Genomic DNA, 48,031 nt, shown 5'->3' with positions numbered 1-48,031 from the left:
TGCGCGAAGCATGCCGGGCAGGGGCCGTCATCCCTCGCGCAGGCTGCGCGCAGTGGGCGTTCTGCTGACTGCGGTGATGGGCCTGCTTCCGGCGGCGGAAGGTCGCACGGACCCGGGCGCCTGCGTGCAACGGCTGATCGAACGACTCGGCTGGCAGCTCCAGGACGCCGACATCGCCGCGCCGCGCGTGCATGGTGGCCCCGTCTGCGAACGGGCCGACCTACCCCAGGCGCAGGCTGCCGGCGATCTGCGCGTGCAGCTGCCGCGTGCCTGGACCGCCCCGCAGCGCGAGCGCTTCCTGCAGACGCTGCTGGACGATCCGGCGACCGTGTGCGCCTACGCCTTCGAGCTGGGCAAGGCCACCCGGCGTGCCGCCACGCGCCTGCAGGACAACCCTGGTTACCGTTTCTCCGCCCTGCAGCTGGGCTGGATCGGGTTCGGTCCAGCGGGCGCGCGGGCGCAGGGCTGGGAGGGCTTTCGCAGCTTCGGCCGCGGTTACCAGCCGCACGGATCCAACAGCGCGGCCGTGCAGGCGTTCTATGACGGCCGGGTGCGCAGTGAATGCGGGGTGGGCCGGCAGGTGGCGCAGCTGGCCACCCAGCGCGAGCTGTATGGCGATGCCGCCTTCGATGCCGGGTTCACCCCGGGCGAACTGTCGATCGGCACCTTCCTGACCCTCCATGACACCGACAGCATTCTGCTCGGCCATCACGCCGGCGAGTTCTTCGCCGATGGCAAGGCGGTGCGCACCTCGCAGCGCGGCCGCCAGGCGTTCGTGGGCGCCCCGGGCTTCATCGAACATGTGTTCGATCCGGTGTACCTGGACGACATCAACAACCAGGCCGAGAACTTCGTGATCGTCGACGTCGGCGCAGGCGCAGCCGAGGCGTTGCGCGAGCACGGCGGCTTCGCCCACTACGACCGCATCAACCGCCGCATCTGGGAGCTGGCCAGCCGCATGCCCGGCCCCGGGCTGCGCCGCTTCGAGCGCCTGCTGTTCGAGCGCGACCCCGCCCTGCGCGCGGCACTGCCGGCCGGCCAGCAGCCGCTGCTGGCTGAACTGGACGCGCTGTTGGACGATCCGTTCTATCGGGAGTTCGTGATTTATGTGCACCCACGCGGTATACGTCCGGTGGGCTATCACATCGCACGCCTGCTCGACCGCAATCCGCGCACGCCGTTCGCGTTCGAGCTGGGCCTGCACAACCTGCACACCACGCTGTACCACCGCTGGATCCAGTCGCAGCTCCAGCAGTGCGCGGCAGCGTCGACACATTCGCAAACCGAGCAAAGGTGAGACATGGAAATTGCAATGATTGGACTGGGGCGCATGGGCGCCAACATGGCCGAGCGGCTGCACCGCGGCGGCCACCGCGTGATCGGCGTGGACCCGGGTGAAGCGGCCCGGGCCAGTGCCGCCGCGCGCGGCTTCGACGTAAGTGCAACGGCGGCCGAGGCGCTGGCGAAGCTGTCGGTGCCGCGCGTGGTCTGGCTGATGGTGCCCGCCGGTGAGGTGGTCGACCAGACCCTGGCGTCGCTGTCGCCGCACCTGTCCGAAGGTGACGTAGTGATCGACGGCGGCAACTCGTACTACAAGGATTCGATGCGCCGCGCCACGCAGCTGCTGGAAGAAGACGTGACCTACCTCGACTGCGGCACCAGCGGCGGGGTGTGGGGCCTGCAGGAAGGCTACAGCCTGATGATCGGTGGCGATGCGGCGGCCGTCGAGCGCGTCGGGGCGATCTTCCGCACCCTGGCCCCGGCCGAGGATCGCGGCTGGGTCCACGCGGGGCCAAGCGGGGCCGGGCACTTCTGCAAGATGGTCCACAACGGCATCGAGTACGGAATGATGCAGGCCTATGCCGAAGGCTTCGCGCTGATGCAGCGCAAGACTGAATTCAACCTCGACCTGGGCCAGGTCGCGGCGGCCTGGCAGCACGGCAGCGTGGTGCGGTCCTGGCTGCTGGACCTGAGTGCCGACGCCTTGACCCGTAACCCGCAGCTGGACGGCATCGCGCCGTTCGTGCCCGATTCCGGCGAAGGCCGCTGGACGGTGGCTGAAGCGATCGACCTGGACGTCTCCGCCCCGGTGATCACCCTGTCGCTGCTGGAGCGGCTGCGCTCACGCGAAAAGAATTCCTTCAGCGACCGCATGCTCTCCGCACTGCGCAACCAGTTCGGCGGCCACGCGATGGTCAAGGAATAACCTTACCGAAGATCCACGCGCCGGCCGCTGCCGGCGCTTTCGCGGCCTGCTTCCAGCAGCCGCATCAGTTGCAATGCTTCTTCAGTACTGACTGGCGCTTCGCCCTCGCCGAGCATCGCATCGCGGAACGCGGCGTAGAACCGGCGATAGTCGCCGACGGCATTGTCCACGGTCTGCCGATGTACCTTTCCTTCGGCATCCACCTGCACCAGCAGCCCATGCTGCGGATCCAGGCCCCAGCCCGGCGCGCCGGGGGCGATGCCCTGGCGCAGCTGGTCTTCCTGCACATCCAGGCCTTCCTTGAGGTAGCTGCCAGCGCTGCCGTGCACGGCAAACCGTGGCGCCGACGCGGCCACCAGTGAACCGGCATGCACGATCGCGCGCATCGCGGGGTAGTGCAGCACCGCATGGAAATAATCATCACTGCGCGCGCCGTCGCGCTGCGCGGCGATGTCGGCACTGATCGCTTCGGGCCAGCCGAACAGCTGCAGCATCTGGTCCAGCAGGTGCGGGCCCAAATCCATCCACAATCCGCTGCCGGGGGCATCGCTCTCGCGCCAGCGATCGCGCACCTGCGGGCGGAAGCGGTCAATGTGCGAATGGCACTCGGCAACGCGGCCCAGCGTACCGGACGCCAGCACACTGCGCAGGCTGAGGAAGTCGGCATCGCAGCGTCGGTTCTGGAACACGCACACCACGCGCTCCGCATCGCGCGCGGCATCCACCACCGCCACCGCTTCGGCCGTGCTCAACGCGAAGGGTTTGTCGACCAGCACATGCTTGCCGGCGCGCAATGCCGCCAGCGCGAGCGGTGCGTGCTGTTCATTGGGCGTGGCAATCACCACCGCGTCCACCGCCGGATCGGCTAGCAGAGGCGCCACATCCGCGTGGATGTGCACATCGGTGAAGCTGCGCAGCAGCCGCTCGCGCTGCGAACTGACGATGCTGTGCAGTGCCAGGCCCGGCGTGTGCTGGATCAGCGGCGCATGGAAAACGCTTCCAGCCAGACCGTATCCGATCAATCCCACTTGTGCGATCGTCGCCATGTGCGTACCTGCCGTGTTGCCTTGGATAAGAATAGTTGCAAATGATGCAGTGCGGAAACCTGAACTGTTGGGATTGAACCTGACCGGTTCACGGCAACGTGATCTTGCAGCGACGTGCTGTCCACGCATCGCGGCCGACACTGGGCCCACTAACCAGGGAGACACCGCACATGACCAACACTACCCGTAATCTGCTTGCTGCTTCGCTCGCTTTCGGCATGCTGCTGGGCACCTCGGCGGCAATGGCCAAGGATCCGCCGAAGACCACCGACAAGGCTGCCATGACCCACGCGGACATGCATGATTCTGACGAGCCGGTCACCGACACCTGGATCACCACCAAGGTCAAGAGTGACCTGCTGGCGAGCAGCAAGGTTCCCGGCACGGAAGTAAAGGTGGAAACCGTGAACGGCGTGGTATCGCTGTCGGGCACCGTGGCGACCAAGGCCGAGCATGACAATGCCATTGCCAAGGCCAAGATGATCAAGGGCGTCAAGAGTGTGGACGCCAGTGCACTGAAGGTCTCCGCGGCCGCTGCCAAGCGCTGATCCGCGACAGCACCTGCACAGACACCGGGGCGCGCCGTCAGGCGCGCCCTTTTTCGTGGACGGCGCCGCTGTCCGGTCCCGTCCCGTATTCACGTTGGTGTGGAGTATATTCAGGACTTCGCCCCTGCGGGCGTCGTTCCGACACCGGAGTGGCGCAGGCGGGGAGGGGAGCATGCAAGCCAACGAGGGTCTATGGCACTGGTTTTCAGTGATGAACGCTGGGACCGCTGGCGGTTGCCGGCCCTCGGCCTGGCGGCTGTGGCCATCATCGTGGTCCCATGGCTGACCCTGCGCAGACTTTCCGCAGACAATCTCGACGCGATGCGCTGGGTCACCCATACCCAGGACGTCGGGGTTGCCGTGTACCAGCTGCAGGCCGACGTCCGCGACGTGGAATCGGCGGCGCTGACCCTGTCCAAGGGCATCGATGCGCCCGGGTTGCGCGAGCGGCTTGGGCAGGCCCGGCACATTCCGGCGCGGCTGGCGCGGCTGACCGAGCTGACCCGCGACAATCCCGAACAGCTGGTGCGCATCGGGCGCATCCAGTCACTGCTGGACCGGCGCATGGAACTGGCCGGCGAGCTGGCGCGCTCCAGCCCCGACGACGAACAGCGCCAGCTGGTGCAGGATCTGACCACCCGGTATCCGATCCGCGGCCTGATCGAGGAACTGCAGGACCGCGAGGAGGAACTGCTGGCCCAGCGTTCAGCCGTATTCGCCCAGCAGCAGCGGCAGGGCGAGCTGGTGTCGTGGACCGCGCTGGTCGTGCAGCTGCTGCTGCTCGGGCTGGTGCTGTGGCTGTTGCATCGGCAGATGCTGCACCGGGCCACCGCCGAGCGTGCCACGCGGCGCGCGTCGGCACGTGCGGCATCGGTACTGCATACCGTACGGGAGCCGATCGTGCTGCTTGACCGCGAACTGAAGGTGCAGCTGCACAACCCGGCGTTCTCCGAGTTGTATGGGCTGCACGATGACGCCACCACCGACGGCCGCGCCCTGGAAACGCTGGGTGATGGAGCGTGGAGTGATCCGGCGGTACGCCAGCGGCTGATGGACGTGCTGCTGCGTGGCCGTGAACTGTGGGACTTCGAACACCAGCAGCGCACCGACGACGACCAGGTGCGCACCCTGCTGATCAACGCCCGCCGCATGCCGTTGCCGGACCGCGACGACGAAGTGGTGCTGATGACGATCAGCGACGTCACCGTGCAGCGTGCCGTGCAGCAGCGCGTGGAAGAACTGAACCGCCAGCTGGAGGGCAAGGTCGAGCAGGTGTCGGAGGTCAACCGTGAACTGGAGGCCTTCAGCTACTCGGTGTCGCATGACCTGCGCGCGCCACTGCGTCACGTGGCCGGCTTCTCGGACAAGCTGGCGCGCCACCTGGGCGAAAGCGCGGACGAGAAATCGCGTCATTACCTGGACGTCATCTCGGGCTCGGCGCGGCGCATGGCGACACTGATCGACGATCTGCTGGTGTACTCGCGGCTCGGCCGGGCGGCGATGCGCCTGCAGGCGGTGGACATGCAGTCGCTGGTCGCCGACACCCGCGCGCTGCTGGATGCCAACGTGAAAAGCGAAGCCGAACACGGCGGCGCGGCGCGGCGCATCGAATGGAAGATCGCACCGCTTCCGATCCTCGTCTGCGACGACAACATGATGCGGCAGCTCTGGCTGAACCTGCTGGGCAATGCGGTGAAGTACTCGGCCAACGCCCATCCTGCGCGGATTGCGGTGGAGTACGCGCGCCAGCCCGACGGCAGCCACCTGTTCAGTGTGCGCGACAACGGTGCCGGCTTCGACATGGCCTACGCCGACAAACTGTTCGGCGTGTTCCAGCGCCTGCACAAGGCCAGCGAGTACCCCGGCACCGGCATCGGCCTGGCCAGCGTGCGCCGCGTACTCACCCGCCATGGTGGCCGGATATGGGCCGAAGCGGCGCTGGACCAGGGCGCCACCTTCCATTTCCTGCTGCCTTCCTCTCTCGACGCACTCAACAAGGGCCCTGCCGCATGACCGCTCTCCGCACCATCCTGCTTGCCGAGGACAGCCCCGCCGACGCCGAAATGGCCATCGATGCGCTGAAGGAAGCGCGCTTGGCCAACCCGATCGTGCACGTCGAAGACGGCGTGGAAGCGATGGATTACCTGCTGCGCCGCGGCGCCTTCGCGCATCGCGAGGAAGGCCTGCCCGCGGTGCTGCTGCTGGATATCAAGATGCCGCGCATGGACGGGCTGGAAGTGTTGCGCCAGATCCGCAATGCCGAGGAGCTCAAGCGCCTGCCGGTGGTGATCCTGTCGTCCTCGCGCGAAGAGAGCGACCTGGCCCGCAGCTGGGACCTGGGCGTCAATGCCTATGTGGTCAAGCCGGTGGACGTGGACCAGTTTTTCGGTGCGGTGCAGACGCTCGGCAAGTTCTGGGCGCTCATCAACCAGGCCCCGGAGGTCGAGTAACCCATGCCGCTGACCGGGCCACCGCTGGGACACCTGCGCATCCTGCTGGTCGAGGACTCGCCCGAAGATGCCGAGCTGATGTGCGGGCAGATGCTCGACGCCGGGCTGGAGGCCAGCTTCGAGCGGGTCGAGACCGCTGCCGAACTGCGCGATGCGTTGCTGCGGTTCGCGCCGGACATCGTGCTGTCCGACCTGGCCATGCCCGGTTTTTCGGGCAACCAGGCGCTGGAGATCGTGCGCGGCTGGCACCCGGACGTGCCCTTCATCTTCGTGTCGGGCACGATCGGCGAAGAGAATGCCGTGGCCGCGCTGCACCAGGGCGCCAACGACTACATCATCAAGCACCAGCCGGCGCGGCTGCCGTCGGCGGTGGCGCGTGCCGTGCGCGAGGCGCGCGGCACCATCGACCGCCAGCGGGTGGAAGCCGAGCTGATGCGCGCGCAGCGACTGGAAAGCCTGTCGCTGCTGGCCGCCGGTCTCAGCCACGACCTGCGCAACATCCTGCAGCCGCTGCTGATCATGCCCGAGCTGCTCAAGGCCCGCACCGATGATCCGCAGCTGCACCACCTGGCCGACGTGATCGCCGAATGTGGGCGGCGCGGGCATGAAATGGCCGAATCCATGCTGTCGTTCGTGCGCGGCTCGCGCACCCCGAGCGAGCGCATCCAGATCGCCCACCTGTTCGAGGCGATGGAACTGCTGCTGCGCAGTACCTTGCCGGCGCAGGTGAGCCTGCATCTGGACGTGGACGACCCGGCCCTGGCGGTGGATGCCAACTACACCGAGTTGCAGCAGGTGCTGTTGAACCTGGCGCTCAACGCGATCCAGGCCATGCCCAATGGCGGGCGCTTGTCCCTGCGCGCGGCGGCCGCCCCGGATGCGCATGGCCAGGACTGGCTGCACATCTCGGTGACCGACGAGGGCGTGGGCATGAGCGCCGAGGTGCTGGCGCACCTGTTCAACCCGTTCTTCACCACCAAGGTCAACGGCACGGGGCTGGGCCTGATCTCCTGCAAGCGCATCATCGAAGGCGCCCAGGGCAGCATCCGGGTGGAAAGCACGCCGGGCGTGGGCAGCCGGTTCGAACTGCGGCTGCCGATGCGCCAGGCGCCTGTCGATGCGGCCCCACAGGCACAGCCGGTAGCGGCGGGTGCGGGGCAGTCGATCCTGGTGGTCGATGGCGAAGCCACCCGGCTGTCGCTGCTGGGCAATGCCTTGTCCAGCCAGGGGTATCACCTGCAGCTGGCCTCCGATGGCGGTGCTGCGCTGCGCTGGATGCAGCAGGAGGCGATGCCGGCGCTGGTGATCGCCGATGCAGGGGCAAAGCTGCTTTCAGCCAGCCACCTGCTCGATGAGATGGCCACCTTGGGCTACCGCGGCCCGGCGCTGGTGCTGGAAGACGCCGAGGTTCCGGTGCCGCTGGACGCGTTCCCCGAGGGCGTGGAGGTGCACGTGCTGCGCAAACCGCTGGAAATGCAGCAGGTATTCCGCTCGGTGGCCGAGGCGCTGGCGCCCACACGGTAGGTCACGACCGTTGGTCGTGACGCTGGGGAATACCGACCAACGGTCGGTATCTACGCATCTTCCCACGGGAAACTGGGCAGGCTGGCCACGGCGTGTTCCAGCCGCCGCGACCAGTTGCCATGGATCTCCGCGTACAGCGGGCTGTCGCCGGCCAGGCGCATGCGGTGGCTGATGCGCAGGTCGCCAGCGCGCAGCAGTACCAGGTCGACCGGCAGGCCCACGGAAAGGTTGGAACGGATGGTCGAATCCAGCGACACGATTGCCGTGCGCGCGGCATCGTCCAGCCGGGTCTGCGGGCGGATGATGCGGTCCAGGATCGGCTTGCCGTACTTGGATTCGCCGATCTGCAGGAACGGCGTTTCCGGCGAGGCGGCAATCGCGTTGCCCAGCGGGTAGATCATGTACATCCCGGGGTGTTCACCGCCGACCTGGCCGCCCAGGATCAGGGTCGCCTGGGTGTTGACCCCGTCATGGCCGTGTTCGGGATTGCTGCATTTGACCTGGCTGTCCACCAGCACCCGGCCCACGTACTCGGCAACCTCGAACAGGTGCCGGTAGGCGCGCAGGTTTTCCGGCCGCTGTTCCTCCACGTCGCGGTGCAGCCGCGAGATCAGCAGCTGGGTGGTGGCCAGGTTGCCGGCGGCCATGATGACGAAGACCGCTTCGCCCGGAAACTCGAATTCGTGCAGCTTGCGGTGCACGCGTACGTCGTCCAGCGACGCGTTGGTACGGGTATCGGCGGCGAAGACAAGGCCCTCGTCCACCGCAATGCCGACGCAATAGGTCATGTCGGTGTCCTATGATGTGCACCCCGATTCTATGCGGAGCCCCTGTTGGCCCCGTGTGGATTCGCCCCACGTACGCTGAATACCATGACCACTGTGCTCCTGAGCCTGGGCAGCAACCTGCAACCGCAGCAGCATCTTCACGCTGCGGTGGCCGCGCTGCGCGGGCGTTTCGGCGATATCCGGGTGTCCCCGGCCTACCGCACCGCCGCCGTGGGCTTCGATGGCCCGGCCTTCCTCAACAACGCGGTGGCGATCGAGACCGATGAGCCATTGGAGGACCTCGACCGATGGCTGCATGCCGTGGAAGACGCCCATGGGCGTGACCGCAGCGGGCCGCGTTTCAGCGACCGTACGCTGGACATCGACGTGGTGTTCTACGGGGACCTGATCGTGGAAGGCCCGGGGCACCTCCGGATTCCGCGGCCGGAGCTGAAGCACGCGTTCGTGCTCAAGCCGCTGGCCGATATCGCGCCGGACTTCATCGACCCGGTCAGCGGCCTGGACCTGGCCACGTTGTGGCGGGCGCATCGGCAGTTCGGCGACGCGTTCGAGGTGGTCGAGCTGTGACGACCAACGGTCGTCACCTACCCGCGGTGGCCGTGGGTCGATACGATCCCGCGGTGGTCGTGGGTCGATACGATCCCGCGGTGGCCGTGGGTCGATACGATCCCGCAGTGGCCGTGGGTCGATACGATCCCGTGGTGGCCGTGCGTCGATACGATCCCGTGGTGGCCGTGGGTCGATACGATCCCGCGGTGGCCGTGGGTCGATACGATCCCGCAGTGGCCGTGGGTCGATACGATCCCGCGGTGGCCGTGGGTCGATACGATCCCGCAGTGGCCGTTGGTAGGTATCGACCGTTGGTCGATACGATCCCGGCGGTCAGGTCAGCTGCCGCCCGCCGTCCACCCGCAACGTGTGCCCGGTTACGAACGGGGCGTCGTTGACCAGCCAGTAGACGGCCTCGGCGATCTCCTCCACCGTGCCGGTGCGGCCCAGCGGGGTGCGTGCCAGCAACGCCTGCTGGGCGAAATCGTCCTTGCCCTGTTCGGGCCACAGGATCGCGCCCGGCGCCACGGCGTTGACCCGGACTTTCGGCGCCAGTTCCAGCGCCAGCGAACGGGTGATCATTTCCAGCGCGGCCTTGGCGGCGGCGTAGACCGGGTGGTCACGCATCGGCTGGGTGCCGTGCAGGTCGGTGAGGTTGACGATGCAGCCCTGGTGGCGGCGCAGCTGCGGCGCGGCGGCCTGGGCCAGCAGCAGCGGCGCGCGGGCGTTCACCGCGAACAGGTCGTCCCACTGGTCGGCGGTGATCTGGCCGAGCAGGGTGGGGTAGAAATTGGAAGCGTTGTTGACCAGCGCATCCAGCCGCCCGAACTGGGCCACGGTCTGTTCGACCAGGTCGGGCAGGGCATCGGCGTCGCGCAGGTCGGCCTGCAGGGCCAGCACACTGCCCGGGCGCAGCATGTCCAGGTCGAAGGCCATCTGCTGCAGCTCGGCGGTGGAGGTGTGTGCGTGCAGCACCACCGACCAGCCACAGGAATGGAACTGGCGCGCGATGGCGGCGCCGATCCGGCGCGCGCTGCCGGTGATCAGCACGACGGGTGTGGTGGCGGTCATCGGGGCTCCTTCCTGCTCGGCTATGCTGTGCATTGTCACCGCAATCGCCCGCACCATGCATACCTCCCTGCCCACGCCCGACGCCGACGCCCTGGCCCACAGCGACGAACTGGCCGCTGCCCTGCGCGCGGAAATCCTCGCCAATGGCGGTGCCATGCCATTTGCCCGGTTCATGGAACTGAGCCTGTATGCACCTGGCTGGGGCTATTACAGCGCCGGTGCCAGCAAGTTCGGTGCGGCGGGGGACTTCACCACTTCTCCGGAACTGGGCCCGCTGTTCACCGCCACCGTGGCCAACGCAGTGGCCCCGGTCATGCAGCAGCTGGGGCCGCAGGCGCGCTTCCTGGAACTGGGCGGCGGCAGTGGTGCGTTCGCCGAGATCCTGCTCAAGCGCATGCTGGAACTGGATGCGCTGCCGGAGCGCTATGCGATCCTGGAACCCAGCGCGGACCTGCGCGAGCGCCAGCGCGAGCGCCTGGAGAAGGCGCTGGTGCCGCCGCTGTTCGCCCTGGTGGAATGGCTGGACGGCCCGTTCGACGACGACTGGGACGGCATGGTGTTCGCCAACGAAGTCATCGATGCGCTGCCGACCCCGCGCTTCCTGGCGCGCGACGGCATGGTCTACGAAGAAACCGTGGAACTGGATGCCGACGGGCGCTTCATGCGCGGCGCGCAGCCGGCCGATGCCATGCTCACCTCGGCCGTGCGCCATCTGGAACGCTACCGTGAGAAGCCCTTCGCCGATGGCTACCGTTCCGAACTGCTGCCGCACCTGCCGTACTGGATCCAGGCGGTCGCTGGCGGGCTGAAGCGCGGCGCGATGCTGTTCGTGGATTACGGCTATCCGCGCAACGAGTACTACCGCGATGACCGCGATGACGGCACCGTGCGCGCCTTCTACCGTCACCATGTGCACAACGACGTGTTCCTCTGGCCGGGCCTGCAGGACCTGACCGCGTCGGTGGATTTCACCGCGCTGGCCGAAGCCGGCACCCATGCCGGCTTCGAGCTGGCCGGCTACTGCACCCAGTCCAGTTTCCTGCTCGGCAACGGCCTGGATGGGTTGCTGGCATTGGCCGAGGAACGTGCCGACGAGATCGGCAAGCTGCGCCTGCGTGACCAGGTCAAGAAACTCACCCTGCCCAGCGAGATGGGCGAGCGCTTCCAGGTGATGGGCTTCCAGCGCGACGTGGACTTCGATCCGGCGTTCCTGCTTGGCGACCTGACCTGGCGGCTCTGAAATGAGTGCGACCGGAATGTTGAAGCCGCTGCGCTTCCCGCGCGTGTGGCTGGGGCTGTGGTGGTTGGCGATCGCGGTCACGATCGTGGTCTGCCTGATCCCGCCACCGCCGCTGGCATTGCCGCAGAACAGCGACAAGGTCGAGCACTTCCTTGCGTACTTCCTGCTGGCCTCGGCGGCGGTGCAGATCTACCGCACGCGCGCGGCACTGCTGTGGGCCGGCGCCGGGCTGGTGCTGCTGGGCGTGGGCATTGAATTCCTGCAGGGCGCACTGACCACCGACCGCATGGCCGACCCGATGGATGCGCTGGCCAACAGCGTCGGCGTGGTGGTCGGCATGGCAACGGTATTCACGCCGCTGCGCGATCTGCTGCTGCGCCTGCGCGGGTGAGCGGGGTGACGACCAACGGTCGTCACCTACCGGTCTATCGGAGTTCCGCCAACCTGCTTCGAGCGGTAGGTGCCGACCGTTGGTCGGCACGCTCCTAGCGCGGTACCAGCTCGAGCGTGTCCAGCACCCACATCGTGGGGCGGGTGTCGCCGGTGAAGCGCACGCACAGGTCCTGGCGGCCCTTCAGTGAACGCGGCAGCGATGCTTCCAGCGTGATGAACCCATCGGCGCCCGGTGCCGCTGGCAGCGGCACGCTGGCCAGCGGCTTGCCATCGCACTGCGCATTGAGGACGTCCATCTCGCCGTGTGCGCTGCGTGCCTTCACGAAGCGCCGCTGCGGTTCGTCGTGGGCCAGCTGGAAGTAGTACGGAATCTGTCCGGCACGCACCCGCAGCTTGGCGATGCCGTCCATGTTCGCGCCTTGCCACAGCCAGCACGGGTTGAAGATGTTGACGTTGAAGATCGCGCGTTCGCCGTCGGCCGGGCCGTCGTCTTCCAGCCGCAGCAGCAGCTTGCCTTCGCCCGGGCACATTGCCAGGTGTTCGTCGGTGCGGCTCAGCAGCGACTGCGCGGTGACGTCGAAGCGGCTGGCCGCCTTGGCCAGCGCCTGCCCGTCGAAGAACGTGGCGGCCTGGACCCCCACCGGCAGCGGCTGGGTCAGCGGCGCGGTGTAGCGCGGCGACGCCGCGGTCACCGGGCTACCGTCCACGCTGTAGCGGATCTCGTAGTTGAGCGGGTTGCGCAGTGCCAACGTCGCGGTGCCCGCCTTGCGGTCGTCGCTCACATCCGCTTCCACTTCGAACGGGGTCTGTGCATACGCGATGCCCATCGCCTGCCAGCGCTGCAGCTGCGACGGCAGGCGCGCCAGGAAGTCGGCGAAGTCGCGGCGCTCACGCGGCGACCAGCCGGTTTCGGCGACTGCGGCCAGGCGCGGGAACACGTTGTGGTGCAGGCGCGCGACACTGCGGGTGTGCTCGGTGAACATGTTGGCCTGCAGGCCCAGGATGTGCTGCTGCTTGTCGCGGGCCAGGCTGTCGGGCACCGGCTCGAAGCCATACACGCGGCCCAGCGGGGTGGTCAGCGGCCGACCCGGCGGCTCGTTCTCCGAGTTGGTCTGCAGGTAATCCATGTACATGTCGGTGACCGGCGACATCACCACGTCGTGGCCTTCGCTGGCGGCCTTGAGGCCACCTTCGGTACCGCGCCAGGACATCACCGTGGCTTCCGGCGGCAGCCCGCCTTCGAGGATCTCGTCCCAGCCGATCAGGCGGCGATCGTGCTGTTCGAGGAACTTCTCCAGCCGCTTGATCAGGTGCGCCTGCATCTCGTTTTCGGTGCCGGCGCCCACTTCGCGCATGCGTTCCTGCACGCGCGCGGAGGCTTCCCACTGGTCCTTGACCGCCTCGTCGCCGCCGACATGGACGTACTTGGCGGGGAACAGCTGGATGACTTCCTCCAGCACGTTCTCCAGGAACTCGAAGGTGCTTTCTTCGGTGTTGAACAGGTTCGGGAACACGCCCCATTCGCTGAGTGGCTGCAACGGCGTATCGATCGTGCCCAGCTCGGGGTACGCAGCGATGGCGGCGGTGGCGTGGCCGGGCACGTCGATCTCCGGGATCACCTGGATATGCCGCGCGGCGGCGTAGGCGATCACTTCACGGATCTGGTCCTGGGTATAGAAGCCGCAATACGGGCGCGGCGCATCGGTGGCCGGGTCGCGCCCGCCATCGCCGGCCGGAATACGGCAGCTGCCCACGCCGGTGAGCTTCGGGTAGCGCTTGATTTCCATGCGCCAGCCCTGGTCATCGGTGAGATGCCAATGGAAGGTATTGAGCTTCTGTTCGGCCATCGCGTCGAGCACGCGCTTGATCTCGTCCAGGCTCTGGAAGTGGCGCGCCGAATCGAGCATCAGCCCGCGCCAGCTGAAACGCGGCGCATCGTCGATCTTCAGTGCCGGCACGACACCATCGCTGCCGCCCGTGAGCAGCTGCGACAGGGTGGCCGCGCCATAGAACAGGCCCGCTTCGGTGGCGGCCTGCACGGTCACGCCGCGCGCATCGCTGCGCAGCTGGTAACCCTCCGCACCGGTCTTCAGGGTGGCGTCGAGCACGAAGCGGATACCGTCATTGCCGCGTGCGGTGGCCACGACCAGTGCCGGACCACCGCTGTGCTGCAGCTGGGTCGCGAACAGGCTGGCCACGCGCTGGGCGGCCGCGCCCTGCGCGCGCAGCGCGGTCGTGGAGGTGACGGTGTAGCCCGCGCCTTCGAGGCGTTGCAGCTGGGCGGGGGCGGGAATCAGTGGCAACGAGCCGGGCAGGGCGCGCGGGCCATCGGGGGCCTGGGCATCGGTGGCATGTGCCAGCGGGGCCAGCGAGAGCGCCAGGGCCAGCGGCAGCAGCGACAGCGAGGTACGACGGGTGCGGGTGTGCATCGGGTCATTCCTTTGGTGCGGGTTAAAAAAAACGGGCCCGGTTCCGGGCCCGTTTTCAGTGGGCCGGAACGGCCCACCGGGTAGCGCCGGCCGTTGGCCGGCACACCAATGCCACATTAGTACTTGAAGCGGAAGTTCAGGTAGTACTGGCGACCGTTGGAGTAGAACGAGGTCGGAATGGACGCGCTCTGGTAGTACTTGTAGGTCGGGTTGTTGAGGTTCAGGCCATCCAGGGTGATGCTCATCCACTTGGTGGGTGCGTAGCTCAGCGAGGCCGACAGCGTGCCGAAATCATCCTGGTAGTACGGGTTGGCACCGGACAGGCTGATCAGGAACGAGGAACGGCGGGTATAGCTGACGCGTGCACCGAAGGTTTCATTCTCGAAGAAGGCGCCCACGTTGTAGGTGTTCTTCGAGGTGCCCAGCAGGTTGTGGCTGCCGTCGGCCCAGGTGTGCGCCGAGCTGCCGTTGGCGTAGGTGTAGTTGGCGTTGATGCCGAAGTTCTCGCCGATCGGCTGTTCGTAGGCCACTTCCACGCCGGTGACCTTGCCGTCGGCATTGATCGGGGTGGAGACCGCGTAGGTTTCAAGCTGGTTGGTCAGTTCGCTGAAGAGCTGGCGGTTGACCACGTCGAAGGCGACGTAGTCCTTCAGGTCGATGTGGTACGCACCAACCGACAGCAGGCCGCGCGGCATGAAGTACCACTCCAGGTTGGCGTCCAGGTTGCTGCCGATGGTCGGCTTCAGTTCCGGGTTGCCGCCACCGCCGGTCTTGTTCAGGTCCGAACCCCATGCAGACGCACCCAGCGCGGAGTAGTCCGGCAGGGTCTGGGTCTGCGACGCGGCCACGCGCAGCACCAGGTTGTCGTCCAGGTCGAACTTGATGTTGGCGCTCGGCAGCACGCGGCTGTGCTTGTTCTGGAACGCCTGGCGCTGCCACATGCCGAACAGGCTGCTCACGTCGGCACGGGCCGCATCGCTGACTGCCAGGTAGGTGTCGATGTCCTGCTTGATGTCCACGTAACGCAGGCCGACGTTACCGCTCCACCAGTCACCGGTGAAGTTGGCCTGCACGTAGCCGGCGAAGTTCTTTTCCTTCACCTTCCACTCGGCGCCGTAGTTGTGGCGGCCGGTCGGGCCATCGTTGTTGGACAGCCAGGTGGAGTTGTTGAGGATGGCGGTCTTCAGCGCGTCGGGGGTGTAGTACCAGATGTCGCGCGGGAAGGTGCCACCGATGCCGCTGGCGAAGTTGCTCGGGTACTGGCCGGTGGCGCTGCCCTGCAGGGCCGACCAGATGTCGCCCGGGCTGGCGCCTTCCGGCGACAGCGCTTCACGCTCGTGGTCGGCGAAGCGCAGGCCGAAGTCGATCGAGCTCAGTGCACCGCCATCGCCGAAGTACTGGTTGAAGTCCAGCGACGCCCAGTCTTCCTTGTCTTCCGCCTTGACCTGCTGGTTGCCCCAGGTGCCGAAGCTGCTGACACCGCCCGGGCTGGTATCGCCGCCCACGTTCCAATCCACCGGCGAACCTGCGCCATGGGTGGCCCAGCTGGCGCCGCCGCCCTGGCCCAGGGTCACTTCGGCAATGAACTGGCGCGGCGTCTCGCCGGTGCCCTTGGTGGTGCCGGCCTGGAACTTGGCGCCCAGGTTGTCGTTGATCTGCCAGTCGGCATCGAAGGTGACGTAGCTGGTCTTGGCCGTCGCCTCACGGTAGATCATGTCGTACACGGCGTAGTTGGTGCCCGGCACGCCCGCGTAGGTGGCATTGGTGAGTACGCCGTCCTTGATGGTGTAGCCCGGGTTCGGCGCCTGCGACGCGGCGAAGTTGCCGCCCCACATCATGTAGTTGCGGTTGTAGTTGTTCGCCTCAAGTTCGGAGGTGAAGCCGCTCAGGCCGAGGGTCAGGTCGTCGATCGGCTTCCACTGCAGGGTGACCAGGCCGCCTTTGCGCTCACGGGTCTGCTCGAACAGGGTCGAACCCAGCAGGCCCGGCACGTTCACGCCGATCAGGTCCGGGTTGGTCGCCGCCACCGGGTCGGTGGCCTTGATCTTGAAGAAGCCGCCCGGGATTTCCTGCGCTTCGCGGCGCAGCTCGCGCTTCTGGTAGAAGCCCTGCACCATCACGCCGAAGGTGCTGTCGGCGTTCTTGTAGTTGAACAGACCCGAGAACTGCGGGTCGTTGGAATCGGCCTGGTCCGAACGCACCACGCCCAGCGAGGCTTCGGCACTGAGCTGCTTGGAGAACTGCAGCGGCTTGCGGGTGATGATGTTGACGGTACCGGTGGTGCCGCCGTCCTGCAGCTTGGCCTGCGAGGACTTGTTCACTTCCACCGAGCTGACCAGTTCCGACGGCAGCAGCGAGTAGCTCACGCTGCGGCCGACGTTGTTGCCCTGGCTGAGCACGAACCAGTCGGCCGAGCCGACGCTGTGGCCATCGATCAGGGTCTGGGTGAGGCTGGGGCTGGTGCCGCGCAGGCTGACGCGGTCGGCTTCGTCGAAGCCGCCTTCGTCGGCGCTGGCCGAGCTGATGTTCACGCCGGGCAGGCGCTGCAGGGTGTCGGCCACGTTGTGCGCCGGCAGCTTGCCGACGTCTTCGGCGGTGACCACTTCCAGGCGCGCATTGGCATCACGCTTGGTGTCGAGGGATTTCTCCATCGAACCGCGGATACCGGTGACGACCACGGTGTCCAGGTCGGTGGCGGTGGGCTGTGCATCCTGCGCCTGGGCGCCGAAGGCGATACAGCTGAAAATGGCTGCCGAAAGCAGGCTCTTGCGGTGGTTCATGATGTCTCTCCTCATCAATCGTTGGTGCGCCAGCGACGGCGTGCGGTTTGCGATGCGTGCGATCAAGCGTCCGTGCGGCCGAGGTACCAGCTGGCGGCGCCGATGACGCCCAGCTGCCCGTGCTCGACCACCTTCACGGGTATGCGTTCCAGCGCCTCGCGCATCGGACCCTTGTTGAGGTACCGGGACACGAAGGTGCTGTTCAACAGGTATTCGCGGATCTGCGGCAGGATGCCGCCAGCCAGGTACACGCCACCGTGGGCGCCGTACTGCAGCGCCATGTCACCGATGGTGCTGCCGAGCAGGCCGCAGAACACGTCCAGGCTCTGGCGGGCCAGTGCGTCCTGGTTGCCCACGGCCGCGGCGGTGATCGCATCGGGCGTGGCCAGCACGGCCGGCTGGCCTTCGATCGCGCACAGGGCGCGGTAGAGGTTCATCAGGCCCGGGCCGGACAGCGCATGTTCGACCGAGACGTGGGCGAGGTCGCGCTGCATCTGCCGCACGATCGCCATTTCCAGCTCGGTGCTCACCGCCAGCGTCGGCTGGCCGGCTTCGGTGGCCAGCACCACCGCGCCATGCGCGGTCGGGATCCACAGCGCCGCACCCAGCCCGGTGCCCGGGCCAACCACCAGGGTCGGGCCGCGCGGGGCGGTGGCCGGGCCGGTCAGCTGCAGCACGCCGCTGGCATCGACCTGCGCGGCGGCGTAGGCCACGGCTTCGAAGTCATTGACGATGTACACCGTTTCCAGGCCGAGGTCGGCCTCGATCTGGCGCGCCGACAGCGGCCACGGCACGTTGGCGGTGATCACCGTGCCGTCTTCGCGGGCATACCCGGCGGTGGCCACCACGCAGTGCGCGGGGCGCTCGCCGTCGGCGATGAAGGCCTGCAGGATCGCGCTCAGGCCGGCGTAGTCGGCGTTGCGGAACTTGCGGTACTCAAGCAGCTGGACCGGATGGGCCGGGTCCGGGCTGGCCTGTACACGGGCCACGCGGACATGCGTGCCGCCCACGTCGGCCGCCAGGAACGGCGGCATCGAGAGGGGGGCGTTGGCCGATACGGCGTGGGCGGCTGCGGTCACACGGGCTCCCTTGGGATACGTACGGCCAGGTCTGGACCCCGGCGATTGAGCGGAGTCTGTAATCGTTCTGACAACGATGTCAACGACAACCTTACACTTTCGATGCTGCGGCGCAGCGACCTGCGTCACAAGAAAACGTTTTCAGTCCACTCCCGTCAAGATTTCGTAAAGCCGTTGCAATCAGGGGCTGTGTGAAGGCGCAGCGGGGCGTTGCGGGGTTTCTGTGCAGCTGCAGCATGCGGTTTTCCGCGATCTGCGCAGAAACCAATTGTTGACAAAGCCGGGTGGCCCATCGAATAAATGTGACAACGTTGTTCCCAGCCACTCTTCCGACGCCGCCCGCGTGCCGTCGATGCAGGAGCCCTCCAGATGTCTGCCGTGCCTGCTGCTACCGCGCGTTCGAGCGTGGCCACTTCGATCCTCATCATCGGGGTGCTGTTCTTCCTGATCGGCTTCTTCACCTGGCTCAATGGCCCGCTGATCACCTTCGTCAAACTGGCCTTTGAACTGGACGAGGTCGGCGCCTTCCTGGTGCTGATGGTGTTCTACCTGTCCTACTTCTTCCTGGCGCTGCCGGCCTCGTGGATCCTCAAGCGCACCGGCATGAAGAAGGGCCTGAGCCTGAGCCTGCTGGTGATGGCCGCCGGTGCGGTGGTGTTCGCGCACTTCGCGCAGCAGCGCTGGTATCCCGGTGCGCTCGGCGGCCTGTTCATCATCGGCAGCGGCCTGGCCCTGCTGCAGACGGCGGTGAACCCGTACATCAGCATCCTGGGCCCGATCGAAACCGCCGCGCGCCGCATCGCGCTGATGGGCATCTGCAACAAGATCGCCGGCATGATCGCCCCGTTCCTGATCGGCACCCTGGTGCTGCACGGCATCGGCGACCTGTCCGAACAGGTCGCCAGCGCCGACCCGGTGACCCGCAACGCGCTGCTGGATACCTTCGCGGCCAAGATCCAGATGCCGTACATGGCCATGGCCGGCCTGCTGGTGGTGCTGGCGGTGGGCGTGCTGTTCTCGCCGCTGCCGGAAATCAAGACCGCCGAAGCCAACGCCACCCCGGCGCGCGCGCCCGGCCTGGCCGAACGCAGCAGCATCTTCCAGTTCCCGCACCTGTGGCTGGGCGTGCTGTGCCTGTTCGTGTACGTGGGCGTGGAAGTGATGGCCGGTGATGCCATCGGCACCTACGGGCACGGGTTCGGCCTGCCGCTGGACCAGACCAAGCTGTTCACCTCCATCACCCTGTTCGCCATGCTGGTGGGCTACCTGGCCGGCCTGGCGCTGATTCCGCACCTGGTCTCGCAGCAGCGTTACCTGAGCATCTCGGCCAGCCTGGGCGTGCTGTTCTGCATCGGTGCGCTGTTCACCCATGGCTATGTGTCGGTCGGCTTCGTGGCCGCGCTGGGCTTTGCCAACGCCATGATGTGGCCGGCGATCTTCCCGCTGGCGATCCGGGGCCTGGGCCGCTTCACCGAAACCGGCTCGGCGCTGCTGGTGATGGCCATCGCCGGTGGCGCGATCATCCCGCAGGCGTTCGCCGTGCTGAAGCAGCATTTCGACTTCCAGTGGGTGTTCGCGGGCCTGATGGTCCCGTGCTACCTCTACATCCTGTTCTACTCCCTGCGCGGCCACCGGGTCGGGCTGCCCCGCGACGGGCAGTGATCGGCGATCATGGACGCCCAACCGGTGAGCCAGGAAAAGAGCATGCGTAGAGCGACCATCAAGGATGTCGCCGAACGGGCCAAGGTGTCGTTGAAGACCGTTTCGCGGGTCATCAACAACGAACCGTCGGTCATGCAGGCCACGCGCGCGCGCGTGCTGCGCGCCATCGCCGAACTCGATTACGAGCCCGATCCCGCCGCACGCAACCTGCGCACCGGCACCACGCTGGTGATCGGGCTGGTCTATGACAACCCCAACCCGTACCACATCATTGGTGTGCAGAACGGCGTGCTGGCCGCGTGCCGCGAGACCGGCTTCGGGCTGCAGATCCACCCGTGCGATTCCAGTTCGCCGATGCTGGCCGAAGAGCTCGCCGACTGGGTGCAGCGTTCGCGCCTGGCCGGGCTGGTGCTGACCGCGCCGATGTCCGAACGCCGCGACCTGGTCGCCGCGCTGACCGCGCGCGGCATCAAGCTGGTCCGCATCATCGCCGCCACCGCCGATCCGCAGGATGGCGCGTGCGTGTTCGTGGACGACCGCGAGGCCGCCTACGAAATCACCGAACACCTCATCCAGCTCGGCCACCAGCGCATTGGGTTCCTCTGGGGTGGCTCCTCGCACCGCTCCAGCGGCGAACGCCATGCCGGTTACGAAGCCGCGCTGCGCGACTACGGCATGACCGTGGACAAGCACCTGGTGGTGCAGGGCGACTACACCTTCGACGACGGTTTCCGTGGCGCGCGCCGGCTGCTGGCGCTGCGCGAGCCGCCCACCGCGATCTTCGGTTCCAACGATGAAATCGCCGCCGGCGTGCTCGCCGCAGCCAAGTCGGCCGGCATGAACGTGCCCTACGACCTGTCCATTGCCGGCTTCGAGGACAGCCCGTTCTCGCGCCAGTCGTGGCCGCCGCTGACCACCGCAAAGCAGGCCACCGAAGACATCGCGCGGCATGCCGCGCGCCTGCTGATCGCGCAGCTGCGCAGCGATGCGTATGACGATGCGCCGCTGCAGCTGCAGAACCAGGGCTTCGTACCGCAGCTGGTCGTGCGCGGTTCGACCGCGCCGATGCGGCCGGTCGGCACGCGGCCCCCCACCCCTGAAACCACCTGAGTCCCGCATGTCCCTGCCAGCCCCGCACGACACCCTGATGTTCCGCGAAGCCGCCGAAGCGGCCGACGTGATCGCCGCGCAGTTCGCGCGCAACGAAGCGACGGTGCAGACGCTGGCCGCGACCCTGCGCGCGGCGCCGCCGCCGTTCGTGGTGACCTGCGCGCGCGGCAGTTCCGACCACGCCGCCACGTACGCCAAGTACCTGTTGGAAACCAAGTTGGGCCTGGTGACGGCCTCGGCCTCGCCGTCGGTGGGCTCGGTGTACGAATCCCCGCTGCAGCTGCGCGGCGCGCTGTACATCGTCATTTCGCAGTCGGGCAAGAGCCCGGACCTGCTGCGCAACGCCGAGGCCGCGCGCGCGGCCGGTGCGCGCGTGGTGGCACTGGTCAACGTGGAAGATTCGCCGCTGGCGCAGCTGGCCGAAACCGTGATTCCACTGGGCGCGGGCGCCGAACGCAGCGTGGCAGCCACCAAGAGCTACCTCGCCTCGCTGTCGGCGATCCTGCAGCTGGTGGCGTACTGGAGCCAGGATGCCGGGCTGATCGCCTCGCTGCGCACGTTGCCCGACGCACTGCGCCAGGCCTGGAACAGCGACTGGTCCGCCCTGACCGACGGCCTGGTGCCGGCGCACAACCTGTTCGTGGTCGGCCGTGGCCTGGGCCTGGGCGCGGCCCAGGAAGCGGCGCTCAAGTTCAAGGAAACCTGCGGCCTGCACGCCGAAGCCTACAGCTCGGCCGAGGTCAAGCACGGGCCGATGGCACTGGTGGGCCCGGGCTTCCCGGTGCTGGCCTTCGCCCAGCCTGATGAAACCGGCGCAGGCACCCGCGCGGTCGCCGCCGAGTTCGCGGCGCGCGACGCGCAGGTCTGGCTGGCTGCCCCGGATGGCGACCTGCCGCTGCCGCAGGCACCGCACCCGGCCTGCGCGCCGCTGCTGACCGTGCAGGCGTTCTACAAGGCCATCAACGCACTGGCGCTGCGTCGCGGGCACAACCCGGACCTGCCGCCGCACCTGAACAAGGTTACGGAGACCGTCTGATGAAGACCGTCCTGCGCAATGCCCGCATCCTTACCGCTGACGGCTTCCGGGATGATCTCGCGCTCGTGATCGAAGCCGGGCGCATCACCGCGCTGGTGTCCGACGCCGCCCCGCAGCTGGGCAGTGCGGCCGAACAGGTGGATCTGGGCGGTGGTTGGCTGCTGCCTGGGTTCATCGATGCGCAGGTCAACGGTGGCGGTGGCGTGCTGTTCAACAACACGCCCGACGTGGAGAGCTTGCGCACGCTGGCCGCCGCACATCGTCGTTTCGGCACCACCGCGCTGCTGCCGACGCTGATCAGCGACGACGTGCAGGTGATGCGCACGGCGATTGACGCGACCCGCCAGGCGATTGCCGATGGCGTGCCCGGGGTGATCGGCATCCACCTGGAAGGCCCGTACATCGCGCCGGCCCGAAAGGGCACCCATGATGCGAACAAGTTCCGCGTGCCCGATGCCGATGAGATCGCGATGGCGGCCTCGCTCGACAACGGCGTGACCCTGCTCACCCTGGCCCCGGAACGGGTGCCGCTGGACAGCGTCCGCGCGCTGGTCGAACGCGGGGTGATCGTCGCCGCCGGGCACACCGCTGCAACATATGAGGAAGCACGCGCGGGGCTGGAGGCGGGCATCCGCGGCTTTACCCACCTGTACAACGCGATGTCGCCACTGACTGGGCGTGAGCCCGGTGCGGTCGGTGCGGCGCTGGAAGATCGCGGCAGCTGGGTGGGCATCATCGCCGACGGCGTGCACGTACACCCGGCCAGCCTGCGCGTGGCGCTGGCAACCAAGCCCCAGGGCAAGGTCATGCTGGTCACCGATGCGATGCCGCCGGTGGGTGCCGACAGCCCCAGCTACGAGCTCTATGGCGAAGTGATCACCGCCGTGGACGGCGTGGTGCGCAATGCCGCCGGTTCGCTGGCCGGTTCGGCGCTGGACATGGCCACCGCCGTGCGCAATGCAGTGGACCTGCTGGGCCTGTCGCTGGAGGAGGCCGCGCGGATGGCCTCGCGCTACCCGGCACAGTTCCTCAACGTGGATGATCGCCTCGGCGAGATCGCCGAGGGCTACCAGGCCGACCTGGTGCTCCTCGACGACGCGCTGCAGGTGCGCGCGACCTGGATCGCCGGCGAGCGCGAGGACGCATGAGCACGCCTTCCTCTTCGCGCATGGGCTCGATCGATGCCCTGCGCGGGCTGACCGTGGCTGCGATGCTGCTGGTCAACAACCCCGGCGACTGGAGCCATGTGTTCGCACCGCTGCTGCATGCGGACTGGCACGGCTTTACCCCCACGGACCTGATTTTCCCGCTGTTCCTGTTCATTGCCGGGGTGTCGCTGGCCTACAGCCTCGCACCGCGCGCGGCGGATCCCACGTTGCGGCCGGCGCTGGCCCGCACGCTGCTGCAGCGTGCGCTGCGCATCCTGCTCGCCGGTGCGCTGCTGCACGTGCTGGCATGGTGGCTGTTCGAGCTGCCGGCGTACCGGCTGTGGGGCGTGCTGCAGCGCATCGCCGTGTGCGTGGCGGTGGTCGGCCTGCTGGCGATCCACACCCGTGCGCGCACGCAGTGGGCCGTGCTGGCAGGCCTGCTGCTGGGTTATGCCGCATTGCTGCTGGGTGCGGATACGCTGGCGCCGTGGTTGAACCCGGTCAGCCGGGTGGACACCGCACTGTTTGCTCCGTTCCTCTATAAATACGACGCCGTGACCCGGCTGGGCCACGACCCTGAGGGCCTGCTCAGCACGGCCGGCGCTCTCGCCACCACGCTTCTGGGCCTGATCGCCGGCCGCTGGCTGCGAGCCGGCAACGTGGGGGCGCTGGGCGGCCTGGGGCTGGTGCTGCTCGGCGGCGGCCTGCTGCTGGCGCCGGTGCTGCCCTTCAACAAGAACCTGTGGACGCCCAGCTACGTCCTGTGGACCGGCGGCCTGTCGATCGTCGCGCTGCTGCTGGCGCACCTGCTGGTCGACCGCTGGCACTGGCCGGCACTGGGCCGCCGATTCGGGGTCAACGCGATCGCGGCCTACCTGGGTTCGTCTGTGATGGCACTGGTGCTGATCGCCAGCGGCGCATGGGCCGCGTACTACGCGGCGCTGGCCCGCGCGCTGCCGGGCATGCCCGCGTTGGCGTCGCTGCTGTGCGCCGTGGGGTTCGTGCTGTTCTGGTGGGTCGTCGCGTGGGCGCTGGACCGCCGCGGGGTGTACCTGAAAATATGAATGCGCGGACCGTTTCCGTGAATATCCAGAAACCGCCCAAATTTTACCTCCGCCTCACATCCGGACAGTAAAAGTACCTTCGCCGGCCTGCGTAAGGTTACGGGGGACGCATCGGCAAACCGTAATTCCCTTCTTTGGAAAAGGAACGGTCAATGCGTCCCATGAATGCGACTCCGCCACGTTCCCGTCTGGCGGCAGGCATCGCGCGCAGCCTGCGCGTGGCCTGCGGCGGCCTCCTCCTCGCCACCACCACCGCGCCGGCCTGGGCCGGGTGCGACAGCACCTCACCCACGACCGGACAGACCGTTACCTGCACGGCAGCGGCACCGAGTCCGCAGACCACGCCCATCGCCAGCGTGTCGGGCTCGAGCAATGTCACCGTCAACGTGCAGGCCGGCGCCCAGCTCGGCATCGCCAGTGGTGCCGCGATCGCGTTGAACGGCGGCAGCGGACACCGCATCGACAACAGTGGCAGCATCACCAGCGCCAGTGGCGTGGGCATCCTCACCAACGCGGCGACCACGGTGGTGAACCGCGGCGTCATCAGCGGCAGCACCGCCGGCATCATCTTTGGCGCCGGCGCCGACCGCCTGGACATGCTTGGCGGCAGCATCAGCAGCAGCGTCCTGCAGGGCGCGGGCAACGATGCCATCACCCTCAGTGGCGGCACCGTCGGCAGCATCGACCAGGGCGCCGACGCGGACAGCCTGGAGGTCTCGGGCGGCACCGTGTCCGGCACCGTGCAGCAGGGCTCGGGCATCGATACGTTCCTGATGACCGGCGGCAGCATCGGCGCGCTGCTGCAGGGCGATGGCCTTGACCGCTTCCGCATGACCGACGGGCGCATCGTCGGCGCGTTCGATGATGGCGATTACGGCGAAATGACCGGCGGCCGCATCGGCCGGGTCAACATGAAGCTGGAAGACAATACCTTCCTGATGTCCGGTGGCACCATCGACGGCAACCTGGTTACCGGGTTCGGCAACGACACCATCGTGCTCTCCGATGGATACATCGGCGGCAACATCAGCGTCAGCGGCGGCAATGATTCGGTCACCATCACCGGCGGCACCGTGCGCGGCGAGATCCGCCTCAGCTTTGGCGACGACCGCTTCGACTGGCGTGGTGGCGGCGTGGTGCACGGCCTGGTCGATTTCGGGGAAGGCAACGACACCGCCACGCTGGCCGACCTCAACGTCTCCTACCTTGGCGCGCTGCCGGGCTTTGACGGCGGCCTGGGCACTGACACGCTCAGCATGGACAACGTCAAGACCGATGGCGTGGCCCGCTTCACCGGCTGGGAATCGATGACGCTGGCCACTGACAGCCAGCTGACCTTCGACGGCGACCTGCGCCTGGGCGATACCGGAAGCGGTACCGGCGCGCTCGACGTGGACGCGACCAGCACGCTGTTCGGCGGGGGCGTCAACGCCAGCATTGTCGCCTTCAACGCAGCACTGCCGGTCAACGTTACCAATGCCGGCCGCATCGACCTGACCAACGGCGGTGGCGGCGCCGGCGATGCGTTCACCATCGCCGGCAATTACACCGGCAATGGCGGTGCGCTGTACCTGGACACCGTGCTGGGTGCCGACGACGCCGCATCGGACCGGCTGGTGATCTCCAATGGCGTGGCCAGCGGGACCACGGGGGTGGGCATCCTCAACGCGGGCGGTGCCGGTGCCGAAACCGTGGCCGACGGCATCCTCGTGGTGCAGGCGATCAACGGTGCCAGCACCAGCCCGGGCGCGTTCGCGCTGTATGCACCGGTTGCCGCCGGCGCGTACGAGTATTTCCTTTTCAAGGGTGGCGTCAGCGCAGGGAGCAGCGAGAACTGGTATCTGCGTTCGACCGTAGTCAACGGTGTGGTCGCCGCGCCGGCCCCACCGCCCATCGGTCTGGGCTCGGTGACACCTGAGCCACCGCCGCCGGAGGCGTTGGGGACGCCGCCGCCTGCGCTGCCGCCGCCCCCCTCACCGGACGTTCCCGAAAACCCCGACCCGGTGGCGGCCGAGCCCGCGCCGCCGCCGGAGCCGGCCCCGCCACCGCCGGCCGCGCCGCCGCAGGACGACGTGCCGCCGCCGGTGCCGACCGAAGTGGCCGCCGTTCCCGGGCCATTGGCAGAGCCGCCCACGCCTGACGCACGCCCGTCGGAAGAGGCCATCGTGCCGTTGTACCGGCTGGAAACCGGCCTCTACTCGGTGGTGCCGCCCCTGCTGCGCGAGACCAGCCTGGCCAGCCTGGGTACCTTCCACGAGCGCCAGGGTGAGCAGCGCATCCTCGCCGGCCAGGGCGGCGTGCGGGCCGCATGGGCGCGCCTGGTCGGGCAGAGCCACGAGCAGCACTGGGAGGGCGATGCCCAGCCCGGATTCGATGGCGACATCCAGGGCGTGCAGGCTGGCCTGGATCTGTACGCGAACGCAGGCGATGCGCACCGCGACCAGTTCGGCGTGTTCGTCGGCCGTACCCGCGCGCAGGGCAACGTCAACGGCTTTGCGATCGGCTGGGAAAATGTCGCGGTAGGGCGCACCCGCCTGGACGACAAGCACATGGGCCTGTACTGGACACGCGCCGGCAGCGCCGGCGGCTACCTCGACGTGGTGGTGATGCAGAGCCGCTACGACGGCGAGGCGACCTCCGCACGCGGCATCGGCATCGACGTGGACGGCGATGGCACCACCGCATCGGTGGAAGTGGGCAAGCCGCTGCTGCGCTTCGGCCAGTCGGCCTGGTGGCTGGAGCCGCAACTGCAGGTGATCTGGCAGCGCACCTCGGTGGACGATGCCGCCGACCGCATCGCGCAGCTTCGCTTCAACGCCGACAACGCCTGGACCGGGCGCGCCGGCGTACGCCTGGCTGCGGACTACGAGATCGCCGGCAACGGCTGGCAACCGTACTTCAAGCTCAACTACTGGCAGACGCTCGATGGGGAAGACCGCATCGACTTCGATACCAACCGCATCATCAACCAGCAGGATTCACGCGCGCTGGAGGTCGGGTTCGGCGTGGTGGCGCGTTTCAACGCCAACGTCAGCGCGTTCGCGGTCGCCGACTACACCCGCGACCTGGAAAGCAGCCGGCAGAAGGAGCGCAAGGTGATCGAGGGCAACATCGGGCTGCGTTTCGACTTCTAGCCGGCAGGCCTCCCCATGGCGGTCGGCACCGGTAGGGTCGCATCCGGATCGACCACCGTGGAATCCCCAGTGACCGGTTACGGCATGACCTTTGGTGAAGCCGGATTTTTTGCTTCACCGCCGGTCATGCGTTACCGGGCGTGGAATCGCTGAGGACGGTTGTTCGGGAACCAACCCTACCTCGACCTGCGTCCGGTGCGACGGCGCGTTCACCGGGCTGCAGCAATCGCCCTGATGCGGGCCTGCGCGAGTGCTTCACCCACCGCCGGGCCCTTCAGGTGGGCAAGGTCGAGATCGCGGGCCTGTACTGACAACGCCGCCTGGTGCAGCCGCTTGAGTGTTTCACCCTGCGGGTACGGCCGATCCTCGAAGCCGAGGCGGCCACGCGCATCCGCCTCGCAGCACACCGCGATCCTGGTGATCCGTTCCGGCCGCCGGAACCCATCGCAACGGCCCAGCAGCTCCAGCACCGTGCCATCGCGCAATTCGTCGATGCGGTGCACGTTGAGATGGTCGCGGCACACCGCCTCGGCCAGCTGACGGTGATCCAGCGGAACCTTCAAGCGATCACACAGCGCACGCAGCGGTTCCAGCCCGCGCTGCTCATGCATCACATGGCGCGGCCATTCCGCCTGCGGAGTCAGTGCCTTGCCCAGGTCGTGGGTAAGCGCGGCGAATCCCACCAGATCATCGCCCGGCGCCAGCTGCGCGGCGATATCGCTGACCATTTCCTGGTGCACGCCCGTATCCACCTCCGGGTGGTACTCGGCACGCTGCGGCACCCCGTACAGCGCGTCCAGTTCGGGCAACACCGCCTCCAGCGCACCGGCATCGTGCAGCGTGCGCAGGAAGGCCGACGGTTGCACCGAACCGAGCACGCGGCGCAGTTCCTGCCAGACCCGTTCCGGCACCAACGCATCCAGCTCGCCGCTGTCGGCGATCTGCCGCATCAGCTGCATCGTTTCCGGCGCCACGGTAAAGCCCAGCGGTGCAAAGCGCGCCATGAAACGCGCCGCGCGCAGCACCCGCAGCGGATCTTCCACGAAGGCGGGGCCCACATGCCGCAGCACGCGCTGTTCAATGTCGCGCACGCCGCCGTACGGGTCCACCAGTTCGCCGCTGGCCTCATCGCAGGCAATGGCGTTGATGGTGAAGTCCCGGCGCAGCAGGTCTTCTTCCAGCGTCACCGAGGGATCGGCATCGACAACGAAGCCCCGGTAGCCGCGCCCGGACTTGCGCTCGGTCCGCGCCAGCGCGTATTCCTCGCCCGAGTCGGGGTGCAGGAATACGGGGAAATCCTTGCCCACGGCCTTGTAGCCCAGCGCTTCCATTTCCGGCTGGGTGGCGCCCACGACGACCCAGTCGCGGTCGCCAGGCGGGCGGTCGAGCAGGCGGTCGCGAACCGCGCCGCCAACGAGATAGATCTTCATGGGGGAATCATGCCACGACCGGCCTGGCACCGATCCCCCGCAGAACCTCGGCGCTACCGCGGATCAATCCCCGCCCTTGTCTGCGTCGGTTGGGCAGGCGAACGCCTTCCGCTTCGCCTGCAGCCGCCCGTTCATGCGGTCGGTGACCGGCAGCGCGTCGCCGTTCAGACGCCAGTCGTAGATCACGCTGAAGGCCAGGATCCGCGCCACGTATTCGCGGGTTTCCTTGTAACTGATGGTCTCGATCCAGATATCCGGATCGAAGCCCGGCCGCTGCGACTGCCAGCGCGCGGTCGGGGTCGGTCCGGCGTTGTACGCGGCGATGGTCACATAGGGCAGGCCTTCGTACTTGTTCATCAGCTGGCGCAGGTAGGCAGTGCCGATGGCGATGTTGGTGTCGGCGTCATACAGGCTGGCGGCACCGCCATAGTTGGTCAGGCCGATGGTCTTGGCCACGCTCGCACCGGTGGCCGGCAGCACCTGCATCAGCCCCATCGCATTGGCCGGCGAGCGGGCCTTCGGGTTGAAGATGCTCTCGGCGCGGATCTCGGCGGCCACCCAGGCCGGGTCGATCGCGTTGCGCGCCGACTCACGGCGGATCGCATCATCGTGGTGCAGCGGGAAGCGCAGGCTGTACAGGCGCTGCTCCTCCGGGGTCTTGCCCAGCGAGAACACCGCGCGGTCGAACCAGCCGTTGTCGCGCGCCACTTCCACCGCAATACGGCGCTGGGTGGTGTCGAAGCGGGTGAGGGCATCGTTCCACTCGGCCACGGCCCAGCCCGAACGCTCGATCTTGAACAGCTCCATCGCGCGCACGATCGCCGGGTCACGTGCCACCGTGGCCTGCGCCTGCGCACTGTCCTTGGGTTCCACCGGGCACAGCGTGTAGGTGCTCTGGCCCAGCTGGTCGGCGGCCAGGAAGCCATGGAAGGTGGCCGCGCGCGCCGCTTCGCGGTACAGCGGCAATGCCTCGTTGCGCTTGCCGGTCTTGTCCAGCATGCGCGCCTCGAAATAGCGCCAGCGCGAGTCGCTGCGCTGCTTCGGCTCCATCTTGCGGATCGCCGCCAGCGTGGCCGGCCAGTCGCCGCGCGACATCGCCTCGCGCGCCCGCCACTCGTGCAGGCGCTCGTCATAGGCCGAATCCGGCACGGCATTGAGCCGGCGTGCGGAATCGGGCCCATAGGACGCCACCGTCCATAGCGCGATCTGATACTTCACATCCGCCTGCTGGGCGGCGCTCAGCTGCAGCGCGCTGGCGTACTGCGGCAACTGCTGCTCGGTCGCGTCCGGGTCGGCCTTGGCCAGCTTGGCCAGGCCATCGGTGGCGATGCGCCGGCTGCGTTCGTTGCGCGGCCAGTTCAGCGCGCTGGCATTGGGCTTGTCCACGAACGCAGCATAGGTGTTGGCCAGCGCCAGGTCGGCGGCCGGCAGCCCGCGGGCGGCACTGCGCATCACCGCCGGCTCCTGCGCGTCGGCCGCGGCATCGATGCGCTCCCAGCGCAGCTCCGCGCTCATTCCGCCCTTGGCATCCAGCACCGCAAACACGGGATCGCAGGCATCGGGCAGGGATTTGCCCGTGCTGCGCCAGATCGCCTGCGCTTCACTGACCCACTGCGCATCGGCCTTGCCGGTGGCCTGGCGCGCATTGAGCTGGGCGCAGCGCAGGCCGACATTCTCGGTGGGTGCCCAGTTCGCCAGCAGGGTGGGCCAGTCCTGGCGCCGGGCTACCGCCGGCAACCACACGCTGCGGAAGCTGCTGGCCACGGCCTGGCCGTTGTAGCGCTTGAGAAAGTCCTGGGCCTGGGCAGTGGTGACCGTATCGATGTTTCGGCGCAGGTTGGCGTACTCCAGCCAGCCATACAGCGGATGTTTTGCCAGCCCCGCCGCCTGGCCGGGATCGAACTGGCCGCGTTCGGCATTCTCGATGGCCGCCTTCATCTGCGCGCGCTGGGCGTCCAGGCTCTGGGCACCGGCATCGGCGCCCACGCCCGTACAGGCGAGCAGGGTGGCGGAACTGAGGATCAGGAGGGGGAGTCGGTTCATGCCGAAAGGATAGCGGGCAGGGGTGAAAGCCGGTGACGGCAAGCCAACTCAATGATGAACGGCACCCGTCGCCCCCCTGAACAGGCGCTACACACGGGCGTAATGTCAAAAGCGCCAGCCCCAACGGCTGCAGGAGACTCAAACGAAACGGTAGCGCCGGCCGTTGGCCGGCCCGCAGGAAAAACCAACAACAAGGACCCACACCATGGCATTCAGTGCAGCAGGCAACTCCGGACCACTGGCCGACATCAACGTCACCCCGTTGGTGGATGTAATGCTGGTGCTGTTGATCATCTTCATCGTGACCGCCCCGATGGTGTCCATGCCCATCCCGGTCAACCTGCCGCAACCCACCACCGTGGTACCGCCCACCGCACCGCCACCGCCGATCGAGCTGCGCGTGGACGCCAGCAACCAGGTCAGCTGGAACGGCCAGATGGTTGCGGTCAGCTCGCTGCAGCAGCGCATGCAGGACGCCGCACAGGCCAACACCGGCAACGTTCCCGAACTGCGCATCGCCACCGACCCCAACGCCGAGTACGACGTGATGGCCAAGGTGCTGGCTGCGGCCAACAACGCGCACATGGAAAAGATCGCGTTCGTGAACCCGTAGCAGAACGAGCGGCCCGCCGAACGGTGGGCCGCTTCCGCGTCACCAACAGCTACGCTGGTAGGTACCGACCGTTGTTGGTCGGTACTCTCTCTGACTGCACCGAAAGCGACACCGCCTCCATCACCAGCCACTGTCGCTGCGCCTATCGTCTTGTAGGAAGTCCCCGCGTGAGCCTGTAAGACAAGCCGAAAATCGCGGCAAAAGAAGCGCCAGTCACACCATTGAGTGAGAGCGGTCACACTTTCCGGCCTTGCCTACAACCGAGATACTATGGAGACGATGGGGCTCCGAAGTTCGATGTCGATCGTGGTCATGATCATGGACCGGGAAATCATCACGTACACGAATGGATTGGAGGAGAGCGGCAGCCGGGAGTACCTGTGAGTGATTGGCCCATAAAGTGATGAAAATGAAGATGGATATCCATGACTTTGAGATCACTTCGATACGTACATCCGGGCGGAATGCATTCGTACTGAGGTTACTGGATACGCAGACCTTGAAATCGTACGTAATGGAGTTTTCAGAAGTAAAACGCTTGTGTGTAGAGGGGTTCAGCCTGCAAAACGTGATCGCCGATGTTCATGTTTACCATGCGCTCTCGGCCGAATTCGGGGTAAGACGCGCATGCGGAATGCTGGATTTGGATTTGGCGGCCGCCGCGTTGGCTCTGGAGAAAGGGAGCTTGGTGCTGATTGAGGCTGCATCTGGTGCCGAGATCGCCTGCCTGCTTGCAGGAAAGGATCTGCCAGATCCTGCGCTTGAGGAAGGGGGCGTGAATTCAATTAAATAGTCCTCTCGGCCTCGGCGAATAGGTACGACGAATGGCAGGAATTTTGCGTAGAAGAGTTCGGTCGGTTATCACTTTTGCATCGGTCCTTGCGCTGCTAACTGCATGCGATGATGGAACTAGGGGAGAGCTTGACTCCAAGAAAATATATGGAGACATGAGTGGCCTGTACTATGGCGCGATGTGCGAATCTGGAAGTCAGGAGCTGAGCAATCTTCGATCCAGGGCGGTCCGGATTGCAGTCGATGGGGATGGCTGCGCAGTTCTCTACTTGGACGGTGTTGATCCTAAGGGAGCGCTGCTGGTATATCCCGGAGGGGACGGCGTCAGGCTTGAGTGCAGTGGACTCGAAGCAAAGCTGAAGAAAAGTGGTGCTCACACCCGTGTCCTAAGTCGGGTTCGAGAGAAGTGCGGTGCGAAGTGAGTGGAGATAGCTTCGGATCCATGTCCTGTATGGAAATCAGGCTTACTGCGGCCAGATTCGGACCGAATATTTCATATGGTTGGGGCGGTGCCTCGAGAGGATCAGCCAGTACGACGACTTCATACGCAGCCTGGTGGAGACCGGTGGCGAAGTTGAGTTCTATGTAAGTGCGTTCTTGAGCGGATTGTGTGGGTTTCAGTTCCATAGCGCATTGCTCGGTCGGATCGCTGCGGCCGGGATAGGCCGATCGGTTGAGCTGTATCCGAAGGACGATTGAGGAAGCAACGCATAGGGGGCACTGCGATGAAGTCGCTTGGCTGCTTGCTCGTTCTTGTTGTGCTGGGGTTCCTACTTCTGCCCGCGCCCGCACTGGCGGCGGTTTCCGTTGGGGTGCGCGTTGCCGACCACGAGCGAACCCTGCCTCAGCTCAGCGCGGTGACAGTGGCGCAGGACACTGCGCTGCAGACCCGCCTTGGCGCGCAGCTGGCCCGCCACCTGGCCGGGGCCACCACCGGTTACCAACGGCTCGACGAGCTGTCGATGAACCTGCACGAGCGCAGGCTGAAGCTGTACGCAGGTTGGGCATGGGGCCGCTGCGGGTCGACCTTGTCTGGCCTGACCGCTCCCGGACCAGAGCGCTGCCCAGCGCGCCGGGGCGGTGTCGCTGTCGGGTGGTGCAGTGCCGATGGTCGGGTACCGCCTTGAGCTGCCATACGGAATAGGGCACTTCCGTCCGGAATTCGGCTGCTGCGCAGCCGCTCGTCGGCTCAGATCGGCCGCTTGGTGCCGCATCCGTAACGTCCGCGTGAAATCCACACTTTCATCACGCCTTCATCTTTACAGGTTGTTTACAAAGGAGACGCTGCCACGCTTCAAGGGGGAGGCGAGGCGGCCCCAGCAAGCCATTCCTTTGGAGAGAGAGCGAATGAACAACCTGCATTACCGCCCCTTGGCGGCTGCCGTAGCGCTGTGCCTGCTGTCCGTCCCCACCCTTGCCACCGCGCAGGATGCTACCCGCACCACCACCGAACTGGACCGGGTGGAAGTCACCGGAACCCGCATCAAGCGCGCCGAGGTCGAAGGCCAGGTGCCGATCCAGACCCTTACCCGCAGCGAGATCGAACGCACCGGGCTGAATTCCATCGGCGAGGTGCTGCAGCAGCTGACCGGTTCCGGTTCGGCGCTGAATGCGAAGTTCAACTCGTCGGGCAACTTCGGTTTCCCGCCTGATGGCAGCGGCGTGGGCGCCGGTTCGGCCCAGGTCGACCTTCGCCACCTGGGCGCCAAGCGCGTGCTGGTGCTGGTCGATGGCATCCGTTGGGTCAACGAATCCTCCGCGTCCGGCGTGGGCGCGGCCACCGACCTCAACACCATTCCGCTGGCGATCGTCGAGCGCATCGAAGTGCTCGAAGACGGCGCCTCGTCGCTGTACGGTTCGGACGCGATTGCCGGCGTGGTCAACATCATCACCCGCCGCGAGTTCGATGGCGGCCAGGTCACCGTGAACTACGGTGAGTACAGCAAGGGAGATGGCACCCAGAAGGGCGTGGACCTGGCCTGGGGCACCAGTGGCGACCGCTACAGCCTGTTCCTGGGCGCCAGCTGGACCAAGCAGGACGCGGTGTATGCCAACACCCGCGAACAGTCGCGCTATCCGGTTCCCGGCACGGGCCTGTCGTTCGGCAGCTCGGCCACCCCGACCGGTCGCTTCATGTTCACCGACCCGAACACCGGCATCGCCTACAACATCACGCCCAATACCGGCGCCACCAGCCCCACCTTCAACGGCGTGGGCGGTTGCGACCGCACCGACGATTACCACTGCTTCACCACGGCGGACCGCTTCAACTTCGCCGAGTACAACCTGCTGCTGACCCCGTCCGAGCGCAAGGGCATCTTCGGCCAGTTCCGCTTCGACATCACCGACAACGTGCAGTGGTACATCAAGGCGCTGGCCAACCGGCGCGAATCGACCAACCAGGCCGGCCCCGAGCCGCTGTTCTTCGGCCCTGATGGCGCTACCGGCAACCCGTTGGCCGACAACATCGTCATTTCCGCGCTCAACCCGTACAACCCGTTCGGCTTCGACCTGGATTCGTCCAGCAACCTGAGCATGATCGGCCGCCGCCCGGTGGAAGGCGGGCCGCGCATCTTCGAGCAGGAAGTGAACACCACCTACTTCGCCACCGGGCTGGTGGGCCTGTTCCAGGCCGTCGATCGCAGCTGGTCGTGGGACGTCAACGGCATGTACAGCAAGAACAAGGCCGAACAGACCAACTACGGCAGCTACAACATCTACAACGCCAACATCGCGTTGGGTGATCCGGCCATCTGCGCGGCCACCCCGGGCTGCGTGCCGCTGAACATCTTCGGCGGCCCAGGCACCATCACCCGGCCGATGCTGGACTGGATCCAGCCGGTGGTGCACGACCGCAGCCAGAACGAACTCACCCTGTTCACTGCCAACCTGAGCAGCGACCTGCTCACGCTGCCGGCAGGCCCGCTCTCGTTCGCCACAGGGTACGAGTACCGCAAGTACGAAGGCGAATACCAGCCCGATCCGATCACGGTGCGCGGCCACTACAACGGCGTGCCGTCGCTGCCGACCTCCGGTTCGTACGACGTCAACGAGGTGTACCTCGAACTGGCGGTGCCGATCTTCGCCAAGAGCGCGCTGGGTGAAAAGCTGGACCTGAGCCTGGCCGGGCGCTATTCGGATTACTCCACCTTCGGTGGCGAGTTCACGCCCAAGTACGGCCTGCGTTGGCAGGTGACCGACGACTTCGTGCTGCGCACCAGCTATGCCGAAGGCTTCCGCGCCCCCTCCATCGGTGAGCTGTACGGGTCAGCCGCGCGCGCGGATCTGCAGCTGTTCGATCCGTGCTCGGTGGGCCTGGGCGGCACGCCGCCGCGCGGCAGTGCGGCCAACTGCGCGGCGCTGGGCGTGCCGACTGGCTTCCAGCAGGCGAATTCGCAGATCTCGGTCACCACCGGCGGCAATGACCAGCTGGATCCGGAAACCTCGCGCAGCTTCAGTGCCGGCTTCGTGTGGAGCCCGTGGTTCGGCAACAATGCCTCGTGGTCCGAGCGCTTCGACGTGGAAGTGACCTTCTACCGCCACAACATCGAAGGTGCGATCCAGGCGATCAACGCGCAGACCCAGCTCGACCTGTGCGTGGACACGCTGGACGCGCTGTACTGCGATGGCATCACCCGTGCATCGACCGGCGCGGTGAGCGGCTTCAACAACCGCCTCACCAACCTGGGCTCGATCAAGACCGACGGCTGGGACGTGGACCTGTTCTGGACGCTGCCGCAGACCGATGTCGGCCAGTTCAAGATCGGCTGGCAGAACACCTTTGTCGGCCGTTACGAGGCAGTGGGTGCGGCAGGCCAGCGCCAGCCGCAGGAACCGGGCGTGGAAGTCACCGACAGCTCGATTCCGGAATGGACCAGCAACGCGTCGCTGAGCTGGAACATGGGCGCCTGGAATGCGTCGTGGACCGTGCGCCACATTTCCAAGCTCACCGAGCAGTGCGGTGATGCCGCCGCGTTCCCGGTGTGCAGCGACCAGGCGGCCGGCACCAACGAACTGGCGGCAACCACCTACAATGACTTCCAGGTGGGCTACAAGTTCGACTGGATGAAGGGCCTGCAGCTCAGCGCTGGCTTGAACAACGCGTTCGACAAGGATCCGCCGATCTGCCTGTCGTGCTCATTGAACGGGTATGACGCGTCTACCTATGACATCCCGAAGGGACGTTACTGGTACCTGCGTGCGGACCTGCGGTTCTGATTGAAACGCAGAAAGCCGGGCGTGGCCCGGCTTTCTGCTTGTTACCGAGCAGCCGACCAGCGGTCGGGTGCTACCTCAGAACGACCAGGTGAAGGTGATCGAGCCGTTGCGGCCGTCGCCGTAGGCACCGTAGCCGTTGATCTGCGAGAAGTATTCCTTGTCCAGCAGGTTGTTGAGGTTGGCCTGCACGCTGAACTGCGGGGCCAGGCGGTAGCGCACGAAGGCACTGACCAGCGCGTAGCTCTCCTGCTCGATGCGGCCGTAGGCCGGCACCGGGTAGTAGATGCCGTTCTGCCAGTTCACGCCGCCACCGACGGTCAGGTCGCTCAGCGCCTGCGGGGTGTAGCTGGTGAACAGCTTGATGGTGGTCTGCGGCAGGTTGGTGTTGATGTCAGCGCCGTTGATGTCCTTGGCCACGTAACGCGAGGCACCGAAGGTACCGTTCCAGCCCGGGGCCAGTTCACCGTTCAGTTCCAGCTCGAAACCACGGCTGACGGTGCCGCGTGCGCCGATGTAGGCAAACTCGCCCGGACGCGACGGAATCGGCTCATTGGTGATCTGGGCCACGTTGTCCTGTTCGATGCGGAACACGGCCAGAGAGGCGTTCAGACGGTTGTCGAACCAGGCGGCCTTGACGCCGACTTCGTAGCTCTTGCCGTCAACCGGATCGAGGTAGGTCGCGTTGCGGTCGCGCGCAGTCTGCGGCTGGAAGATCTCGGTGTACGCCGCGTAGGTGGTCCAGGTGTCGTTGAGGTCGTAGACCAGGCCCGCATAAGGCGTGGTTTCCTTGTGCGAACGATCCGAGCCTTCGCCTTCGCTCTTCCAGTCGGTGTACCGGGCGCCGAGGATCAGCTTGAGCGGATCGGCCAAGGACAGACGGGTAGCGGCGTAGCCGGCCTTCTGGGTGATGGTGCCTTCGCTCTGCAGCGGCAGTGTGCCCACCCAGTTCGGTTCGGAAATGTCACCGTTCCAGCCGAGGTAGCTGCTGAAGGGATCCCAGGGCAGGCCGGGGCCACCGACCTGGTAGTCACCGTAGTTGGCGTAGTCGCGCTTGTTGTAGCTCAGCCCGGCCATGACCTTGTGTTCCTGGTCGAACAGCTGGAACGGACCTTCCACGTAACCGTCGACGGCGTCGACCTTGCGCTCGGTGTTGTAGAAGCCGGCCGACGGGGACACGCCGGCACCGGTCACCGGGTCGAACAGCGAGGCACCGCTCACCCAGTCGTTGTAGGCCGGGTAGAACAGCTTGTCGTCGGCCTTGGTTTCGTCATGGGTTGCGCCGATGCGGACCTTCCAGTCATTGGCAAAGCCGTGTTCCAGCGTGGCGAACGCGCGCTTGCTGGTGGTGTCCCAGTAGGTCCACTTGGCGGCCGAGTTGAAGGTCTTGTCATACGGGGTCGGGCTGCCGTCCGAGAACAGCATCGGGAAGCCGCCCCAGGTGGCGCCGTTGGCGCGCTTCTGCTGGTAGTCGTAGCCCACGCTCAGCTGGGTGTCCGGGGTCAGGTCGGCATCGATCACCGCATAGCCCAGCGTCTTGTGCTGGTCGTAGCGGTCCATCTGCGATTCGGTGTCCAGGTAGCTGCCGATCACGCGCGCGCGCACCGTGCCGCTGGCATTCAGCGGGGTGGTGACGTCGACGGTGGAGCGGGTGCGGCCCCAGCTGCCGACGTTGACCGACACGCTGCCGGTCAGTTCAGCGCTGTCGGCGTGCTTGCGGATCAGGTTGACCGACGCCGACGGGTTGCCCGCGCCGGTCAGCAGGCCGGTGGCGCCACGCACCACTTCCACGCGGTCGTACAGGGCCAGGTCCAGGCCGGAATCGCCGTAGCTCCAGTTCTGCACCATCTGGGTGGGCAGGTTGTCGTACTGGTAGCTGTCGATATAGAACCCGCGCGAGTAGAACTCGGTGCGCTCGGTATCGGACTGGGTGCTGCTCACGCCGGTGGTGTTGGCCAGCACGTCGATGATGTCATCGAGGTTCTGATCCTCGATGCGCTGGTGGCTGATGATGCTGATCGACTGCGGGATCTCGCGCGGGGCGAGGTCGAAGCGGGTGCCGGCCGAGGTACGACGGACCGAGTAGCCCTCGGCGCGCTCGCCCTTGACCACGATCTTGTCCAGCGTGGTGGCGTCGGCGCCGATGTCCTGCGCGAAGGCGGGAGCCGCAGCCAGGGTGGCCAGGGCGATCAACAGCGCCTGCGGCAGGCGGCCTTGCGGCAAGGTGCGGGACGGCACAGCGGAAGTACGGGTCATCAGCGTTTCCTGGGCGGCGGCGCGCACCAGGCGGCCATCCTCGGATGCCGGGCGCTGCGGTCAAAGTGGGGGCAGTACGCGGCTGGCGGGTGCCGTGAAAACAGGCACGGGCGTTGGCAACTGATCGCCGCTGCGCCTCCCTGGCGCGAACGGGATCTCATTATGTTAATGCGAATCAGTCCTATCCGCAATGTCTACCGGTCGCAAGTGGGGGGTGGGTCCCGATCAACGGTCCGGACCTACCAGCGCTTAACATCGGCGGGCCTACCGTTGGTCTCACCCGGGCCGGAGCCCGATCCCAGGAAACGGTGATGATCGCAAAGAACACCCTGTGCCTCTGGTATGACGGGACCGCCGAAGAAGCGTCGGCGTTTTACGCAGCCACCTTCCCAGACAGTTCGGTGCAGGCCGTGCACCGCGCGCCCTCCGACTTTCCCGGCGGCAAAAAGGGCGATGTGCTGACCGTGGAGTTCACCGTGGTGGGCATTCCCTGCATCGGCTTGAACGGCGGTCCGGCTTTCAGGCACAGCGAGGCGTTTTCGTTCCAGATCGCCACCGATGACCAGGCCGAGACCGACCGGCTGTGGAACGCCATCGTCGACAACGGTGGCCAGGAGAGCGATTGCGGCTGGTGCAAGGACAAGTGGGGGCTGTCGTGGCAGATCACCCCGCGCGTGCTGACCGAGGCGTTCAACAGCACCGACCCGGCCGTGGCCAAACGCGCCTTCGAAGCGATGATGACCATGAAGAAGATCGACGTGGCCAGGATCGAGGCGGCAGTGCGCGGGTAATGACACGGCAGGTATCTCGCAACGGGTGCCCCGGCGTATCCTCGCGCGATGACTACGTCGCGCCTTTCCACGCTGTTCCCCGTCCTGGCCGTGCTCGGCTCGGTCACTTCGCTTGCCGTGGGTACCTCGTTCGCCAAGGATCTGTTCCCGGTGATCGGTGCGCAGGGCACCAGCGCGCTGCGCGTGGGCTTCTCCGCGCTGGTGCTGCTGGCGGTGTTCCGGCCGTGGCGCTGGACCACCACGCGCGCCGATGCGGGCGCGATCTTCCGCTACGGCATCACCCTGGGGGTGATGAACCTGCTGTTCTACATGGCGCTGCGCACGATTCCGTTCGGTATCGCGGTGGCCATCGAGTTCTGCGGTCCGTTGGCGGTGGCGATGTGGTCCTCGCGCCGCCCCATCGATTTCGTCTGGGTGGGGTGTGCGGCCGCCGGCCTGCTGCTGTTGCTGCCGCTGGGCCACGGCGAGCCGCTGGACCTGACTGGTGTGCTGTACGCGCTGGGCGCGGCGGTGTGCTGGGCGCTGTACATCATCTTCGGCAAGCGTGCCGGCCACCTGCCGGCCGGGCATACGGTCTCGCTGGGCATGTGTGCGGCGGCGCTGGTGGTGGTCCCAGTCGGCGTGGCGCACGCCGGCATGGCGCTGCTGGACCCGAAGATCCTGCTGTTCGGGCTGGGCGTGGCGGTGGTCTCCAGCGCGATTCCGATGTCACTGGAAATGGCGGCATTGAAGCGGTTGCCGAAGGAAACCTTCGGCATCCTGATCAGCATGGAACCGGCGGTGGCTGCACTGCTGGCGATGGGCCTGCTGGCCGAGCACCTCACGCCCCTGCAGTGGGCGGCGATCGGCTGCACGGTGCTGGCGTCGGTGGGGAGCACGTTGACGGCAAACCGGCGGTCGCCGGCGCTGCCCGACCCGGCGGGATGAATCCAATGGTTAGCCGAGGGGGTAGAGCCGACTGTTAGTCGGCTGCTTCCCGCGGCGATAGCAATACCATCGCGCTTCGCGCGATAGCCGACTAACAGTCGGCTCTACCCAGTCGGCTCTACCCCAGTCGGCTCTACCCCCTTCGGGCACGCATTTTGTGCATCAGCCGCGCACCGGCGCGTCGCCGGCCACGTAGTACGTGGCCGTGCTGCGCGGCAACGGCTCGCGGCCCCGGATGCGGTCGGCGATCTTCTCGGCAATCATGATCGTGGTCGCATTGAGGTTGCCGGTGATGATGCGGGGCATGATCGAGGCGTCCACTACGCGCAGGCCCTGCATGCCATGCACGCGGCCCTGGCCGTCCACCACGCTCATCGCATCGGTGCCCATCGCGCATGAGCACGACGGGTGGTAGGCGGTTTCGGCTCGTGCACGCACGAAGGCATCCAGCTCGGCGTCGGTGCGGCAGTCCGCGCTGGGGCTGATCTCGCGGCCGCGGTACTCGTCCAGCGCGGGCTGGGCGATGATCTCGCGGGTGATCCGGATCGCATCGCGGAACTCCTGCCAGTCCTGGTCGGTGGACTGGTAGTTGAACAGGATGGACGGATGCTGGTGGGGGTCCAGCGAACGCGCATGCACGCGGCCACGGCTGGGCGTGCGCATCGACCCGACATGCGCCTGGAAGCCGTGTTCCTTCACCGCGTTGGTGCCGTTGTAATTGATCGCCACTGGCAGGAAGTGGTACTGGATGTTGGGCCAGGCGAAGTCGTCACGGGTGCGGATGAAGCCGCCGGCCTCGAACTGGTTGCTGGCGCCGATCCCGGTGCCGGCGAACAGCCATTCGGCGCCGATCGCCGGCTGGTTCCACCACTGCAGCGCCGGGTACAGCGACACCGGCTTGGTGCAGGCGTACTGCATGTACACCTCAAGATGATCCTGCAGGTTTTCGCCCACGCCGGGCAGGTCGTGCACCAGCGGCACGCCGAGCGCGGCCAGCAATGCGGGCGCGCCCACGCCGGAGCGCTGCAGGATCTGCGGCGAGGCAATCGCGCCGGCGCACAGCAGCACCTCGCGCCGGGCCTCGACATCGATCGGTTCGGCGCTGCCGCCGGCCAGGTAGCGCACGCCCACCGCGCGCTTGCCGTCGAACAGGATGCGGTCGGTGGTGGCGTGGGTGACGATCTCCAGCCCGGGCCGGCCCTTGGCCATGTCCAGGTAGCCGCGCGCGGTACTGGAGCGGCGCCCGCGCGGGGTCACGGTGCGGTCCATCGGGCCGAAGCCTTCCTGCTGGTAGCCGTTGAGGTCGTCGGTGCGCGGGTAGCCGGCCTGTACGCCGGCCTCCACCATGGCGTGGAACAGCACGTTGTTGTCGTTCTTCGGGGTGGCCACGCTGACCGGACCATCGCCGCCGTGGTAATCGTTGGGCCCGATGTCGCGGGTTTCGGCCTTGCGGAAGTAGGGCAGCACGTCCAGGTAGCTCCAGTCCTCCAGGCCATCGAAGGTGGCCCACTGGTCGAAATCCAGCGCGTTGCCGCGGATGTAGCACATGCCGTTGATCAGCGAGGAGCCGCCCAGGCCCTTGCCGCGCCCACATTCCATGCGCCGGTTGTCCATGTGCGGTTCCGGCTCGGTTTCATAGGCCCAGTTGTAGCGCCGGCCCTGCAGCGGGTAAGCCAGGGCGGCCGGCATCTGGGTGCGGAAATCGAGGCGGTAGTCCGGGCCGCCGGCTTCCAGCAGCAGCACGCTCACGCCGGCGTCTTCGGTGAGGCGCGCGGCCAGCGTGTTGCCGGCCGAACCGGCGCCGATGATGATGTAGTCGTACTCGCGTTTCATCGCGGGGGTCTCCTGGTCAGGCCGGTCAGAACACCGACGCGTAGCGGTCCAGTTCGATCTGGACGGATTTGGTGCGGGTGTAGGCACGCAGCGTGGCCAGGCCGTTCTCGCGGCCCACGCCGGACTGCTTGTAGCCGCCCACCGGCATCGTGGCCGGCGATTCGCCCCAGCAGTTGACCCAGCAGATGCCCGCGTCCAGGCGGTGGATCAACCGGTGTGCGCGGCTCAGGTCCGGTGTCACCACGCCGGCCGCAAGGCCGTAGTCGGTGGCATTGGCGCGACGGATCGCCTCGTCTTCATCTTCATAGGTCAACAGGCTGAGCACCGGCCCGAAGATCTCTTCGCGCACGATGGCCATGTCGTCGCGGCAATCGCTGAAGATGGTCGGGGCTACATAGCAGCCCTTGCCCAGCGCGCCGTCGGTAAGGCGCTCGCCACCGCACACCAGGCGCGCGCCTTCTGTCTTGCCGCTCTCGATGTGCGCCAGCACCCGGCGCATGTGCGCGGCGCTGACCAGTGGACCGAAGTTGGTGTCTTCGGAAAGCGGATCGCCGATGCGGATACGGGCCACGCGTTCGCGCAGCGCCTGCTCGACATCCGCCTGCAGGGCGTGCGGTATGAACACGCGGGTGCCGTTGGTGCAGACCTGCCCGGAGCTGTAGAAGTTGGCCATCATCGCCACATCGGCGGCCAGGTCGATATCCGCATCGGCGCAGATGATCAGCGCCGACTTGCCGCCCAGCTCCATGGTCACCTCCTTGAGCGTGGAACTGGACGCGCTGGCCATCACCTTGCGCCCGGTGGCGGTGCCGCCGGTGAAGGAGATCTTCTCGATGCCGGGGTGTTCGGTCAGTGCGGTGCCGACCCCGGCGCCATCGCCGGGCAGTACGTTGAACACGCCATCGGGCAGGCCGGCTTCGGTGAAGATTTCGGCCAGCTTCAGCGCGGTCAGCGGGGTCACTTCGCTGGGCTTGAAGATCATCGCATTGCCCGCCGCGAGCGCAGGGGCCGCCTTCCACAGCGCGATCTGGATCGGGTAGTTCCAGGCTCCGATCGCGCCGACCACGCCCAACGGTTCCTGCCGTGTGTAGAAGAAGCTGCCTTCGCGCAACGGCACCTGGCTGCCTTCCAGCCCGTGCATCACCCCGGCGTAGTACTCCAGCACGTCCGCGCCGGTGACGATATCCACGCTGCGGGTTTCGCTCAGCGGTTTTCCGGTGTTGAGGCTTTCCAGTTCGGCCAGGTCGTCGTTGCGTTCGCGCAGCAATGCCACCGCGCGCAGCAGGATGCGCGAGCGCTCCACCGTGGTGAGCGCGGCCCAGGCCTTCTGGCCGGCATGGGCGCTTTCCACCGCGGCATCCAGGTCGTCGCTGTTGGCGCTGTGCACGTTGGCCAGCACCTCGCCGTTGGCCGGGTTGACCACCTCGAAGGTGCGGTTGCCCTGCGAGGCCACATGGCGGCCGCCGATGTACAGCAGCTGGTCGGGGAAGGTGGGCATGTCGATGACTCCTGTTTGCGTCGGGAGACCAGCGGGTTCAACGGGTCAGATGCAGGAACTGCAGGTGGCGCTCGTACTGGTCGATGATGTCGTTGATGATCTGCTGGCGGCTGTAGCCGACCAGCTCGTAATCCTGTCCGCCTTCGTAGAGGTGCACTTCGGCGCGGTAGTAGCGCTGGTTGCGGAAGCGCTGCGCGGCGAACGAGGGGGTGAGGTAGCCCTTCATCACCACCTGGTAGGTGAACACCTGCTGCTCGCCATGGTCCACGGTGAGCTGCATGTCGCCTGGCTCGAAGCGGGTTTCCACGTCCAGCCCCTTGTCGCGCAGCTGCGCGGCCACGGCCTCGAGTGCCGGGCGCACTTCTTCATCCATGAAGCGGTACACCTCGTCGCGTGCCGGGAAGTGCACGGCCTGGGTGATGCGCTGGCGCCAGCCACGCTGGTGCCGTGATTGCCCCACCACGGGAATGGGCGAGTATTGCGAGGCTTTCTTCCGCTGGGATTCCTCGCCCAATGCACGGGTCAGTCCCCACAGCATCAGCAGCAGCACCACCGAGAACGGCAACGAGGCGAGCACCACCGCCGATTTGAGCGCATCCATGCTGCCGGCCAGCAGCAACCCGGCGGTAACCAGCGCGGTCATCACTCCCCAGAACACGCGCAGCCAGCGCGGGCCGTCTTCCTCCGGCAGGCCGCCGTGCGAGGACAGGGTGGACAGCACCACGGTGCCCGAATCGGCCGAGGTCACGAAGAAGATGAAGCTGACGATCACCGTCACGGTGATCACCGCGCGGCTCCACGGGTAGTTGTCCAGCAGCGCGTACAGCACGGTCGGCGGGTTATCCACGGCCATCTGCGCCAGGTGCTCCTGGCCGTGGTGCAGCACCTGGTCCAGCGCGCTGTTGCCGAAGATCGACAGCCACGCCAGGGTGAAGCCGAGCGGGATCAGCAGCACGCCGAACACGAATTCACGGATGGTCCGCCCGCGCGAAATGCGGGCGATGAACAGCCCCACGAACGGCGCCCAGCCGATCCACCAGGCCCAGTAGAACACCGTCCAGTTGCCCAGCCAGTCGGCGCGGCCGCCGTAGGCATACACGTCGAAGCTCTTGCCCACCACATTGCCCAGGTAATCGCCCAGGTTCTGCATGAAGGTGCTGAGCAGGTACTGGGTGGGGCCGGCGAACAGCATGAACAGCAGCAGCGCGATGGCCAGCAGCATGTTGATGTCCGACATCCAGCGCACGCCCTTCTCCACGCCGGACACCGCCACGAGGATCGCCGCGCCCATCATCAGCGCGATCAGCGCCACCTGTACCCAGGGCGCGTGCGGGATCGGCAGCAGCACGTTCAGGCCGGCATTGAGGTGCAGCACGCCAAAGCCCATGTCCGCGCCGATGCCGAACACGGTGGCCACGATGCCCAGCGCATCCACGGTGTAACCGATGGGGCCGTTGATGCGCTTGCCGATCAGCGGGTACAGCGCCGACCGCAGCGCCAGTGGCAGGTTGTGGCGGTACGCGAAGTAGGCCAGCGCCATCGCCGCCAGTGCGAACACGCCCCAGCCGTGCAGGCCCCAGTGCAGGAACAGCAGCTGCATGGCCTGGCGCGCGCTGGCTTCGCCACTGCCCACGCCACCTTGTGGCGGCTGCAGGTAATGGGTGAGCGGTTCGGACACGCAGAAGAAGAACAGCGTGATGCTGATCCCGGCCGCGAACAGCATGCCGGCCCAGGAGAGATAGCTGAACTCCGGCTCGTCATGGTCCGCGCCCAGTTTCACCTGGCCGTAGCCGGACAGTGCCACCCCGACCACGAAGACCAGGTACACGGTCATTGCCAGCAGGTAGTACCAGCCGACGTTGCGCGACGCCCAGGTCTGCGCTTCCAGCAGCAGCACGCCGGACGAAATGGGAAACGCGGTGACCAGAATGGCGAATGCCGCCACGATCGTGGCGGCAAGCAGGAAGACCGGTCGAAGCGTGCGCACCTCGCTGGGAGGCGTCTCCACGATGTTCATGGATGAAGGGGCTCACGGTGCCGTTGCCGGCAGACCCCACGCATTAGCGCATACGCGCTGTGGACATCCCGTTTACGCGGTCAGCGCAGGGCGTCGCTCGGCACGTCGATCTCCATGGCCAGTGCCAGGTGATCGGAAAACGCCGCCGGTACCGCTTCGGCACTGCGTTGCTGCAGGCCGCTGCTGAGCAGGATGTGGTCGATGGCCCGGTCCGGCCGCCAGCTCGGGAAAGTGGGTACCGCGCAGCCGGGCGGTTGCAGGTTGGTCTTCTGGTACAGCACCTGCATTTCCGGGCGTTCGGCCAGGCAGTTGAAGTCGCCCATCAGCACCGCGTTGGAATGCTCGGACAACAGATCGGCGATGAAGGCCAGCTGCGACATGCGCGAGTTGGTGCCCAGCGACAGGTGCGCCACCGCTACCGCCAGGCCCTCGTTGCCATCGCCGAACTTGGCCAGCAGCACGCCGCGCCCGCCGATCCGGCCGGGCAGGGCATGGTCCTGGACTTCCACCGGTTCCAGCCGGCTCAGCAGGCCGTTGGCACTGGAGGCCACCCCGCCCATGCGGCGGTTGGGTTGGTGGCTCCAGTAATTGAAGCCGGCGCGCTCGGCCAGGTAGTGGGTCTGGTTGGTGAAGCCCGAGCGCAGGCTGCCGGGGTCGGCCTCCTGCAGGCCGACGATGTCGTGACCGCGGGCCAGCTGGGCGATGGCGTCCAGGCTGGTCCGCTTGCGCCCCGCCGGCAGCGCATGCGACCAGCTGCGGGTCACATAGTCGCTGTAGCGGCGGGTGCTGGAGCCGGCCTGGATGTTGGCCGTCAACAGGCGCAGGGTCCGCGTGTTGGGGGAAGTCACGACGGTCGCTTGCTCTTGGATGCTCAGTTGCCCTTGGCGGCGCGTTCGCGGGCGATCAGGTGATCGGCGATGCGCAGCATGTCCGGGAAGCTCTTGCCCTTGACCAGGTACTTGCCGTTGACGATCACCGACGGCGTGCCGGTGATCTGGCTGCGCTGGGCGAACTGCTTGGCGGCACTGGTCTTGGCGCTCACCGCGAAGCTCGACATGGCGGCTTCGAACTGCTTGGCATCGGCACCGTGCTTGGCATAGAACGCGGCGATGTCCTGCACCGAATCACGGCCGCGCTCGCCCTTCAGGGCCTGGTCGACGTGGATGGCCTTGTACAGCGCTTCGTGGGTCTTGTCTTCCAGGTTCAGCGCCTGTGCGGCGTAGAAGGCCTTGGCGTAGTCATCCCAGGTGCCGCCGAACATGGCCGGCACGTACACGAAGTTCACATCGCTCGGCAGGCCGGCTTTCCACGGCCCGATCAGCGGCTGGAACGCGGCGCAGGCCGGGCAGACGAAGCCGAAGACTTCGGCCACTTCGATCTTGCCGGTGGCCGGCTGGAACGGCTTGCCGTTGGCGATGACCACGTAGTCGGCGCCTTCCACGGGCGCCGGACCGGTCGGCTGCGAGGAAGCCGGGGCCGGGGCCGGGGTGGTGGCTTCGGCAGCGGCGGTCTCGGCGGCGGCGGTTTCGCCGCTGGCGGCCGGTGCGGCCTCGGTCGGGGCCGGGGCGGTTTCAGCCGCCGGAGCGCTGGTCGGCGCAGCCGGTTCGGTCGGCGTGGCGGTGTTGGCGGTGCCGTCCTGCGCCTTGCAGGCGGCCAGGATCGGCAGCAGGGCCATGAGCATGAGGGCGAAACGGGTCTTCATCGAAGCGTCTCCAGCAGAGCATGTTGGGGCCGGCGCGTCGGGCGCCGGCCAGGGGGGAATGATGACACGCGGCCGCCGGGGCGCCGCGTGCAGGGTGCGTGACGGTTCAGCGAGCCTTCGCGGCGCGTTCGCGGGCGATCAGGGCATCGGCGTTGCGCAGCATGCTTTCGAAGGACGTGCCCTTGACCAGGTACTTGCCGTTGACGATCAGCGACGGCGTGCCCTGCACCTTGACCCGCTGCGCGAAGGATTTGGCAACGGCCAGCTTTGCTTCCACTTCATCGCTCTTCAGCGCGGTGGTGAACTGCTGTTCGGTCACGCCGTAGTCCTTGTAGAAGCCGGCCAGCTCCGCGGGCGACACGTTGGAGAGGGGCAGCGAGCCCTTTTCATGCAGTGCATCGAACATCGCCACATGGCTGCGCTTGGCCACGCCCAGCTGGTCGGCGGCGTAGTAGGCGCGGGCATAGGAATCCCAGTAGCCGCCGAACACGGCCGGCACCGGCGTGAAGCGCACATCCTTGGGCAGCTTCTTCTGCCAGGCCTGCAGCAGCGGCTCGAAGTGGGCGCAGTGCGGGCAGGTGTAGCCGAACACTTCCGCTACTTCGATCTTGCCGGCCAGCGGCGCAAGCGGGCCGGGTGCCTGGATCACCTCGTAAT

General features: G+C 66.9%; 36 protein-coding genes (1 of these 36 only partly in view). 21 read left to right on the top strand and 15 right to left on the bottom strand.

From position 1 onward, the window contains the following. The first annotated feature begins 10 nt into the window (after positions 1 to 10). On the top strand, positions 11 to 1,297 hold the full coding sequence (locus ACQG3P_RS04330) for a hypothetical protein (RefSeq protein ID WP_426804355.1): 1,287 nt from the start codon (positions 11 to 13) through the stop codon (positions 1,295 to 1,297). Positions 1,298 to 1,300: 3 nt separating this feature from the next. After that, positions 1,301 to 2,206 carry a phosphogluconate dehydrogenase (NAD(+)-dependent, decarboxylating) gene (gnd, locus tag ACQG3P_RS04325; RefSeq protein WP_217535776.1) on the top strand — a complete coding sequence of 302 codons (906 nt, stop codon included), beginning with the start codon at positions 1,301 to 1,303 and terminating at the stop codon, positions 2,204 to 2,206. Between the two features lie 2 nt (positions 2,207 to 2,208). On the opposite strand, the gene ACQG3P_RS04320 is transcribed toward gnd, so the two are convergent. After that, entirely contained in the window at positions 2,209 to 3,252 is a 1,044-nt protein-coding gene (locus ACQG3P_RS04320; RefSeq protein WP_426804313.1) for an oxidoreductase, read from the bottom strand. A gap of 170 nt (positions 3,253 to 3,422) precedes the next feature. Between ACQG3P_RS04320 and ACQG3P_RS04315 the strand changes: the two genes are divergently transcribed. The 4 genes from ACQG3P_RS04315 to ACQG3P_RS04300 all read left to right on the top strand — a co-directional run bounded on the left by ACQG3P_RS04315 (position 3,423) and on the right by ACQG3P_RS04300 (position 7,774). Continuing rightward, a complete protein-coding gene (locus ACQG3P_RS04315; RefSeq protein WP_184125644.1) occupies positions 3,423 to 3,800 on the top strand; it encodes a BON domain-containing protein in 378 nt (125 codons plus the stop codon). A gap of 192 nt (positions 3,801 to 3,992) precedes the next feature. Continuing rightward, positions 3,993 to 5,813, top strand: a complete 1,821-nt coding sequence (locus ACQG3P_RS04310) for a sensor histidine kinase (protein ID WP_426804312.1) — start codon at positions 3,993 to 3,995, stop codon at positions 5,811 to 5,813. Further along, the gene (locus ACQG3P_RS04305; RefSeq protein WP_184125640.1) at positions 5,810 to 6,250 is read left to right on the top strand and encodes a response regulator; all 441 of its coding nucleotides are present in this window, start codon (positions 5,810 to 5,812) and stop codon (positions 6,248 to 6,250) included. The genes ACQG3P_RS04310 and ACQG3P_RS04305 overlap by 4 nt, the downstream gene beginning before the upstream one ends. 3 nt (positions 6,251 to 6,253) lie before the next feature. Further along, entirely contained in the window at positions 6,254 to 7,774 is a 1,521-nt protein-coding gene (locus ACQG3P_RS04300; RefSeq protein WP_426804311.1) for an ATP-binding protein, read from the top strand. 50 nt (positions 7,775 to 7,824) lie between these two features. Here the strand turns inward: ACQG3P_RS04300 and ACQG3P_RS04295 are convergent, their stop codons facing one another. Continuing rightward, positions 7,825 to 8,562: a 20S proteasome subunit A/B gene (locus ACQG3P_RS04295; RefSeq protein WP_184125636.1), complete on the bottom strand. Its 738-nt coding sequence runs from the start codon at positions 8,560 to 8,562 to the stop codon at positions 7,825 to 7,827. A gap of 84 nt (positions 8,563 to 8,646) precedes the next feature. Here ACQG3P_RS04295 and folK point away from each other — a divergent pair, with 84 nt between their 5' ends. Next, positions 8,647 to 9,129 (top strand): 2-amino-4-hydroxy-6-hydroxymethyldihydropteridine diphosphokinase, encoded by a 483-nt coding sequence (folK, locus tag ACQG3P_RS04290; protein ID WP_426804310.1) that lies wholly within the window; start codon positions 8,647 to 8,649, stop codon positions 9,127 to 9,129. A 315-nt stretch (positions 9,130 to 9,444) separates the two neighbouring features. Here folK and ACQG3P_RS04285 read toward each other — a convergent pair whose 3' ends face one another. Next, on the bottom strand, positions 9,445 to 10,182 hold the full coding sequence (locus tag ACQG3P_RS04285; protein ID WP_184125632.1) for a pteridine reductase: 738 nt from the start codon (positions 10,180 to 10,182) through the stop codon (positions 9,445 to 9,447). Positions 10,183 to 10,237: 55 nt separating this feature from the next. On the opposite strand from ACQG3P_RS04285, the gene ACQG3P_RS04280 reads away from it, so the two are divergent. Beyond that, positions 10,238 to 11,422: a class I SAM-dependent methyltransferase gene (locus tag ACQG3P_RS04280; RefSeq protein ID WP_068854809.1), complete on the top strand. Its 1,185-nt coding sequence runs from the start codon at positions 10,238 to 10,240 to the stop codon at positions 11,420 to 11,422. Position 11,423: 1 nt separating this feature from the next. Then, entirely contained in the window at positions 11,424 to 11,813 is a 390-nt protein-coding gene (locus tag ACQG3P_RS04275; RefSeq protein WP_426804309.1) for a VanZ family protein, read from the top strand. A 94-nt stretch (positions 11,814 to 11,907) separates the two neighbouring features. Here the strand turns inward: ACQG3P_RS04275 and ACQG3P_RS04270 are convergent, their stop codons facing one another. From ACQG3P_RS04270 to ACQG3P_RS04260, 3 genes are all read right to left on the bottom strand, one after another. Further along, the gene (locus ACQG3P_RS04270; protein ID WP_426804308.1) at positions 11,908 to 14,244 is read right to left on the bottom strand and encodes a family 20 glycosylhydrolase; all 2,337 of its coding nucleotides are present in this window, start codon (positions 14,242 to 14,244) and stop codon (positions 11,908 to 11,910) included. Positions 14,245 to 14,360: 116 nt separating this feature from the next. Beyond that, a complete protein-coding gene (locus tag ACQG3P_RS04265; RefSeq protein ID WP_426804307.1) occupies positions 14,361 to 17,024 on the bottom strand; it encodes a TonB-dependent receptor in 2,664 nt (887 codons plus the stop codon). Positions 17,025 to 17,086: 62 nt separating this feature from the next. Next, positions 17,087 to 18,058, bottom strand: coding sequence for a glucokinase family protein (locus ACQG3P_RS04260; protein ID WP_068854807.1), 972 nt, complete (start codon positions 18,056 to 18,058; stop codon positions 17,087 to 17,089). Between the two features lie 414 nt (positions 18,059 to 18,472). Between ACQG3P_RS04260 and ACQG3P_RS04255 the strand changes: the two genes are divergently transcribed. The 6 genes from ACQG3P_RS04255 to ACQG3P_RS04230 all read left to right on the top strand — a co-directional run bounded on the left by ACQG3P_RS04255 (position 18,473) and on the right by ACQG3P_RS04230 (position 27,257). Next, complete coding sequence (locus tag ACQG3P_RS04255) at positions 18,473 to 19,765, top strand: sugar MFS transporter (protein ID WP_426804306.1); 1,293 nt, start codon at positions 18,473 to 18,475, stop codon at positions 19,763 to 19,765. Between the two features lie 42 nt (positions 19,766 to 19,807). Beyond that, complete coding sequence (locus ACQG3P_RS04250) at positions 19,808 to 20,875, top strand: LacI family DNA-binding transcriptional regulator (RefSeq protein WP_068854805.1); 1,068 nt, start codon at positions 19,808 to 19,810, stop codon at positions 20,873 to 20,875. A gap of 7 nt (positions 20,876 to 20,882) precedes the next feature. Beyond that, entirely contained in the window at positions 20,883 to 21,911 is a 1,029-nt protein-coding gene (locus tag ACQG3P_RS04245; protein ID WP_068854024.1) for an SIS domain-containing protein, read from the top strand. After that, positions 21,911 to 23,059, top strand: coding sequence for an N-acetylglucosamine-6-phosphate deacetylase (gene nagA / locus ACQG3P_RS04240; RefSeq protein WP_426804305.1), 1,149 nt, complete (start codon positions 21,911 to 21,913; stop codon positions 23,057 to 23,059). The genes ACQG3P_RS04245 and nagA overlap by 1 nt, the downstream gene beginning before the upstream one ends. Next, positions 23,056 to 24,123 (top strand): acyltransferase family protein, encoded by a 1,068-nt coding sequence (locus ACQG3P_RS04235; RefSeq protein ID WP_426804304.1) that lies wholly within the window; start codon positions 23,056 to 23,058, stop codon positions 24,121 to 24,123. Before nagA ends, ACQG3P_RS04235 begins: the two co-directional genes overlap by 4 nt. Positions 24,124 to 24,275: 152 nt before the next feature. After that, the gene (locus tag ACQG3P_RS04230) at positions 24,276 to 27,257 is read left to right on the top strand and encodes an autotransporter domain-containing protein (protein WP_426804303.1); all 2,982 of its coding nucleotides are present in this window, start codon (positions 24,276 to 24,278) and stop codon (positions 27,255 to 27,257) included. 209 nt (positions 27,258 to 27,466) lie between these two features. On the opposite strand, the gene ACQG3P_RS04225 is transcribed toward ACQG3P_RS04230, so the two are convergent. Together ACQG3P_RS04225 and ACQG3P_RS04220 are read right to left on the bottom strand one after the other, a co-directional pair. After that, positions 27,467 to 28,687, bottom strand: a complete 1,221-nt coding sequence (locus tag ACQG3P_RS04225; RefSeq protein ID WP_426804302.1) for a multifunctional CCA addition/repair protein — start codon at positions 28,685 to 28,687, stop codon at positions 27,467 to 27,469. 63 nt (positions 28,688 to 28,750) lie between these two features. Beyond that, the gene (locus ACQG3P_RS04220; protein WP_184125612.1) at positions 28,751 to 30,730 is read right to left on the bottom strand and encodes a transglycosylase SLT domain-containing protein; all 1,980 of its coding nucleotides are present in this window, start codon (positions 30,728 to 30,730) and stop codon (positions 28,751 to 28,753) included. 205 nt (positions 30,731 to 30,935) lie between these two features. On the opposite strand from ACQG3P_RS04220, the gene ACQG3P_RS04215 reads away from it, so the two are divergent. From ACQG3P_RS04215 to ACQG3P_RS04200, 4 genes are all read left to right on the top strand, one after another. Beyond that, positions 30,936 to 31,343 carry an ExbD/TolR family protein gene (locus tag ACQG3P_RS04215; RefSeq protein ID WP_068854013.1) on the top strand — a complete coding sequence of 136 codons (408 nt, stop codon included), beginning with the start codon at positions 30,936 to 30,938 and terminating at the stop codon, positions 31,341 to 31,343. A 409-nt stretch (positions 31,344 to 31,752) separates the two neighbouring features. Next, positions 31,753 to 32,136: a hypothetical protein gene (locus tag ACQG3P_RS04210; protein WP_143584376.1), complete on the top strand. Its 384-nt coding sequence runs from the start codon at positions 31,753 to 31,755 to the stop codon at positions 32,134 to 32,136. Positions 32,137 to 32,860: 724 nt separating this feature from the next. Then, on the top strand, positions 32,861 to 33,262 hold the full coding sequence (locus ACQG3P_RS04205; protein ID WP_426804301.1) for a hypothetical protein: 402 nt from the start codon (positions 32,861 to 32,863) through the stop codon (positions 33,260 to 33,262). A gap of 220 nt (positions 33,263 to 33,482) precedes the next feature. Further along, positions 33,483 to 36,353, top strand: coding sequence for a TonB-dependent receptor (locus ACQG3P_RS04200; RefSeq protein ID WP_426804300.1), 2,871 nt, complete (start codon positions 33,483 to 33,485; stop codon positions 36,351 to 36,353). Between the two features lie 75 nt (positions 36,354 to 36,428). On the opposite strand, the gene fhuE is transcribed toward ACQG3P_RS04200, so the two are convergent. Beyond that, on the bottom strand, positions 36,429 to 38,606 hold the full coding sequence (gene fhuE / locus ACQG3P_RS04195; RefSeq protein ID WP_426804299.1) for a ferric-rhodotorulic acid/ferric-coprogen receptor FhuE: 2,178 nt from the start codon (positions 38,604 to 38,606) through the stop codon (positions 36,429 to 36,431). Between the two features lie 311 nt (positions 38,607 to 38,917). Between fhuE and ACQG3P_RS04190 the strand changes: the two genes are divergently transcribed. Together ACQG3P_RS04190 and ACQG3P_RS04185 are read left to right on the top strand one after the other, a co-directional pair. After that, the gene (locus ACQG3P_RS04190; RefSeq protein WP_426804298.1) at positions 38,918 to 39,397 is read left to right on the top strand and encodes a VOC family protein; all 480 of its coding nucleotides are present in this window, start codon (positions 38,918 to 38,920) and stop codon (positions 39,395 to 39,397) included. A gap of 48 nt (positions 39,398 to 39,445) precedes the next feature. Next, complete coding sequence (locus tag ACQG3P_RS04185; protein ID WP_426804297.1) at positions 39,446 to 40,324, top strand: EamA family transporter; 879 nt, start codon at positions 39,446 to 39,448, stop codon at positions 40,322 to 40,324. A gap of 162 nt (positions 40,325 to 40,486) precedes the next feature. On the opposite strand, the gene betA is transcribed toward ACQG3P_RS04185, so the two are convergent. The 6 genes from betA to ACQG3P_RS04155 all read right to left on the bottom strand — a co-directional run. Further along, positions 40,487 to 42,157 (bottom strand): choline dehydrogenase, encoded by a 1,671-nt coding sequence (gene betA, locus ACQG3P_RS04180; RefSeq protein WP_068854006.1) that lies wholly within the window; start codon positions 42,155 to 42,157, stop codon positions 40,487 to 40,489. A gap of 25 nt (positions 42,158 to 42,182) precedes the next feature. After that, positions 42,183 to 43,655 (bottom strand): betaine-aldehyde dehydrogenase, encoded by a 1,473-nt coding sequence (gene betB, locus ACQG3P_RS04175; protein ID WP_426804296.1) that lies wholly within the window; start codon positions 43,653 to 43,655, stop codon positions 42,183 to 42,185. Positions 43,656 to 43,692: 37 nt separating this feature from the next. Then, the gene (betT, locus tag ACQG3P_RS04170; RefSeq protein ID WP_426804295.1) at positions 43,693 to 45,672 is read right to left on the bottom strand and encodes a choline BCCT transporter BetT; all 1,980 of its coding nucleotides are present in this window, start codon (positions 45,670 to 45,672) and stop codon (positions 43,693 to 43,695) included. 80 nt (positions 45,673 to 45,752) lie between these two features. Next, positions 45,753 to 46,490 (bottom strand): endonuclease/exonuclease/phosphatase family protein, encoded by a 738-nt coding sequence (locus ACQG3P_RS04165; protein ID WP_176472599.1) that lies wholly within the window; start codon positions 46,488 to 46,490, stop codon positions 45,753 to 45,755. A gap of 53 nt (positions 46,491 to 46,543) precedes the next feature. Further along, positions 46,544 to 47,374, bottom strand: a complete 831-nt coding sequence (locus ACQG3P_RS04160) for a thiol:disulfide interchange protein DsbA/DsbL (RefSeq protein WP_426804294.1) — start codon at positions 47,372 to 47,374, stop codon at positions 46,544 to 46,546. A 106-nt stretch (positions 47,375 to 47,480) separates the two neighbouring features. Further along, a protein-coding gene (locus tag ACQG3P_RS04155; RefSeq protein WP_426804293.1) for a thiol:disulfide interchange protein DsbA/DsbL crosses the window boundary here: on the bottom strand, positions 47,481 to 48,031 show its 3' portion. It continues 97 nt past the right edge of the window; 551 of the gene's 648 nt are visible here — the last part of the coding sequence; its start codon lies off the right edge, out of view; the stop codon is at positions 47,481 to 47,483.

Origin of the sequence: Stenotrophomonas sp. SrG, from assembly GCF_050031795.1 — a bacterium.
In the GTDB taxonomy this organism is placed as follows: Bacteria; Pseudomonadota; Gammaproteobacteria; order Xanthomonadales; family Xanthomonadaceae; genus Stenotrophomonas; species Stenotrophomonas rhizophila_A.
Note: the sequence above shows the minus strand (reverse complement) of the source record. Positions and strands in the feature narration are given on the sequence as shown.

Coding starts and splice junctions, on each gene's coding strand:
- ACQG3P_RS04330 (WP_426804355.1), top strand. CDS start 11: ATGCCGGGCAGGGGCCGTCATCCCTCGCGCAGGCTGCGCGCAGTGGGC.
- gnd (WP_217535776.1), top strand. CDS start 1,301: ATGGAAATTGCAATGATTGGACTGGGGCGCATGGGCGCCAACATGGCC.
- ACQG3P_RS04320 (WP_426804313.1), bottom strand. CDS start 3,252: ATGGCGACGATCGCACAAGTGGGATTGATCGGATACGGTCTGGCTGGA.
- ACQG3P_RS04315 (WP_184125644.1), top strand. CDS start 3,423: ATGACCAACACTACCCGTAATCTGCTTGCTGCTTCGCTCGCTTTCGGC.
- ACQG3P_RS04310 (WP_426804312.1), top strand. CDS start 3,993: ATGGCACTGGTTTTCAGTGATGAACGCTGGGACCGCTGGCGGTTGCCG.
- ACQG3P_RS04305 (WP_184125640.1), top strand. CDS start 5,810: ATGACCGCTCTCCGCACCATCCTGCTTGCCGAGGACAGCCCCGCCGAC.
- ACQG3P_RS04300 (WP_426804311.1), top strand. CDS start 6,254: ATGCCGCTGACCGGGCCACCGCTGGGACACCTGCGCATCCTGCTGGTC.
- ACQG3P_RS04295 (WP_184125636.1), bottom strand. CDS start 8,562: ATGACCTATTGCGTCGGCATTGCGGTGGACGAGGGCCTTGTCTTCGCC.
- folK (WP_426804310.1), top strand. CDS start 8,647: ATGACCACTGTGCTCCTGAGCCTGGGCAGCAACCTGCAACCGCAGCAG.
- ACQG3P_RS04285 (WP_184125632.1), bottom strand. CDS start 10,182: ATGACCGCCACCACACCCGTCGTGCTGATCACCGGCAGCGCGCGCCGG.
- ACQG3P_RS04280 (WP_068854809.1), top strand. CDS start 10,238: ATGCATACCTCCCTGCCCACGCCCGACGCCGACGCCCTGGCCCACAGC.
- ACQG3P_RS04275 (WP_426804309.1), top strand. CDS start 11,424: ATGAGTGCGACCGGAATGTTGAAGCCGCTGCGCTTCCCGCGCGTGTGG.
- ACQG3P_RS04270 (WP_426804308.1), bottom strand. CDS start 14,244: ATGCACACCCGCACCCGTCGTACCTCGCTGTCGCTGCTGCCGCTGGCC.
- ACQG3P_RS04265 (WP_426804307.1), bottom strand. CDS start 17,024: ATGAACCACCGCAAGAGCCTGCTTTCGGCAGCCATTTTCAGCTGTATC.
- ACQG3P_RS04260 (WP_068854807.1), bottom strand. CDS start 18,058: ATGCCGCCGTTCCTGGCGGCCGACGTGGGCGGCACGCATGTCCGCGTG.
- ACQG3P_RS04255 (WP_426804306.1), top strand. CDS start 18,473: ATGTCTGCCGTGCCTGCTGCTACCGCGCGTTCGAGCGTGGCCACTTCG.
- ACQG3P_RS04250 (WP_068854805.1), top strand. CDS start 19,808: ATGCGTAGAGCGACCATCAAGGATGTCGCCGAACGGGCCAAGGTGTCG.
- ACQG3P_RS04245 (WP_068854024.1), top strand. CDS start 20,883: ATGTCCCTGCCAGCCCCGCACGACACCCTGATGTTCCGCGAAGCCGCC.
- nagA (WP_426804305.1), top strand. CDS start 21,911: ATGAAGACCGTCCTGCGCAATGCCCGCATCCTTACCGCTGACGGCTTC.
- ACQG3P_RS04235 (WP_426804304.1), top strand. CDS start 23,056: ATGAGCACGCCTTCCTCTTCGCGCATGGGCTCGATCGATGCCCTGCGC.
- ACQG3P_RS04230 (WP_426804303.1), top strand. CDS start 24,276: ATGCGTCCCATGAATGCGACTCCGCCACGTTCCCGTCTGGCGGCAGGC.
- ACQG3P_RS04225 (WP_426804302.1), bottom strand. CDS start 28,687: ATGAAGATCTATCTCGTTGGCGGCGCGGTTCGCGACCGCCTGCTCGAC.
- ACQG3P_RS04220 (WP_184125612.1), bottom strand. CDS start 30,730: ATGAACCGACTCCCCCTCCTGATCCTCAGTTCCGCCACCCTGCTCGCC.
- ACQG3P_RS04215 (WP_068854013.1), top strand. CDS start 30,936: ATGGCATTCAGTGCAGCAGGCAACTCCGGACCACTGGCCGACATCAAC.
- ACQG3P_RS04210 (WP_143584376.1), top strand. CDS start 31,753: ATGAAGATGGATATCCATGACTTTGAGATCACTTCGATACGTACATCC.
- ACQG3P_RS04205 (WP_426804301.1), top strand. CDS start 32,861: ATGAAGTCGCTTGGCTGCTTGCTCGTTCTTGTTGTGCTGGGGTTCCTA.
- ACQG3P_RS04200 (WP_426804300.1), top strand. CDS start 33,483: ATGAACAACCTGCATTACCGCCCCTTGGCGGCTGCCGTAGCGCTGTGC.
- fhuE (WP_426804299.1), bottom strand. CDS start 38,606: ATGACCCGTACTTCCGCTGTGCCGTCCCGCACCTTGCCGCAAGGCCGC.
- ACQG3P_RS04190 (WP_426804298.1), top strand. CDS start 38,918: ATGATCGCAAAGAACACCCTGTGCCTCTGGTATGACGGGACCGCCGAA.
- ACQG3P_RS04185 (WP_426804297.1), top strand. CDS start 39,446: ATGACTACGTCGCGCCTTTCCACGCTGTTCCCCGTCCTGGCCGTGCTC.
- betA (WP_068854006.1), bottom strand. CDS start 42,157: ATGAAACGCGAGTACGACTACATCATCATCGGCGCCGGTTCGGCCGGC.
- betB (WP_426804296.1), bottom strand. CDS start 43,655: ATGCCCACCTTCCCCGACCAGCTGCTGTACATCGGCGGCCGCCATGTG.
- betT (WP_426804295.1), bottom strand. CDS start 45,672: ATGAACATCGTGGAGACGCCTCCCAGCGAGGTGCGCACGCTTCGACCG.
- ACQG3P_RS04160 (WP_426804294.1), bottom strand. CDS start 47,374: ATGAAGACCCGTTTCGCCCTCATGCTCATGGCCCTGCTGCCGATCCTG.